This window comes from Mesorhizobium sp. M1328 (assembly GCF_040318075.1).
Classification (GTDB): domain Bacteria; phylum Pseudomonadota; class Alphaproteobacteria; order Rhizobiales; family Rhizobiaceae; genus Mesorhizobium.
Map to the genome: position 1 here is coordinate 113,519 of NZ_JAMYLO010000017.1, position 46,521 is coordinate 160,039.

The 46,521-nt window shown below is 61.8% G+C and carries 49 protein-coding genes and 2 pseudogenes (1 of these 51 running past the window's edge); 14 read left to right on the plus strand and 37 right to left on the minus strand.

Annotation, left to right across the window (positions count from 1 at the left end; translation table 11 throughout):
* From metG to NKH23_RS25315, 4 genes are all read left to right on the plus strand, one after another.
* Positions 1-27, plus strand: partial view of a methionine--tRNA ligase gene (gene metG, locus NKH23_RS25300; protein ID WP_352977250.1) — the end only. It extends 1,560 nt beyond the left edge of the window; only the last 27 of its 1,587 coding nucleotides appear in the window; its start codon lies off the left edge, out of view; its stop codon occupies positions 25-27.
* Positions 27-821, plus strand: a complete 795-nt coding sequence (locus NKH23_RS25305; RefSeq protein WP_352719487.1) for a TatD family hydrolase — start codon at positions 27-29, stop codon at positions 819-821. Before metG ends, NKH23_RS25305 begins: the two co-directional genes overlap by 1 nt.
* A 3-nt stretch (positions 822-824) precedes the next feature.
* Positions 825-1,643 carry an MBL fold metallo-hydrolase gene (locus tag NKH23_RS25310; RefSeq protein ID WP_352719488.1) on the plus strand — a complete coding sequence of 273 codons (819 nt, stop codon included), beginning with the start codon at positions 825-827 and terminating at the stop codon, positions 1,641-1,643.
* Between the two features lie 204 nt (positions 1,644-1,847).
* Positions 1,848-2,438, plus strand: coding sequence for a hypothetical protein (locus tag NKH23_RS25315; RefSeq protein ID WP_352914698.1), 591 nt, complete (start codon positions 1,848-1,850; stop codon positions 2,436-2,438).
* A 102-nt stretch (positions 2,439-2,540) separates the two neighbouring features.
* Here the strand turns inward: NKH23_RS25315 and NKH23_RS25320 are convergent, their stop codons facing one another.
* Genes NKH23_RS25320 through NKH23_RS25335 form a run of 4 tightly spaced genes read right to left on the minus strand, consistent with a single transcriptional unit; the run spans position 2,541 to position 5,157 of the window.
* Complete coding sequence (locus NKH23_RS25320; RefSeq protein WP_352977240.1) at positions 2,541-3,095, minus strand: DUF2076 domain-containing protein; 555 nt, start codon at positions 3,093-3,095, stop codon at positions 2,541-2,543.
* Between the two features lie 32 nt (positions 3,096-3,127).
* A complete protein-coding gene (locus tag NKH23_RS25325; RefSeq protein WP_352914694.1) occupies positions 3,128-3,829 on the minus strand; it encodes a Bax inhibitor-1/YccA family protein in 702 nt (233 codons plus the stop codon).
* 24 nt (positions 3,830-3,853) lie between these two features.
* Positions 3,854-4,627: an anti-sigma factor family protein gene (locus NKH23_RS25330; RefSeq protein WP_352719492.1), complete on the minus strand. Its 774-nt coding sequence runs from the start codon at positions 4,625-4,627 to the stop codon at positions 3,854-3,856.
* On the minus strand, positions 4,627-5,157 hold the full coding sequence (locus NKH23_RS25335) for a sigma-70 family RNA polymerase sigma factor (RefSeq protein WP_502912372.1): 531 nt from the start codon (positions 5,155-5,157) through the stop codon (positions 4,627-4,629). The genes NKH23_RS25330 and NKH23_RS25335 overlap by 1 nt, the downstream gene beginning before the upstream one ends.
* Positions 5,158-5,377: 220 nt before the next feature.
* Between NKH23_RS25335 and NKH23_RS25340 the strand changes: the two genes are divergently transcribed.
* Together NKH23_RS25340 and mazG are read left to right on the plus strand one after the other, a co-directional pair.
* Entirely contained in the window at positions 5,378-6,562 is a 1,185-nt protein-coding gene (locus tag NKH23_RS25340; protein ID WP_352719494.1) for an amino acid aminotransferase, read from the plus strand.
* A gap of 139 nt (positions 6,563-6,701) precedes the next feature.
* On the plus strand, positions 6,702-7,526 hold the full coding sequence (mazG, locus tag NKH23_RS25345) for a nucleoside triphosphate pyrophosphohydrolase (protein WP_352719495.1): 825 nt from the start codon (positions 6,702-6,704) through the stop codon (positions 7,524-7,526).
* A gap of 6 nt (positions 7,527-7,532) precedes the next feature.
* On the opposite strand, the gene hflX is transcribed toward mazG, so the two are convergent.
* From hflX to dusB, 8 genes are all read right to left on the minus strand, one after another.
* Positions 7,533-8,924: a GTPase HflX gene (gene hflX, locus NKH23_RS25350; protein ID WP_353035537.1), complete on the minus strand. Its 1,392-nt coding sequence runs from the start codon at positions 8,922-8,924 to the stop codon at positions 7,533-7,535.
* A complete protein-coding gene (gene hfq, locus NKH23_RS25355; RefSeq protein ID WP_006202172.1) occupies positions 8,925-9,170 on the minus strand; it encodes an RNA chaperone Hfq in 246 nt (81 codons plus the stop codon). It abuts the gene before it with no gap.
* 145 nt (positions 9,171-9,315) lie between these two features.
* Positions 9,316-10,179 (minus strand): D-amino-acid transaminase, encoded by an 864-nt coding sequence (locus tag NKH23_RS25360; protein WP_352977242.1) that lies wholly within the window; start codon positions 10,177-10,179, stop codon positions 9,316-9,318.
* Between the two features lie 89 nt (positions 10,180-10,268).
* Entirely contained in the window at positions 10,269-11,630 is a 1,362-nt protein-coding gene (gene ntrX / locus NKH23_RS25365; RefSeq protein ID WP_254817201.1) for a nitrogen assimilation response regulator NtrX, read from the minus strand.
* The gene (locus tag NKH23_RS25370) at positions 11,620-13,905 is read right to left on the minus strand and encodes a sensor histidine kinase NtrY-like (RefSeq protein ID WP_352719498.1); all 2,286 of its coding nucleotides are present in this window, start codon (positions 13,903-13,905) and stop codon (positions 11,620-11,622) included. Before NKH23_RS25370 ends, ntrX begins: the two co-directional genes overlap by 11 nt.
* 127 nt (positions 13,906-14,032) lie before the next feature.
* Positions 14,033-15,493 carry a nitrogen regulation protein NR(I) gene (ntrC, locus tag NKH23_RS25375; RefSeq protein WP_352466165.1) on the minus strand — a complete coding sequence of 487 codons (1,461 nt, stop codon included), beginning with the start codon at positions 15,491-15,493 and terminating at the stop codon, positions 14,033-14,035.
* Positions 15,490-16,632: a two-component system sensor histidine kinase NtrB gene (locus tag NKH23_RS25380; protein ID WP_023675075.1), complete on the minus strand. Its 1,143-nt coding sequence runs from the start codon at positions 16,630-16,632 to the stop codon at positions 15,490-15,492. The genes ntrC and NKH23_RS25380 overlap by 4 nt, the downstream gene beginning before the upstream one ends.
* The gene (gene dusB, locus NKH23_RS25385; protein ID WP_352914688.1) at positions 16,629-17,654 is read right to left on the minus strand and encodes a tRNA dihydrouridine synthase DusB; all 1,026 of its coding nucleotides are present in this window, start codon (positions 17,652-17,654) and stop codon (positions 16,629-16,631) included. Before dusB ends, NKH23_RS25380 begins: the two co-directional genes overlap by 4 nt.
* Before the next feature lie 180 nt (positions 17,655-17,834).
* Here dusB and NKH23_RS25390 point away from each other — a divergent pair, with 180 nt between their 5' ends.
* Together NKH23_RS25390 and NKH23_RS25395 are read left to right on the plus strand one after the other, a co-directional pair.
* The gene (locus tag NKH23_RS25390) at positions 17,835-19,055 is read left to right on the plus strand and encodes a bifunctional 2-C-methyl-D-erythritol 4-phosphate cytidylyltransferase/2-C-methyl-D-erythritol 2,4-cyclodiphosphate synthase (RefSeq protein ID WP_352719500.1); all 1,221 of its coding nucleotides are present in this window, start codon (positions 17,835-17,837) and stop codon (positions 19,053-19,055) included.
* Positions 19,052-19,561 (plus strand): CinA family protein, encoded by a 510-nt coding sequence (locus NKH23_RS25395; protein ID WP_352719501.1) that lies wholly within the window; start codon positions 19,052-19,054, stop codon positions 19,559-19,561. Before NKH23_RS25390 ends, NKH23_RS25395 begins: the two co-directional genes overlap by 4 nt.
* On the opposite strand, the gene NKH23_RS25400 is transcribed toward NKH23_RS25395, so the two are convergent.
* The 11 genes from NKH23_RS25400 to eno form a co-directional block, all read right to left on the minus strand.
* Complete coding sequence (locus NKH23_RS25400; RefSeq protein WP_292655295.1) at positions 19,537-19,998, minus strand: type II toxin-antitoxin system RatA family toxin; 462 nt, start codon at positions 19,996-19,998, stop codon at positions 19,537-19,539. The genes NKH23_RS25395 and NKH23_RS25400 overlap by 25 nt on opposite strands.
* A gap of 12 nt (positions 19,999-20,010) precedes the next feature.
* Entirely contained in the window at positions 20,011-20,976 is a 966-nt protein-coding gene (gene lipA, locus NKH23_RS25405) for a lipoyl synthase (protein ID WP_352719502.1), read from the minus strand.
* Between the two features lie 137 nt (positions 20,977-21,113).
* Positions 21,114-21,371: a GlsB/YeaQ/YmgE family stress response membrane protein gene (locus NKH23_RS25410; protein ID WP_292655302.1), complete on the minus strand. Its 258-nt coding sequence runs from the start codon at positions 21,369-21,371 to the stop codon at positions 21,114-21,116.
* A 98-nt stretch (positions 21,372-21,469) separates the two neighbouring features.
* Complete coding sequence (lpdA, locus tag NKH23_RS25415; RefSeq protein WP_352719503.1) at positions 21,470-22,915, minus strand: dihydrolipoyl dehydrogenase; 1,446 nt, start codon at positions 22,913-22,915, stop codon at positions 21,470-21,472.
* Between the two features lie 11 nt (positions 22,916-22,926).
* On the minus strand, positions 22,927-23,565 hold the full coding sequence (locus tag NKH23_RS25420; protein WP_352914683.1) for an SGNH/GDSL hydrolase family protein: 639 nt from the start codon (positions 23,563-23,565) through the stop codon (positions 22,927-22,929).
* Positions 23,562-23,981: a hypothetical protein gene (locus tag NKH23_RS25425; RefSeq protein ID WP_352719505.1), complete on the minus strand. Its 420-nt coding sequence runs from the start codon at positions 23,979-23,981 to the stop codon at positions 23,562-23,564. The genes NKH23_RS25420 and NKH23_RS25425 overlap by 4 nt, the downstream gene beginning before the upstream one ends.
* 17 nt (positions 23,982-23,998) lie before the next feature.
* Complete coding sequence (locus NKH23_RS25430) at positions 23,999-25,369, minus strand: pyruvate dehydrogenase complex dihydrolipoamide acetyltransferase (protein WP_352466156.1); 1,371 nt, start codon at positions 25,367-25,369, stop codon at positions 23,999-24,001.
* Positions 25,370-25,387: 18 nt separating this feature from the next.
* Complete coding sequence (locus NKH23_RS25435) at positions 25,388-26,791, minus strand: pyruvate dehydrogenase complex E1 component subunit beta (RefSeq protein ID WP_352466155.1); 1,404 nt, start codon at positions 26,789-26,791, stop codon at positions 25,388-25,390.
* 15 nt (positions 26,792-26,806) lie between these two features.
* On the minus strand, positions 26,807-27,847 hold the full coding sequence (gene pdhA / locus NKH23_RS25440; protein ID WP_352507419.1) for a pyruvate dehydrogenase (acetyl-transferring) E1 component subunit alpha: 1,041 nt from the start codon (positions 27,845-27,847) through the stop codon (positions 26,807-26,809).
* A gap of 171 nt (positions 27,848-28,018) precedes the next feature.
* Positions 28,019-28,339, minus strand: a complete 321-nt coding sequence (locus tag NKH23_RS25445) for an FtsB family cell division protein (protein ID WP_352719506.1) — start codon at positions 28,337-28,339, stop codon at positions 28,019-28,021.
* Positions 28,340-28,474: 135 nt separating this feature from the next.
* Positions 28,475-29,749: a phosphopyruvate hydratase gene (gene eno / locus NKH23_RS25450; protein WP_352719507.1), complete on the minus strand. Its 1,275-nt coding sequence runs from the start codon at positions 29,747-29,749 to the stop codon at positions 28,475-28,477.
* A 213-nt stretch (positions 29,750-29,962) separates the two neighbouring features.
* Between eno and NKH23_RS25455 the strand changes: the two genes are divergently transcribed.
* Positions 29,963-30,085: a hypothetical protein gene (locus tag NKH23_RS25455; RefSeq protein ID WP_084642452.1), complete on the plus strand. Its 123-nt coding sequence runs from the start codon at positions 29,963-29,965 to the stop codon at positions 30,083-30,085.
* A 67-nt stretch (positions 30,086-30,152) separates the two neighbouring features.
* On the opposite strand, the gene NKH23_RS25460 is transcribed toward NKH23_RS25455, so the two are convergent.
* The 5 genes from NKH23_RS25460 to NKH23_RS25480 form a co-directional block, all read right to left on the minus strand.
* Positions 30,153-30,518 (minus strand): PRC-barrel domain-containing protein, encoded by a 366-nt coding sequence (locus NKH23_RS25460; RefSeq protein ID WP_023675091.1) that lies wholly within the window; start codon positions 30,516-30,518, stop codon positions 30,153-30,155.
* Positions 30,519-30,640: 122 nt separating this feature from the next.
* A complete protein-coding gene (gene kdsA, locus NKH23_RS25465; protein WP_352719508.1) occupies positions 30,641-31,492 on the minus strand; it encodes a 3-deoxy-8-phosphooctulonate synthase in 852 nt (283 codons plus the stop codon).
* The gene (locus tag NKH23_RS25470) at positions 31,489-32,373 is read right to left on the minus strand and encodes a VOC family protein (RefSeq protein ID WP_352719509.1); all 885 of its coding nucleotides are present in this window, start codon (positions 32,371-32,373) and stop codon (positions 31,489-31,491) included. The genes kdsA and NKH23_RS25470 overlap by 4 nt, the downstream gene beginning before the upstream one ends.
* A 96-nt stretch (positions 32,374-32,469) precedes the next feature.
* Complete coding sequence (locus NKH23_RS25475) at positions 32,470-32,757, minus strand: Dabb family protein (RefSeq protein WP_254817185.1); 288 nt, start codon at positions 32,755-32,757, stop codon at positions 32,470-32,472.
* Positions 32,758-32,860: 103 nt separating this feature from the next.
* Positions 32,861-32,995: a hypothetical protein gene (locus NKH23_RS25480; RefSeq protein ID WP_292655342.1), complete on the minus strand. Its 135-nt coding sequence runs from the start codon at positions 32,993-32,995 to the stop codon at positions 32,861-32,863.
* 185 nt (positions 32,996-33,180) lie between these two features.
* On the opposite strand from NKH23_RS25480, the gene NKH23_RS25485 reads away from it, so the two are divergent.
* Positions 33,181-34,170: a glycerophosphodiester phosphodiesterase family protein gene (locus NKH23_RS25485; RefSeq protein ID WP_502908423.1), complete on the plus strand. Its 990-nt coding sequence runs from the start codon at positions 33,181-33,183 to the stop codon at positions 34,168-34,170.
* An 86-nt stretch (positions 34,171-34,256) separates the two neighbouring features.
* Here the strand turns inward: NKH23_RS25485 and NKH23_RS25490 are convergent, their stop codons facing one another.
* Positions 34,257-36,236: a bifunctional 2',3'-cyclic-nucleotide 2'-phosphodiesterase/3'-nucleotidase gene (locus NKH23_RS25490; protein ID WP_353035539.1), complete on the minus strand. Its 1,980-nt coding sequence runs from the start codon at positions 36,234-36,236 to the stop codon at positions 34,257-34,259.
* Between the two features lie 131 nt (positions 36,237-36,367).
* Entirely contained in the window at positions 36,368-37,633 is a 1,266-nt protein-coding gene (locus NKH23_RS25495; protein ID WP_352719530.1) for an NAD(P)/FAD-dependent oxidoreductase, read from the minus strand.
* A 180-nt stretch (positions 37,634-37,813) separates the two neighbouring features.
* On the opposite strand from NKH23_RS25495, the gene NKH23_RS25500 reads away from it, so the two are divergent.
* Positions 37,814-38,470 (plus strand): 5-formyltetrahydrofolate cyclo-ligase, encoded by a 657-nt coding sequence (locus NKH23_RS25500; protein ID WP_352719514.1) that lies wholly within the window; start codon positions 37,814-37,816, stop codon positions 38,468-38,470.
* Positions 38,471-38,483: 13 nt separating this feature from the next.
* Here NKH23_RS25500 and NKH23_RS25505 read toward each other — a convergent pair whose 3' ends face one another.
* The gene (locus tag NKH23_RS25505; RefSeq protein ID WP_023675099.1) at positions 38,484-38,957 is read right to left on the minus strand and encodes an Lrp/AsnC family transcriptional regulator; all 474 of its coding nucleotides are present in this window, start codon (positions 38,955-38,957) and stop codon (positions 38,484-38,486) included.
* A gap of 157 nt (positions 38,958-39,114) precedes the next feature.
* On the opposite strand from NKH23_RS25505, the gene ald reads away from it, so the two are divergent.
* Complete coding sequence (gene ald / locus NKH23_RS25510; RefSeq protein WP_352914676.1) at positions 39,115-40,230, plus strand: alanine dehydrogenase; 1,116 nt, start codon at positions 39,115-39,117, stop codon at positions 40,228-40,230.
* A gap of 247 nt (positions 40,231-40,477) precedes the next feature.
* Here ald and NKH23_RS25515 read toward each other — a convergent pair whose 3' ends face one another.
* The 6 genes and pseudogenes from NKH23_RS25515 to NKH23_RS25540 all read right to left on the minus strand — a co-directional run bounded on the left by NKH23_RS25515 (position 40,478) and on the right by NKH23_RS25540 (position 45,208).
* The gene (locus NKH23_RS25515; RefSeq protein WP_352719516.1) at positions 40,478-40,945 is read right to left on the minus strand and encodes a DUF1203 domain-containing protein; all 468 of its coding nucleotides are present in this window, start codon (positions 40,943-40,945) and stop codon (positions 40,478-40,480) included.
* A gap of 77 nt (positions 40,946-41,022) precedes the next feature.
* Positions 41,023-41,829 carry a 4-hydroxy-tetrahydrodipicolinate reductase gene (gene dapB, locus NKH23_RS25520; protein ID WP_352719532.1) on the minus strand — a complete coding sequence of 269 codons (807 nt, stop codon included), beginning with the start codon at positions 41,827-41,829 and terminating at the stop codon, positions 41,023-41,025.
* A gap of 147 nt (positions 41,830-41,976) precedes the next feature.
* A complete protein-coding gene (locus NKH23_RS25525) occupies positions 41,977-42,540 on the minus strand; it encodes a GNAT family N-acetyltransferase (protein ID WP_352719518.1) in 564 nt (187 codons plus the stop codon).
* A 5-nt stretch (positions 42,541-42,545) separates the two neighbouring features.
* Complete coding sequence (sseA, locus tag NKH23_RS25530) at positions 42,546-43,397, minus strand: 3-mercaptopyruvate sulfurtransferase (RefSeq protein ID WP_352719520.1); 852 nt, start codon at positions 43,395-43,397, stop codon at positions 42,546-42,548.
* 34 nt (positions 43,398-43,431) lie between these two features.
* A pseudogene (locus NKH23_RS25535) lies at positions 43,432-44,174 on the minus strand (alanyl-tRNA editing protein).
* Entirely contained in the window at positions 44,174-45,208 is a 1,035-nt protein-coding gene (locus tag NKH23_RS25540) for a cysteine synthase A (protein ID WP_352719521.1), read from the minus strand. The pseudogene NKH23_RS25535 and the gene NKH23_RS25540 overlap by 1 nt, the downstream one beginning before the upstream one ends.
* 215 nt (positions 45,209-45,423) lie before the next feature.
* Here NKH23_RS25540 and NKH23_RS25545 point away from each other — a divergent pair, with 215 nt between their 5' ends.
* Together NKH23_RS25545 and NKH23_RS34670 are read left to right on the plus strand one after the other, a co-directional pair.
* Entirely contained in the window at positions 45,424-46,245 is an 822-nt protein-coding gene (locus NKH23_RS25545; RefSeq protein ID WP_352719522.1) for an SDR family oxidoreductase, read from the plus strand.
* Positions 46,246-46,276: 31 nt separating this feature from the next.
* A pseudogene (locus NKH23_RS34670) lies at positions 46,277-46,381 on the plus strand (alpha/beta hydrolase); the annotation flags it as partial.
* Positions 46,382-46,521 lie beyond the last annotated feature (140 nt).

Genomic DNA, 46,521 nt, shown 5'->3' on the forward strand with positions numbered 1-46,521 from the left:
GTCGAGCAAACGGATACAAGCGCCTGATGCTGGTCGACAGTCACTGCCATCTCGACTTTCCGGATTTCGCCGAAGAGCGGGCGGCCATCGTCGCCCGCGCCCTTACGGCCGGCATCGGCCGAATGGTGACGATCTCGACGAGAGTGAAGCGATTTAGCCAAGTGCTTGAGATTGCCGAGACTTTCGATGAGGTCTATTGCTCGGTGGGCACCCATCCGCACAATGCGGCTGAAGAGCTTGATGTGACTGTCGATGACCTGGTGCGGCTGTCCGCTCATCGAAAAGTGGTGGCGATCGGCGAGGCCGGGCTCGATTATTTCTACGATCATGCGCCGCGCGATGCACAGGCACAGGGATTTCGCACACACATCGCCGCGGCGCGCGTGACCGGTCTGCCGCTGGTCATCCATTCGCGCGACGCCGACGATGACATGGCTGATATCCTCGAAGAAGAAACAGGGAAGGGCGCCTTCCCCTTCATCCTGCACTGTTTTTCGTCCGGACGCAGGCTGGCCGAGATCGGTGTGGCGCTCGGCGGCTACGTTTCCTTTTCCGGCATCCTGACCTTCAAGAACTCCGCCGAGTTGCGCGCCGTCGCCGCCGATGTGCCGCGCGACCGTCTGCTGGTCGAAACCGACGCGCCATACCTTGCGCCGATACCGTTTCGCGGCAAGCGCAATGAGCCTGCCTACGTCGCGCATACAGCCAAGATACTGGCCGAGACGATCGGCGTCCGCGAGGCCGAGATCGCTGGTATCACCACGGATAATTTCTTCCGGCTATTCAGGAAAATGCCGCGCCCGAGCGCGCCGGGCGCCTGACGCATGAGCGACCGGTTGCGTCTTACCGTCCTCGGCTGCGGCTCATCGCCGGGCACGCCACGCATCACCGGCGACTGGGGCAATTGCGATCCCGCGAACCCCCGGAACCGGCGCACGCGCACCGCAGCGCTTGTCGAGCGGATCGCGGCGAATGGCGCCCGGACCACGGTCGTCATCGACACCGGCCCGGATTTCCGCGAGCAGATGCTGCTGGCATCGGTCAAGCGCATCGATGCGGTGGTCTATACACATCCGCATGCCGACCATATCCACGGTATAGACGATTTGCGCGGCTTCGTGCTCGAGCAGCGCCACCGGATCGACATCCATGCCGATCAGGCCACCATGCTGCGCCTACGCGAGGCGTTCCGCTACTGTTTCGAAACACCGAAAGGCAGTTCGTATCCGCCGATCGTCGACGCCCATATCATCGACCACCACAGGCCGGTGGTGATCGAAGGCGAGGGCGGCGCCCTCACCCTCGAACCGCTGCTGCAGCTCCATGGCGACATCACCTCGCTGGGTTTCCGCATCGGCGGGCTGGCTTATTGCCCTGACGTCAGCGACTTTCCGGACGCGACGGCCGAGCGTTTGCGCGGGCTGGACATGCTCGTCATCGACGCGCTGCAATACACCGTCCACCCGAGCCATCTGTCGCTTGGCCAGGCGCTTGGCTGGATCGAAAGACTAGCGCCGAAGAACGCGGTGCTGACGCATATGCATGTTCCGCTCGACTACGCCACGGTAATGGCCCAGACGCCGGCCAACGTCGAGCCTGCTTATGACGGCATGACGATCGAAATCCCTTACGAATCAGCGTGAAGGACCAAGTTTTTACGGCTGGGTTCCCGGGTTGGATCTCGCGAGGTGCTATCTTCACGCCACATCCAACCGGCCACGCCAGTTCCATAATCTATCTTATGCGACTAAAGCCTATAGCATCCGTTGGCGGCGAGATCAGACCGGTCACTCTTAGACATTCGCTATAGCGCTGAGGAGGCAACGGGCATGCTAGGGTTGCGAATCATGAAGACACTCCCGCTGCTTGCAAGTCTTGCCCTCACCCTCGCGTGCGCGCTCACGGGCGCGCGAGCGCAGGACCTTGATCGTGCGCTAGGCGAGAACGACCTGGCTTTCGCCAAACGTGTTGTTGGGTTCGCCGACAATGCTGATCCGCACACCACAGCCGTGAGCTGGAACGGCCTCCAGACACTCTTTGTCGATTACCAGACCGCTGAGGACTATCCGGAACGCCCGCTCGTCGCGCTGCAACGGCTAGCTGACAACAGGTATCGTGCAATCCAGGTCACGCTCGGTGAACAAGAGGGCGACACACCGGACATAGCGCTCGGCCTCGCCAACGCCGACCACGACCCGGCAAAGGAACTGATCGTGATACTTTCCTGGGCTCAGATCCACTACGATGTCGAAGGGACGCTCTACGAAGTTCGCATCTTCGATGATCCCAAGCCGGGCCAGAAGGCGCTGACTCAATTGAAAGCGAGCCGGAAGTTCGATGCCACATGCGACTGCCATTGGCGCGATGGCACAACGAAGCGCTTCCGCTTCAAGACCATCGCGGCGGTCAAGACTGAACTGAAGCGCCTGGGCTATTAGCCGCCGGCGGGGGCTCGCTTCCCGGATGTTGCCCTCGCCACCTCGCCTATGCTGACCGGCAATCGTCACCAGCGCCAGCACCGGCACAGGCTGGGTCGCTCGTCAGAACTCCATATCACCGAAGTCACCGCCATTGTTGGAGCTGGCATCGCCTGCCTGATCGGCTTCGTCCGGCTGCGGCGTCGGCTGTTCGGCTGCCTTGGCTTCGCTGCCACCAAACATGCCGGCGATCGCGTTGCCGAGCAGCACGCCGCCCGCCACGCCCATCGCGGTCTGCGCGGCGCCGGCAAGGAACCCGCCGCCTGCCCGCTGTGGTGTGTCCTGCGGCCCTTCAGTTGCGACGGAGGCGGTGCGCCCTACCCGCGGAACCGAGCCTGAGCGCCTGCCGCCGCTGCGGCCGAAGAAGCCGCTCAGCGGTCCACCGCCGGCCGGCTGCTGCGCCTCCTCTTCCAGTTCTTCGATGCGCGCCTGAGCTGCGTTCAGGGCCTGCTCCTGCATCACAATCGTCTGGGCCATGTAATATGGCGCCCCAGGCTGCTGGGTGATCTGGTCCTGGATGAAGCGCTCTGCTTCGGCATCGCGCGGCGGCGCCTGGCGCTCGACGCTTGCCAACTTCTCGAAGAGCTGTCCGATCGCCTGTTGATCGTTTCTGTCCATGATATCCAACTCCGGTCGTGGTCCGACGTCGGCTATTCGCGCTCGCCGGAGAAGTTCAACAGCAGTTGGAAGATGTTGATGAAGTTCAGATAGAGCGAGAATGCACCGAAGACAGCGAGCTTCTGCTGTGATTCCGCACCGAAGTTTTCCGCATACTGCTCCTTGATAGTCTGGGTATCCCAGGCGGTGAGGCCGATGAAGACGGCGATGCCGATCACCGAGATCGCGAACTGGAGCGCGGTCGAGCCCAGGAAGATATTGACGATGATGGCGATCACCACGCCGATCAGGCCCATGATCAGGAACGACGAGAACTGCGTCAGGTCGCGTTTGGTCGTGTAGCCGTAAAGGCTGGTCGCGCCGAACATGGTGGCGGCGATAAAGAAGGTGCGTGCGATGCTGGTGCCGGTAAAGACTAGGAACACGGAAGCCAGCGACAGGCCCATGACGGCGCAGAATGCCCAAAACATCGCCTGGGCGCCGGCTGCCGACATCGTCTGCATCCGAAACGAGAACAAGAGCACAAAGGCCAGCGGGGCAAGCATCACCACCCATTTCAGTGGGGTGGAGAAGATCGGCACGTAAAGGGCGGGCGTGGAAGCCACCACGAACGCGATCACGCCCGTGACGACGAGGCCAAGGCCCATGTAGTTATAGACGCGCAGCATGTGCCGGCGCAGGCCTTCGTCGTAGACGGCTCCGGCTCGGGCCCCGATATATCCGAGATTGTTCATGTGGTTCTCCTTCTTGAAGGTCGATCAGTAAAGCGTTTTGGCGAGCGCTTCGGCCGTGCGATCGAGACCGCCGACATCGCTGCGTCCGACGACCGCGTAGGCGACCTCGCCGATCTGGAAATAGGCCGAGGAAACTTCGCCCGAGAGAACGACAGTCGGTTTGACGACATCGAATGTTCCGGGTCGGATGGCGAACAGCGAGACCAGCCCCATCTCTTTTGTCTCGACGGCCATCTCGACGCTCGGGCCGAATTGCGATGGATAGATCTGCACGTCACGGACCGTCCAGTCCGCTGGCAGCGATGGCATCACGATCGCAGTCGCGGCGCGGATTTCGTCGGCGTTGTAGCCGGGTGCTTCGGGTTGCGACGACATCGCCTCGCGCACGAGCGTCGTGCGGTGCGCCCGGACCGCGTCCTCCACATAGGCCGGCGGATGGGTCGAAGCGACGACTTCCGTCACCGATATCGGTCCGATGAGCCCGTTCGCAAGCCAGCCGGCAGCGACGAAGACGGCGACTGCCGCCGCTCTCTGCAAAGCACCAAGGACGCGGCCGCGCGCCAATCCCCGTTCCAGCCGCCGTGCGGCATCGGCCGTCGCGGGCCGCGCCATGCCTTTCGATCCGGCAAGCGCCACGCGCAATTCGTCACGCATCCGTAAGTCGGACATCACCCGCGCGGCCGCTTCCGGGCGGGCCGAAAGGAACGCCTCGACCTCGATGCGACGAGCCACGTCCAGCTGATCGTCGACATAGGCGTCGAGATCGGTGTCGGTCACGGGATCGCGCAGTTGGTTCATCATCGACCTCCGACGATCTTCAGATGGCCTTTCGCGCGTGCCGGCACCGCGTCCTCCATCTCGCGCAGGGCCGCACGCGCCCTGCCGATGCGCGAGATCAGCGTCCCCAGCGGCACGCCGCTGACCTCGGCAGCCTCGCTGTAGCTAAGTCCCTCGATGGCGACGAGATGCAGCGCGCAACGTTGCTCTTCCGGCAATCTGAAAAAAGCGTCGCGCACCTGCGCCAGACGGACCGAATGTTCCTGCGGAGCCCGGACATTCGCCTCGGCGAGATAGCCGGCCTGTTCGATGCGCATTGCTTCCGATTTGCGGGATCGCAATCCGTCGATGAACGCGTTGTGGACGATCGACAGCAGCCATACGCGAAGGTTTCCGCCGGAGCGGAAGCTGCCGCGTCGCTCATAGGCACGCACCAGCGCATCATGCACCAGATCCTCTGCATCGGCGCTGTCGCGTGTCAGCGAGCGTGTATAGCGGCGCAGCGAACCGAGCTGTCCCAGAATATCGAAGCGTGGCATCGGCCGTTTCATGTCCTGTTTACGGAGCAGGTCGTGATTTTAATCCCGCTTTCCCCGAATTTATCTTGGGCGGCTCGCCGCGCTCTCTCCTGGGAGATATCGCGCCTGCCCTCGCGCGGCAGATAGTATTGGCCGCCCTCGAGGCAAACCCGACGCCGAGTTGGCGCATATGAAACTGCTGGCAAAGCACGGCTGGTTTGCGTATCACTCCGCCGCCAACGGAACCTTATCGATGTTCGAAAATCTCCAGCCCGCGCCTGCCGACAAGATCCTTGCCTTGATCGGCCTCTATCGCGCTGATCCGCGTCCCGACAAGGTCGATCTTGGGGTGGGCGTCTACAAGGATCGCGAGGGCAAGACGCCGGTGATGCGCGCGGTGCGCGAAGCCGAAAAGCGGCTGCTGCAAGGCCAGGATACCAAGACCTATCTCGGCCTTGCCGGCGATACCGCCTTCAACGCGGCGATGGCCAGGTTGGTGTTCGGCCCAACCGCCGACATGACGCGCATTCGTGCGGCGCAAGCCCCCGGCGGCTCCGGCGCGCTGCGGCTGGTGGCAGAGCTGCTGAAAAGGACCCGCCCCGACGCGACGGTCTGGCTGTCGGATCCGACCTGGCCGAACCACATGCCGGTGTTGCGCGCCGCTGGCCTGCAGATACGCGAATATCCCTATTTCGACGCTGCTTCTGGTGCGGTTCGCTTCGACGACATGCTGAATGCATTGAGAGCCGCGAATCCTGGCGACGTCGTATTGTTGCATGGCTGTTGCCATAACCCGACAGGCGCCAATCTAGACATCTCGCAATGGGCTGCCATTGCAGATCTTGTCGTTGAGCGCGGCCTGCTGCCCTTTGTCGACATCGCCTATCAGGGCTTTGGCGAGGGGCTTGATGCGGATGCCGCCGGCTTGCGCATGCTAGCGGCAAAAGTTCCGGAAATGGTGGTTGCCTCGAGCTGCTCGAAGAACTTTGCCGTCTATCGCGACCGCGTCGGTGCAGCGCTGATCATGGCGAAAGACGGCGCGCAGGCGGATTTGGCGATGGGCCAGATGCTGTCGGCGGCGCGCGCCATGTATTCGATGCCGCCGGACCACGGCGCGGCGGCGGTGCGCATCGTGCTTGAAGACCCCGCATTGCGTTCCGACTGGGAGGCAGAGCTTGAAGAGATGCGGCTGCGCATGCTGCGGCTGCGCGTCCAGTTCGCCGAGGCGCTGCGGCGGCAGTCCAACTCCGACCGTTTCGATTTCGTCGCCAGCCATCGCGGCATGTTTTCCCGGCTTGGCCTGTCGGAAGCGCAAGTCGAGCGGCTGCGCGCCGAGCATGGCATCTACATGGTCGGCGACAGCCGCATCAACGTTGCGGGCCTGCCCGAGGACAGCATGGATGCGCTCGCCAAGGCGATCGTCTCCGTGCTCGACTGACACTTTTGCTAACTAGGATCTTTTTTCGGAAACCGGCTTCCACTTTCGTATCATGGTCTGGCCGCCCATCTGTGGACAAGGCGCCCTCACCGGCTGAAGCCGTTGGCCGCACAGCCGTGTACAGGATAGCGTTCGCCTGATGAAACCCTCGAAAGACATTTCCCGGCTGATCGAGATCATGGCCGCGCTACGAGCACCGGAAACCGGCTGCCCGTGGGATATCGAGCAGGATTTTTCGACAATCGCGCCATACACGATCGAGGAAGCCTACGAAGTGGCGGACGCCATCGCGCGCGGCGACCTGGACGATCTGCGCGATGAACTCGGCGATCTCCTGCTGCAAGTGGTCTACCACGCGCAAATGGCCGAGGAGGCCGGCGAATTTTCATTCGGTGACGTGGTCAAGGCCATCACCACAAAAATGATCCGCCGCCACCCGCATGTTTTCGGCGACGAAAAGGCGCGCAGCGCCGGCATGGCCAAGGGCATGTGGGAAAAGATCAAGGCAGAGGAAAAGGCGGAGAAGCGCAGTGCGCGCCTCGCCCGTGGGCTCGACCCGGAAGACCATGGCAAGGGCTTTCTCGACAGCGTGCCGGTCGCCCTACCCGCGCTGACCCGGGCGCTCAAACTGCAGGAAAAGGCCGCCCGCGTCGGCTTCGACTGGAGCGAGGCGGCACCGATCCTGGAAAAGATTGAGGAGGAGATCGGCGAGTTGCGCGAAGCGCTGGCCAACGGCGACAGCGCGCCGATCAAGGACGAGTTCGGCGACATGCTGTTTGCGGTCGTCAATCTCGGCCGGCACCTCAAAATTGATTCCGAAGCGGCACTCAGCGGCACCAACGAAAAATTCCGGTCGCGCTTCCACTATGTCGAGCAGGCGCTGCAAGCGTCGGGAAACAGCCTCGAAGAGGCGACGCTGGACGAGATGGAAGCGCTCTGGCAGCAGGCAAAAAGCGCGAAGTAAACGCCCCTACCCGTTGTTTTGACGACGCAATCGGCTTTCAATCTCTTGCCGAGCGCTGTGCGTGGCCTTGAGCGCGATGGTCACGCTGCCATCCTCATTGTCATCACGCGAGACGATGTCGCCGTTGCGGTAAAGCCAGTCGACGACGCCGAGTTGGTCGGGCTTGAGCGTGACAGTGAACGTCTCCAGTTCGCCCGACATCATCGTCTCGATGATCGCCTTCAGCGCATCGATGCCCTCGCCGGTTACCGCCGATATGGCGATCGGCGGTGCCTTCTTGCCGTCAGCACCATCGGCAAGCAGCCGCGCCTGGTTGCCTTCGTCGAGCCGGTCGATCTTGTTCCACACTTCGATGACGCGCTTGCTGTCGCGGGCATCGACGCCGAGATCGGCAAGGATGCGCTCGACATCTTCGGCCTGCGCGGCCGTATCGGGATCGGAGATGTCGCGCAGGTGAATGACGAGGTCTGCCTCGACCACTTCCTCCAGCGTCGCCCTGAAGGCCGCGACCAGATGCGTTGGCAGGTCGGAAATGAAGCCGACCGTGTCGGAAAGGATGATCGGCGTTCCGTGCAGCAGGCGCACGCGGCGCAGCGTCGGGTCGAGCGTGGCAAACAGCATGTCTTCCGCCAGCACCCCTGCTCCGGTCAGCCGGTTGAACAGCGTCGACTTGCCGGCGTTGGTGTAGCCGACGATCGCCACCACCGGAAACGGCACCTTCTTGCGCTTGGCGCGGTGCAGGTCGCGGGTGCGGCGCACGGTTTCGAGCTCGTGCTTCAGCTTGGTGATCTTGTCCTGCAGCACACGCCGATCCGACTCGATCTGGGTCTCGCCAGGGCCGCCGAGAAAACCGGCGCCGCCGCGCTGGCGCTCGAGGTGGGTCCAGCTCCGCACAAGGCGGCCCTTCTGGTAGTTGAGATGGGCAAGGTCGACCTGCAGCGTGCCTTCCTTGGTGCGGGCGCGCTCGCCGAAAATCTCCAGGATCAGCCCGGTGCGGTCGAGCACCTTGGCGTTCAACTCTTTTTCGAGGTTGCGCTGCTGTACCGGGGTCAGCGGATGATCGACAATGACCACTTCCGCGTGGCCCTCTTTGACGATCTCGGCGAACTCCGCGACCTTGCCGCTGCCGAGCAAGGTCGCCGGACGTGGATCGTTGACGGTCACCACCGCCGTGTGGACCAGGTCAAGGTCGATGGCGCTGGCGAGGCCGACCGCCTCGTCGCGACGGGCCTCGGCAGAACGGGTCAGGCGCGGGCGATTGGTATCGTCGTCGCCACGCGGCTGCCGGGTAAGCACCGGCACGATGACCACCGCCCGGGTCGGACCGTTGGCCTCTGTCCCGGTCTGGTGTGCTGGTTTTCCGCGAACGCTGCGGTCCGCGTCTTTCTCGCGTGCCAATCAGGCGCCCTGGCTTTCCTCACCATCGAACATCTGAACCGGCTGGCTCGGCATGATCGTGGAAATAGCGTGCTTGTAGACAAGCTGGGAATGGCCGTCGCGACGCAGCAGAACGCAGAAATTGTCGAACGAAGTGACCACGCCGGTCAGCTTCACGCCGTTGATGAGAAAGATGGTGAGTGGGTTTTTGCTCTTGCGAACTGAATTCAGGAACAGGTCCTGAAGATTTTGCGATCGTTCCGCCATTGTTCTTGTCTTTCGCCGATCCCCTTCGGTTTGCAGGCCAATGCGCCAAATTAGCCGGCACATGTCAAGCACGCAAACACCATCTTGCCGTCAGTAACGACAAGCAGAACGAGATATATTGATGTTCATTCCATCTGTGCGGTTATCAGGCTGGACTTTTTTCCGCAACGTCAAAAAAGGCCTGCCGTAATGAAACTGTTATCGAGCCCGGGTGGCCGTTGGAGACGGGAGCGCCATCGATCGCCACCACCGGCATGGCGATCGTGGTGGCGGAGCTGATGAAAACCTCACGCGCGGCCTTGGCTTCGGCAACCGAAAAGCCGCGCTCTTCGATCTTCAGGCCGAGCTTGGCGGCGACATCGAACAGCGTCGTGCGGGTGATGCCACGCAGGATGCCGTGCTCGGCGGGGCGCGTCACCAGCACGCCGTCCCTGGTGATGATCCAGGCATTCGACGATCCACCTTCCTTGACGGTGCCGTCGACATCGACGAACCAGGCCTCCTGAGCGCCGGCTTCCTTGGCTTTCTGCTTGGCCAGCACGTTCGGCAACAGGCCGACCGACTTGATATCGACCCTATCCCAGCGGTTCTCCGGCACCGTGATAACCCGGATCCCGCTCTCGGCCCGCCTCACGGCAGCTGCAGGATCGGCTTTTTTGGCGGTCACCACCAGCGACGGCTTCGTGCCCGCCGGCGGGAAGAAAAACTCGCGGCTGGCGACACCGCGTGTCACCTGGACATAGACCAGGCCGTCGACGACATGGTTGCGGCGCACCACCTCGCGCATGACGAGCGGCAGCACGCCGCGCGTGATCGGCCAATCGATCGAGAGTTCGGTAAGTGAGCGGTTCAATCGGGCGAGATGGCGCGGCATGTCGACGATGAAGCCTCGTGCCACCTCGCAGACCTCGTAGACGCCGTCGGCGAATTGATAGCCACGGTCCTCGATGTGCACGGAAGCTTCGGCGTGAGCGACGTAGCGCCCGTTCACATAGGCAATGCGCGACATGGCTAATCCCTGGAAGAAGTCCCAGCTTTCTTATGCGATTCCAAGACGGCCGTAACGGATAATTGCGTGGGCCACGACTGGTGTGGCTATCAGACGCCCAGCGACTTCAGCTTGCGGTGCAATGCAGAGCGTTCCATGCCGATAAACTCTGCTGTCTTCGAGATGTTGCCGCCAAAACGGTTGATCTGGGCGATCAGATAGTCCTTCTCGAATTGTTCGCGCGCTTCCCGCAGCGGCAGCGCCATTATGTGCTGATCGGATTTGTTTGGAGTGCGCGGCATGACGTCGCCGATCTCGGCAGGCAGGAGATCGGCGGTGATCGGCGCATCGACATCGTCGCCGCGCGCCAGGATCATCAGCCGCTCGACATTGTTTCGCAACTGCCGAACGTTGCCCGGCCAGTTGTGCGCCTGCAATACCGCCAGCGCGTCGTCGCCGATGCGGCGCGGCTTGATGCCGGCCTGGCGAGCGATCTGCTTCATGAAATTGTCGACCAGATAAGGAATGTCCTCGCGACGCTCGGCCAGTCCCGGCACCATGACCGGAACCACGGCCAGGCGATGATAAAGGTCTTCGCGGAAACGGCCGTCGGCGATCATGGCTTCCAGGTTCTGCGAGGTCGACGAGATGATGCGCACGTCGACCTTGACCCGCTTGGTGCCCCCTACCCGCTCGAACTGCTGTTCGACCAGCACGCGCAGGATCTTGTTCTGCGTCTCGCGCGGCATGTCGGCCACTTCATCTATGTAGAGAATGCCGCGATGGGCCTCCTCCAGCGCACCGACCTTGCGTTCGACGCCATTCGATTCGGTGCCGAACAGCTCGATCTCCATACGCTCCGGGGTGATGTTGGCGGCGCTCAGCGTCACAAACGGTGCACTCTTGCGCGCCGAGAGCGCGTGGATGGCGCGCGCGGCCAGTTCCTTGCCCGAGCCGGAGGGGCCAATGATCATGACGCGGCTGTTGGTCGGCGCGACGCGCTCGATGGTCTGGCGCAATTGGCTCATTGCCGACGACATGCCGATGAGGTCGAAAGTCTCGCCGCTGCGCAGCTTGAGATCCGAAACCTCGCGTCTCAATTTGGAGGTTTCGAGCGCCCGTTCGGCAATGAGGATCAGCCTGTCGGCCTTGAATGGCTTTTCGATGAAATCATAGGCGCCGCGGCGGATGGCCGAAACTGCCGTTTCGATATTGCCGTGGCCCGAGATCATCACCACCGGCAGGTTCGGGTGCATCGTCTTGATCTCGTCCAGCAAGGCCAGGCCATCGAGCCGCGAGCCCTGCAGCCAGATGTCGAGGAAGATCAGCCTGGGTGCCCGGTCGGCGACCGCCGCCAGCGCGCTGTCGGCATCAAACGCCGTGCGTGTTTCGTGACCTTCGTCGCTCAGGATACCGGCGACGAGTTCGCGGATGTCTTCCTCGTCATCGACGATGAGAATATCAGACGCCATTACCGACCTTTTCAGTTTCTTTTTCGTGTTCCGTCTTGCCCTCGCCGCGTATCGGAACGGTGGCGGCAACCGGCAGGATGATGCTGATCATTGCGCCCCGCCCATCGTGGAAGTCCGCTGGTGCATCGTGCAATTCGAGTCGCCCGCCATGGTCCTCCACGATCTTCTTGACGATAGCGAGGCCAAGCCCGGTGCCTTTCTCGCGTGTCGTCATGTAAGGCTCGAGCAAGCGCTGCCGGTTTTCGCGGGGCAAGCCCCTGCCGTTGTCGATGACGTCGATTCGAATCGCGCCATTCTGACGCCCGGCTTGAATCCGGATTATGCCGTGCGGACGATCCTCTGCATCAAGTCCGTCGATTGCTTCGGCAGCATTCTTGATGACGTTGCCGAACGCCTGCGCCATCAGGCGGCTGTCGAACGTGCCTTTGAGCGGGTCGTTGCCGAAGACGCGCTCGAAGGTGATGTCGGCGCGGCTCACTTCGACCAAGAACGAGGCCTCGCGCAACGAATCGCGCAGATCGATTGCCTTCATTTCCGGTTTCGGCATGCGGGCGAACGCCGAGAACTCGTCGACCATGCGGCCGATGTCCTCCACTTGCCGGATGATGGTGTCGGTGCATTGATCGAAAACCTCACGGTCCTCGGTGATGACCTTGCCGTAGCGGCGCTTGATGCGCTCGGCCGAAAGCTGGATCGGCGTCAGCGGGTTCTTGATCTCGTGGGCAATGCGCCGCGCCACGTCGGCCCATGCGGAGGAACGCTGTGCCTGGACCAGATCGGTAATGTCGTCGACTGTCACGACATAGGATTTATCCTCCGAACCGTCGTCGCCGGCTTCGATCGTGATCTGCACGTTGAAGGTTCGTTCAGTGCCGGCACGATAGAAGGTGACCTGTTCGCGATAGACCGGCCTGCCCGACTTGCGGCCGATCTCGAAGACGCGGCCGACATGCGGCAGCACGGCGGAAAGGTTCTGCCCAAGCGCTGCCGTGGCGGATATGGCCAGCATCGTTTCGGCCGAACGGTTGACGATGGTGACGATGCCATATGGATCGACGCCGATGACCCCGGCGGTGACGCCGGCAAGCACCGCCTCCGAAAAGCGCCGCCGTTCATCGATCAGATCCTTGGCCGACAGGATCTCGTTGCGCTGCGATTTCAATTCCATCAGCATCTTGTTGAATGTGTCGCCGAGCGAGGCCACGTCGCCATCGGAGGGGCGGACAGGCACGGCCACGTCGAGATTGCCGGTGGCGACCTCATCGGCCGCGCCGATGAGTTGACGAATCGGCCGCACCAAGCGGTCGGCCACCGCAATGCCAGTCCAGATGGCGGACAGGATGATGATCAGCGTCAGCGACAGATAGGGAAGCGCGAAAGCCACTTGCGAGGTGCGGCGGTTGTCTTCGAGACCTCGATATTCGGCGGTGTTGGATTTGACGATCTGCCGTGCCTTGATCACCTCGGGATCGACGAGGCGGATGGTGTAGAGATAGAGGCCGTCGATCTCGCGCAGCTTGACGATGGCACCCATGATGTTGCGGGTGCGCGGTTCTATCAGCACCGGCTTGCCGTCGGCAGCGCTTGCCACGGCGCCCTCAGGCGGCTCCGGCATGGCAAAGTCCGCGTCGGTCTTGGCGCTCATGACGAAGGAACCATCGGGCTTGATGAGTGCTGCGTGCGCCAGCGAGCGTCCCACCGCCTCCTTGTTCATGAGGTCGAGGAAACCGGTACGATCGAGGCCGTAGAGCGTGCGCGAAGCGTCGAGGTCGTAAGCCATCGACAACGTCGTGCCCTGAAGATTTCGTGCGTTTTCCTGCACATAGGCGTCGGCGATCGACAACGACGAATTGACGATCGTCTTGGTGCGGATCTCGAACCAGCGGTCGAGGCCGATGTCGAGCGTGATCGACGCGATGATCGCCACCATGATCGCGGGAATGGCGGCGACCAGTGCAAACATCGCAACGATGCGCACATGCAGGCGCGACGCAGCCTTGCCGTGCCGGCGTGCCATCAGAATGCGATGCACCTCGCGGCCGACCAGCAAGATCAGAAACAGGACGAACGCCGCATTAAGCGCAATCAGCGCCAGCGTCGTCCTCGCGTCGGGCGTGATCGGCGTCGCGCCAACCAGAATGGCGAAGGAGATCGCCGCCGTCACCAGCGCACCGGCAACGGCGATCACACCGGGCAGCGCAAGCAGCCGGCGACCGTCTCGCGCGCCGGTATTGCTGAAAAGCGGTTTACTCAGTGTCGGTGCGTGCAGGGCCATGTCGCCGTCTAGAGCCAGTGATTGCGTCGGATGTATGCAACGCATTGTGGCGATTATGCAACAAGTGTGGCCGAGACGGAAATCTTTCGGTGATCGATCCCCTGGAAAGCGCTCGTAAGGGGTTCGTCTAGATCTGCCTGGAGGACTTGTAGACGTTGACGCCGAGTTCGCGAATCTTCTTGCGCAGCGTGTTGCGGTTGAGCCCCAGCAGTTCGGCAGCCTTGATCTGGTTACCGCGCGTTGCGGTCATCGAGGCGAGGACCAGCGGATATTCGACCTCGGAGAGGATTCGCTGATAGAGCCCGGCCGGCGGCAAGTCGCCGGCAAACGAGGCAAAATAGCGCTGCAGGAAATGCTCCACCGCCTGGCCGATGGAAAGGTCATCGGGAATGAGGTTGCCGCCACCTGGAACGACAGGTCTTTCGCCGGTCTTCAACTCCGCCTCGATGATCTCGGCGGAAATCTCGTCCTGCGAATACAGTGCAGCCAGCCTGCGGATGAGGTTTTCGAGTTCGCGCACGTTACCGGGCCACGGATAGCGCTTCATCAGCTCGATGCCGCCGGTGGAAATGCGCTTGGTCTGCAGGCCTTCACTGGCGCCGAGCTTGAAGAAGTGCCGGACGAGGTCCGGAATGTCCTCCGATCGCTCGCGCAGCGCCGGCAGCCTGAGCGGCACAACGTTCAAGCGGTAGAACAGATCCTCGCGGAAAAGCCCCTGATTGATCAGCGTGCGCAGGTCCTTGTTGGTGGCAGCGACGATGCGCACGTCGGTCTTGATCGGTGTGCGGCCGCCGACCGTGGTGTATTCGCCCTGCTGCAACACACGCAGCAGCCGCGTCTGCGCTTCCATCGGCATGTCGCCGATCTCGTCGAGGAAGAGCGTGCCGCCTTCGGCCTGCTCGAAACGGCCGGTGGAGCGGTTCTGCGCGCCGGTAAAGGCGCCCTTCTCGTGCCCGAACAACTCCGATTCGATCAAGTCGCGCGGGATCGCTGCCATGTTGATGGCGACGAAGGGACCGCCTCGGCGGCGGCCATATTCATGCAGCGCGCGCGCCACCAGTTCCTTACCGGTACCCGACTCTCCGCTGATCATGACCGTCAGGTCGGTCTGCATCATGCGCGCCAGCATGCGGTAGATGTCTTGCATGGCCGCCGAGCGGCCGACCAGCGGCATCGTTTCCGGCGGCTCGTCGGCCCGCGTATCGATCTTCGGCCGCCGCGGCTCGGAAAGTGCGCGGTTGACGATGTTGAGCAGCTCGGTCAGGTCGAACGGTTTCGGCAGATACTCATAGGCCCCGGTTTCGGAGGCACGAATTGCTGTCATGAACGTGTTCTGGGCACTCATGACGATGACCGGCAGTTCCGGTCGCGCCTTCTTGATGCGCGGCAGCATATCGAAGGCGTTCTCGTCAGGCATGACAACGTCGGTGATAACCAGATCGCCCTCGCCCGCCGCAACCCAGCGCCACAGCGTCGAAGCGTTGGAGGTGACACGCACGTCGTGGCCGACGCGCGAAAGCGCTTGGTTGAGGACAGTGCGGATGGCCGCATCGTCGTCGGCGACGAGAATATTGCCGCGAACGGTCATTTGCGGTCTCCTTCACCGTCGTCGTCGGTGCCAAACTGGGTTTCTTTCCACGCCGGCATCAGGATGCGGAAGGTGGTCCCGCGCGGCGTCGATTCGCATTCAATGATGCCACCATGCTCGCCGACGATCTTTGCCACCAGCGCCAGACCGAGACCGGAGCCGTTCGGCTTGGTGGTGATGAAGGGATCGAACAGGATCGGCAGGATATCCTCGGAGACACCCGAACCGTTGTCGCGTACGCAGAATTCCAATGGCAGCGACACGCGATCCTGAGTCCCGGGTACAGAAACGCGAATGCCCGGGCGGAAGGCGGTCGATAGCATGATCTCGCCCTGTGGATCGCTGCCGATCGCCTCGGCGGCATTTTTTACCAGATTGAGGAAGACCTGGATGAGCTGGTCGCGATTGGCAAAAACCGGAGGCAATGATGGATCATAATCCTCCAATATCTTGATCCGCTTGGCAAAACCGTTCTTGGCGATTGCTTTGACATGGTCGAGCACGACATGGATGTTGACAGGGTAGCGGTCGATCGGCCGCTCGTCGGAAAACACCTCCATGCGGTCGACCAGCGAGACAATGCGGTCGGTCTCGTCGGTGATCAGCCTGGTCAGTGCGCGATCCTCGTCGGACGCCGACAGCTCAAGCAGCTGCGCGGCACCACGAATGCCGGACAGCGGGTTCTTGATCTCATGGGCAAGCATCGCGGCGAGGCCGGTGACCGAGCGCGCCGCGCCGCGATGTGTCATCTGCCGGTCGATCTTGTCGGCCATTGAGCGTTCCTGGAACATCACCACGACGGAGCCTGGAAATTCCGTTACCGGCGCGACGTAGAGGTCGACTACCTTCTCGATGCCGAGACGCGGCGACGACACGTCCACCCGGTATTCGTTGACTGGCGCCCGGCGCTCGCGCACCTGGTCGACAAGCGTCAGCAGCGGACTGCCGAAAGGAATGAGCTTGTGCAGCGTGTTGCGGGCGAGCATCGTGGCACTCGAACGGAAAAAATCCTCGGCATCGGCATTGGCGAAGGTGATGAAGCCTTGCGGATCGACCATGATCACCGGCCGACGAATGGTGTTGAGCACAATATGCGCGGCGTCCGCCATATCCGTGCTCTGTGTGACGGTGGCGTTCATGCCGCACTCCGCAGGTTCGCCGCTTCGGGAGCGCTTGAGAACATGTCGCGCAGCAAGGCAATGACATGCCCAGGCTCGAAAGATGTGAGTATGGCCTTGCGCCGGTCGTCGCTTGTGGCGGCGTGGCGGTCGAGATACCAGCCGAGATGCTTGCGCGCCTGGCGCAATCCGCTTTCCACGCCATAGAGCGTCAGCATGTCTTCGTAATGGGCAATGACGTAGTCGCTCAGCGCTTGCGGGCTGTCCGGCATGCCGGATACCGGCTCTGCCCGCGCGGCCGCTACAATGCTGCCGGCAGTCCACGGCGCGCCATAGTGCGCACGGCCGATCATCACCGCGTCGGCGCCGGACTGGTCGAGGATCGACGCAGCCTCTGCCGGCGAGCCGACATCGCCATTGGCAACGACCGGGATCGAGACGGCCTGCTTGACGCGTGCGATGGCGCGCCAGTCGGCTTTGCCCTGATAGAACTGGCAACGTGTGCGGCCGTGCACCGTAACCATCTTCACCCCGGCCTGCTCGGCGCGTCGGGCCAGCATCGGGGCGTTGAGCGCACCTTCGTCCCAGCCGAGCCGCATTTTGACCGTGACCGGCACCTCGACCGCCCCGACTACCGCTTCGATCAGCGACAGCGCGTGGTCGAGGTCTCGCATCAGTGCCGAACCGGCATAGCCGCCCGTCACCTTCTTGGCCGGACAGCCCATGTTGATGTCGATGATGTCAGCACCCTCGCCGGCCGCGATTCGCGCGCCCTCGGCCATGTGCACCGCCTCGCGGCCGGCAAGCTGGACCATGTGGACAGGCAGCCCGGAATGACGGATCCGCAGGCCCGAGCCAGCCCTGCCCTTTGCAAGCTCACCGCTCGCCACCATTTCCGATACAGCCAGCCCGGCGCCATGGGCATGGGCGCGCTGCCGGAACGGCTCGTCGGTGATGCCCGACATCGGCGCGAGAAACACGCGATTGCGGATTCTCACGCCACCCACATCCAGCGGCGAAGCCAATTTGGTCACATCAGGCATGCACAAAAACCAAGCACCTTCGATTGCTGCACATTCTCTAGCCAGAACGACGGCAATGTGCAACGCGCAATGTCGTGACATTAAGGCGCATTTGGGAAAAAAAGGATCGCCGGACCGCATCAATCCTGGGTCTTCTGAAAGCGATACCACTTTTCTGGATCATGCGCTAAGCGTCTCGCCATGAGAGATGTGAGCGAAAAGCATGCTGCCGACGACAAAGTCGCCGTGGTCATCGTTGCTGCCGGCCGCGGCGCGCGCGCCGGACAGGCCAATGGGCCGAAGCAATATCAGCAGATTGGCGGCGGCGCCGTTATTGCACGCACACTCGACGCCTTTCTGACGCATCCGAAGATTGGACCTGTCGTGGTTGCTATCCATGCCGATGACGGCGCGCTTTTCCGTCGCGCCGCCGGCGCAAATGCCGACCGTGTCGTTGCTGTGACCGGTGGTACGTCACGGCAGGAGTCCGTTCGCCTTGGACTGCTGGCGTTGAGAAGCCATGCGCCGGGCCGGGTCCTGATCCATGATGCGGCTCGGCCGTTTGTCGACGCGGAACTGATAGACCGCACGATCGCCGCCATTGGCGAGCGCCAGGGAGCACTGCCTGCCTTGCCCGTTGCCGATACGCTGAAGCGCGAAACGGCCGAAGGCATGATCGGCGAAACCGTGTCCAGGGCCGGGCTTCATGCCGCACAGACACCGCAAGGCTTTCCGTTCTGGCCGATCCTGGCTGCGCACGAAAAGGCTCATCATCTGGGCAAGGCGGATTTCACCGACGATGCGGCAATCGCCGAATGGGCGCACATTCCGGTGAAGATCGTTCCCGGCTCACCGGACAATGTCAAACTGACCTGGGCACGGGATATTGCAATGGCGGATCAGCGGCTTTCCAGCGCCCCACGTTTTCCGGACATCCGAACCGGCAACGGCTACGACGTCCACGCCTTCGAGCCCGGCGACCATGTCACCCTGTGCGGCGTCGCTATCCCGCATGACAAGAAATTGTCCGGCCATTCGGATGCCGATGTCGGTCTGCACGCCTTGACCGACGCCCTGCTCGCCACCTGCGGCGCCGGTGACATCGGCACGCATTTCCCGCCCGCCGACCCGCAATGGAAAGGGGCCGCTTCACGCATCTTCGTCGAACACGCGGCCAAGCTGGTGCGAGAGCGCGGCGGCCGCATCGCCAACGCCGATATCACGCTGATCTGCGAGGCGCCGCGCGTCGGCCCTCATCGAGAGGCCATGACCGAAGCGCTTTCGGCAATGCTGCGAATTTCGCGCGACCGCATCTCTATCAAGGCGACAACCAATGAGAAGCTCGGCTTCGTCGGCCGTGAGGAAGGCATAGCGGCCATCGCGACCGCCAGCGTTGTATTTCCGGGGGATGTCCCTGAATGAGCAATAGCGATCTCGCAGATGCCCTGCTTCAAGCCTGCCAGCAGCGCGGCATCATGCTGGTGACGGCCGAGAGCTGCACCGGCGGCATGATCATCGCCGCGCTGACCGACATTGCCGGCTCTTCCGCGGTGGTCGATCGCGGCTTTGTCACCTATTCCAACAAGGCCAAGACCGAGATGCTCGGCGTCTCGACCGCTACGCTCGAGGCGCACGGCGCGGTCTCGCGAGAGATTGCCGTGGAGATGGCGGCCGGGGCCTTGGCCCATTCGCCGGCCGGGCTCGCCCTGGCGGTGACCGGCATCGCCGGACCGGGCGGCGGCTCGGCGGAAAAACCTGTCGGCCTGGTCTGGTTCGGCGTTGCCGTGGCTGGCCGGCCGGTAGTCAGCGAATGCCAGCTGTTCGCCGACAAGGGCCGGGATTTCATCCGCAGGGAGACGGTCCGGCATGCGCTTGAGCTGGGTCTGCGCGCGCTCGCTGCGGATCAGGCTGCCGATGGCGCGCCGTAGATGATTTCGGCCCGTTTCTCGAACGCCTCGGAGAACATGCGGAAGGCGCGGTCGAACATGGTTCCCATGACCGCACCCAAAATGCGGCTCTTGAACTCATAGTCGATAAAGAAGCAGACGTTGCAACCGCGGCCGTCCCCCGGGTCGAAGCGCCAGACATTGCTCAGATATTTGAACGGGCCGTCGATGTATTTGACGTCGATGGCGTTCTCGTCAGGCTTCAGCAGCACCTGCGTGGTGAAAGTCTCGCGGATCGCCTTGTAGCCAATGCTCATGTCGGCGATGAGCAGCGTGCGTCCGTTGCGTTCCTTGCGCGAGCGAACCGTCAGTGCCTCGCAAAGCGGCAGGAATTGCGGATAGGATTCGACATCGGCGACCAGAGCGAACATCTGTTCAGGCGTATGCGCGACGCGGCGATGGGCTTCGAATTGTGGCATGAAACCAGTTTGTTAGGCGGACTTCCTGAGAAACGCTTCGCGCGCCGCGCGTAGTCTGGCGAAATCGTCGCCGGCATGGTGCGACGAGCGCGTCAGCGGGCTCGACGCCACCAGCAGGAAGCCTTTGGTCTTGCCGATCGTCTCGAAGGACTTGAATTCCTCCGGCGTGACGAAGCGTATCACCGGATGGTGCTTCTTCGACGGCTGCAGGTACTGGCCGATGGTCATGAAGTCGACATTGGCCGAACGCAAATCGTCCATCAGCTGCAGGATCTCGTTCCGCTCCTCGCCGAGGCCAACCATGATGCCGGATTTGGTGAAGATCGACGGATCGAGCTCTTTGACCCGCTGCAACAGCCTGATCGAATGGAAATAGCGGGCGCCCGGCCGGACCGTCAGATAGTTCGACGGCACGGTCTCCAGATTGTGGTTGAAAACGTCGGGCTTGGCAGCCACCACAATCTCCAGCGCGCCTTCCTTGCGCAGGAAGTCGGGCGTCAGGATTTCGATCGTCGTCAGAGGCGTTGCCGCCCTGATCGCACGGATGACCTCGGCAAAGTGCTGAGCTCCGCCATCGGCGAGATCGTCACGGTCGACTGAGGTGATGACGACATGGCTTAGGCCCATTTGCTTGACGGCGTGTGCGACGCGCGCCGGCTCATCGGGATCGAGTGCGGTCGGGATGCCGGTGGCGACATTGCAGAAGGCGCAGGCCCGTGTGCAGATCTCACCCATAATCATGAAGGTGGCGTGCTTCTTTTCCCAGCACTCGCCGATATTGGGGCAGCCCGCCTCTTCGCAAACCGTTACCAGTTTGTGAGACTTAACGATTTCGCGCGTCTCGGCATAGCCTTTAGACATCGGCGCCTTGACGCGGATCCAGTCAGGCTTGCGCAGAACGTCCTGATCCGGCTTGTGCGCCTTTTCGGGATGCCGCAGGCGCGGCGCATTGGCAATCGTGTCGAGGACGGTGACCATGTGAAACCCGGCTCATTGGCAAGCGCCTGTCCGGCGCTCGCTCTACCCACGTCATCTAGGACTTTTCGGCGAAAAGAAAAAGGCCGCGATCACGCATGCCGCGGTGGCCTTTTTCGCATAGCAAGTGCCGACAGAGGTTAGCGGCGCACCAGTCGTCCAACCGCAATCAGAATGCAGGCGCCGATGAAGCCGGTGATCAGATAGGCGATCCAGCCGACACCGAAGATGCCGATGTTCAGGGCCTGCAAGATGGCGTTCAACACGATTGCGCCGACAATGCCGAGAATGATGTTCATGAGGATGCCGGTATTGCTCTTCATGACCATCTCGGCGAGCCACCCCGCCAGGCCACCGATGATGATGGCTGCTACCCAGCCCACGCCGTTCATTTCCATATGCCCTCTCCTTGTATGATGGATGATGCGTGCGAAACGAATTGCTCTGCCGTCGAGTTCCTTTGTGTCTTTCGTGTGAGACTCGCCCAACTAATTTATCATGCATTCAGCGCGCGACCATAGGCGTCGAGTACACTCTCCTTCATCATCTCCGACAGCGTCGGGTGCGGGAAGATCGTGTGCATCAGCTCTTCCTCGGTGGTCTCCAGGTTCATCGCCACGACGAAGCCCTGGATCAGTTCGGTTACTTCTGCGCCAACCATGTGGGCACCCAGCAACTGGCCGGTCTTCTTGTCGAAAATGGTCTTGACGAAGCCTTGGTCCTCGCCGAGCGCAATCGCCTTGCCGTTTGCCGCGAACTGGAAGCGGCCGACGCGGATGTCCTTGCCGTCGGCTTTCGCTTTGGCTTCCGTCAGTCCGACCGAGGCGACTTGCGGATTGCAATAGGTGCAGCCCGGGATCTTCAGCTTGTCGGTGGCATGCACGCCGGGGAAATTGGCGATCTTTTCCACGCACACCACGCCCTCGTGCTCGGCCTTGTGGGCGAGCATCGGCGGTCCGGCGACGTCACCGATGGCATAGATGCCGGGCACGTTGGTCTTGCCGTAGCCGTCGACGACGACGCAACCGCGTTCCGTCTTCACGCCGAGCGTCTCGAGGCCGAGATTCTCGATATTGCCCTGTACGCCGACGGCCGAGATCATCCGATCGGCGGTGATCTTCTCGACCTTGCCGTCCTTCATCTCGACATGCGCGGTGACCGAGTTAGTGCCCTTCTCGACCTTGGTCACCTTGGCTTCTAGGATGATCTTCATGCCTTGCTTTTCGAACTGCTTTTGCGCGAATTTCGAGACTTCGGCGTCCTCGACCGGCATCACTGCCGGCAGCAGTTCGACCACCGTCACCTCCGCGCCCATGGTGCGGTAGAAAGAGGCGAACTCGATGCCGATGGCGCCAGAGCCCATCACCAGCAGCGATTTCGGCATCTCTTTTGGCACCATCGCCTCGAAATAGGTCCAGATCAGCTTGCCGTCCGGCTCGATGCCGGGCAGCGCCCGCGGCCTGGCGCCGGTCGCCAGGATGATGTGCTTGGCGCTGTAGGTGCCCTCGCCCTTGACACCCTTGGGCGCCGGCGGCTGCGGCTCCATCGGCTTCTTCGACGATTTCGACACGACGATTTCGCCGGGTTTCGTCAGTTTGGCTTCGCCCCAGATGACGTCGACCTTGTTCTTCTTCATCAGGAAGCCGACGCCGCCGTTGAGCCGCAGCGAGACCTTTCGCGAGCGATCGACGACGGCGGCTGTGTCGACGCTGATCTTGCCATCGATCTTCAGGCCATAGTCCTTCAGATGATCCGAATAGTGCATGATCTCGGCCGAGCGCAGCAGCGCCTTGGTCGGAATGCAGCCCCAGTTGAGGCAGATGCCGCCAAGGTGCTCGCGCTCGACGATCGCCGTCTTGAAGCCGAGCTGAGCGGAGCGCACGGCCGTGACATAGCCGCCGGGGCCGGAGCCGATGATGATGACGTCGTAGTTCTCAGCCACGGCTTTCTCCTTCACAATTCCAGCATGAGGCGCACGAGCGGCGCCAGCGCGTGCCCGATGTTCCGCGTATTTTCCGCGTCGAGATGGACGCCGTCGAGCGGCGTCGTTTTGGCCACCGAGCCGGCATCGAAGAAGCCGCAGCCGGCTTCGTCGGCAAGGGCGGAATACTGCGCCGCCAATCGCAGCGAGGCCTCATCGCCGCCGGCGAACATTTCCTTGAATTCGGCATTCTCCGTGCGGCTGACTACGGGCGGTGCGACGATCAGGATCTGCGGCGCCGGCCAATCGAACGGGTAATCGTGGCCGAGCACGATATCGATCAGGCGTTGCATGCCTTGCTTGGCCGCGACCGGATTGCCGTGAATCCACGGCTTCATATCGTTGGCGCCGAGCATGATGATGATCAAATCGATCGGCGCATGCGTCGTCAGGATTGTTGGCAACAGCCTTGCGCCATTGCGGTCCGCCCCGGCCAAGTGATCGTCGAAGGCGGTGGTTCGGCCATTCAGGCCTTCGGCGATGACCTCGACGCCGCTGCCCAATGCCGCCTGCATCACGCTCGGCCAGCGATCTTCCAGCGGATGCCGGCCGAGGTTTGCCGCGTCATAGCCCCAGGTAAGCGAATCGCCGTAGCAGAGGACCGTCTTCATGTGGCTGCCCCGCCGAAACCTGGTTGCGAGCGCCCCAATCGCCAGCGCACAAAAAGCCACTGGACCAGAACCGTAGCGATGCCCGGCAGGACGAGACCGGCGACGATAGGAAGATCGCTCGACCACTGGCGGTTGCCCGGCGGCTGGGAGAAAGTCCAGCCGATCAGAGCAACTCCAATGAGCACAAAAAATGCTACCCCTATGATCGCCGTCAGTTTTGTTGCCCGTCGTGGATCCGACATGAATTGTGCGATGAAGAATGCGAGCGTCGCGAAGATGGTGACGAGAGCCGAGATCATGAATACAAGGATGTACTCCACGTCGGCATTGGTGGCGACGGCGAGCCACTGCACCACCAATCCGCCGGCCAAACCGGAAAGGAAGAAGGCAAAAAGGCTGGTGAAGAATTTCCGCACCGCCCTGTCCCCTTCTCTTAGACCAGCATGCCCATTGGATTTTCGATCATACGCTTGAAGGCGACGAGCAGCTCGGCGCCGAGCGCACCGTCGACTGCGCGGTGATCGGTCGACAGCGTTACCGACATGATTGTCGCGATCTTGATCTCGCCGTTCTTCACCACTGCGCGTTGCTCGCCGGCGCCAACCGCCAGGATCGTCGCATGCGGCGGGTTGATGACGGCAGAAAAATCCTTGACGCCGAACATGCCGAGATTGGACACCGCCGTGGTGCCGCCCTGATATTCTTCCGGTTTCAGCTTGCGGCTGCGGGCGCGGCCGGCAAGGTCCTTCATCTCGTTGGAGATGACGGACAGCGTCTTTTCGTCGGCACGCCGGATGATCGGGGTGATCAGGCCGCCGGGGATCGACACGGCAACGCCGACATCGGCGTGCTTGTGCTTGACCATGGCGTTTTCTGTCCACGACGCATTGGCATCCGGCACCGCCATCAGCGCCAGGGCCAGAGCCTTGATGACCATGTCATTGACGGAAAGCTTGTAGGCCGGCGTTTCGCCTTTCTCAGTCTTCTTCACCGGGGCGGCCGCATTGATCTGCGTGCGCAGCGCCAGAAGTGCGTCGAGCTCGCAGTCGAGCGTCAGATAGAAATGCGGAATGGTGGTCTTGGCCTCGACCAGCCGGCGCGCGATGGTCTTGCGCATATTGTCGTGCGGGACAAGCTCGTAGGAGCCTTCGGCAAATAGTTTGAGCACCTGCTCGTCCGACATCGCCTTGGGTGCCGTGGCCGCAGATGCCGGAGCGCCGGCGGGCGCCGCTTTTGCTGCTGGTGCCGTCTTGGCGCCGCCACTGGAAATTGCGGCATCGACATCGGCCTTTACCACGCGGCCGTGGGGGCCGGAGCCGGTCAGCGCCGCGACATCTATACCGGCTTCGCTGGCAATGCGCCGGGCCAGCGGCGAGGCGAAGATGCGCTCACCGTTTGCATGGCCGTTGGCGACCGGCGCCGCTTCCGCCTTAGGTAAAGCAGGCTCCTGCTTCGGCGCTTCGGGCTTTGGTGTTTCAGCTTTGGAGGCGTCCGCTTTCGGAGCCTCAGCCTTTGCCGGCGCAGCACCGTCACCGCTTTTCGCGGCGGCCGCCGCATCCTCCCCCTCGGCCGCCAGCACCGCGATCAGCGCATTGACCTTGACGCCTTCAGTGCCGGCCGGAACCACCAGCTTGGCAACCGTACCTTCGTCGACGGCTTCGACTTCCATCGTTGCCTTGTCGGTCTCGATCTCGGCAATCACGTCGCCCGGCGAAACCTTGTCGCCTTCCTTGACGAGCCACTTGGAAAGGTTGCCTTCTTCCATCGTAGGCGAAAGCGCCGGCATGGTGATGTTGATTGGCATTTTGTCCTCCCACCCTGCTCAGCGATACGTGACGGCTTTGACCGCCTCGACGACCTCGCCGACATTGGGCAGCGCCAGCTTTTCGAGGTTCGCCGCATAGGGCATCGGCACGTCCTTGCCGGCAATGGTGATGACCGGTGCGTCGAGGAAATCGAAGGCGCGCTGCGAAACCTGATTGGCGATATGGTCGCCGACCGAGTTCTGCGGAAAGCCTTCCTCGACCACCACCAGGCGATTGGTCTTTTTGACCGAGGCGATGATCGTGTCGAAGTCGAGCGGGCGGATGGTGCGCAAGTCGATGATCTCGGCGTCGATGCCCATGCCGCGCAACTCCGCCTCGGCCTTGATCGCGTAGGTCATGCCGATGCCGAACGAGACGATGGTCACGTCCTTGCCGGATTTGTGAATGCGCGCCTTGCCGATCGGCAACACGAAATCATCCATCTTCGGCACGTCGAAGGAGTGGCCGTAAAGGATTTCGTTTTCGAGGAAGATGACCGGGTTCGGGTCGCGGATCGCCGCCTTAAGCAGACCCTTGGCGTCGGCGGCGGTATAAGGCATCACCACCTTCAGGCCGGGAATATGGCTGTACCAGGCGGCATAGCATTGCGAATGCTGCGCGGCGACGCGGGCAGCCGCGCCGTTCGGGCCGCGAAAGACGATCGGGGCGCCCATCTGGCCGCCGGACATATAGAGCGTCTTGGCGGCCGAATTGATGATCTGGTCGATCGCCTGCATGGCGAAGTTGAAGGTCATGAATTCGACGATCGGCTTCAAGCCGGCCATCGCCGCGCCAACACCAACGCCGGCAAAGCCGTGCTCGGTGATTGGCGTGTCGACCACGCGCCGCGGACCGAATTCCTGCAACAGGCCTTGCGTGATCTTGTAGGCGCCCTGGTACTCGGCAACCTCCTCGCCCATGACAAAGACATCGCCGTCGCGGCGCATTTCCTCAGCCATTGCGTCGCGCAATGCTTCACGCACCGTGGTCGAGATCATTTCGGTGCCGGCCGGGATGTCCGGATCGGCGGCAATTTCCAGCTTGGGCGCGGCGGCAACAGGTGCTGCCGCTTCGCTCTTGGTCGGCGCAGCCGCGGGGGCCGGAGCGGCAGCGGGCGCTGCTGCTTGCGCCTCAACAGCCTCCTCGCCGATGCCTTCGCCTGCCTCGTCGATGTCTTCGCCATCGACGGCCAGCACAGCGATCAGTGTGTTGACCTTGACACCCTCAGTGCCGGCAGGAACCACGATCTTGGCAAGCGTGCCGTCGTCCACGGCTTCGACTTCCATCGTTGCCTTGTCGGTCTCGATCTCGGCAATGGCGTCACCGGCCGCGACCTTGTCGCCCTCTTTCTTCAACCACTTGGAAACATTACCCTCTTCCATGGTCGGCGAGAGGGCGGGCATGAGAATTTCGATCGGCATGTCCTTGCCCTCTCGTTAAAGTACGATATCGGTCCAGAGCTCGGACGGATCCGGCTCTGCGTCGTTCTGGGCAAATTCTGCGGCGTCGGCGACGACGTCGCGGACTTCCTTGTCGATGGCCTTGAGCTCGTCCTCGCTTGCCCATTTTTTGTCGAGCAGCCGCGCTTTGACCTGCTCGATCGGGTCACGTTCGGAGCGCATTTTCTGCACTTCTTCCTTGGAGCGGTATTTTGCCGGATCCGACATCGAATGGCCGCGGTAACGATAGGTCTGCATTTCGAGAATGAGCGGCCCGTTGCCGGCGCGGCACCATTCGGCGGCGAGGTCGCCGGCTGCCTTTACGGCGCGCACATCCATGCCGTCGACCTGGATGCCTGGAATCTTGAAGGAGGCGCCGCGGTGCGAAAAATCCGTTTCGGCCGACGAGCGCGAGACCGAGGTGCCCATGGCGTAGCGGTTGTTCTCGATGATGTAGATCACCGGAAGCTTCCACAGCGAGGCCATGTTGAAGCTTTCGTAGACCTGGCCCTGGTTCGCGGCGCCATCGCCGAAATAGGTCAGCGTCACATTGTTGTTGCCGCGATAGCGGTTGGCGAAGGCAATGCCGGTGCCGAGCGACACTTGCGCGCCGACGATGCCGTGGCCGCCGTAAAAATGCTTCTCCTTGGAGAACATGTGCATCGAGCCGCCCTTGCCTCTGGACAGGCCGCTACGGCGCCCGGTCAGTTCGGCCATGACGCCGCGCGGCGACAACTCCATGGCCAGCATATGACCATGGTCGCGATAGGCGGTGATCATCTGGTCGCCATCGATCAGCGCCATCTTCATGCCGGTAACGACCGCTTCCTGGCCGATGTAGAGGTGGCAGAAACCGCCGATGAAGCCCATGCCGTAAAGCTGGCCGGCCTTTTCCTCGAAGCGGCGGATGAGCAGCATGTGCCGGTAGGCGGCAAGCTCCTGGTCCTTGGTGAATTCAACAGGCTTTGGGGTGGAAAGGCCCGGCGTTTTGCCGTCTGATTTGGATTTGGCAGGCGCTTTTCTGGTGGCGGTGGCCATGCATCACTCCCTGTTGGCGTCTCTTGGCGGACAGCGAGGGAGATCAGTTCTCCCACCGATTTGAGGCAGGCTAACATGCAGGGAAGGCTTTCGCCATGCCGAAAACGCATGGCTGTCATGCATCTAAACAATTAAAATCATTGCAAATATCGCTGATTAACTGAAATCAGGTTACCTTGCGGCCGGCAGCATGATGGTGATCTCGTCGGCGTGTGACAGATTAAGCGCCTTGCGCGCCTGCTCGTCCAGCATGTCCTTCTCCAGCGTGCCCTCATGCATCAGCTGAACGCGGCGCTCTAGATCGATCCGGCGCGCCTTGACGGCATCGAGCCTGCCCTGCAATTCGGCAGTCTCAGCTTCGAGCTGATACTTGGAATAGATGCCGAACTCGCCATGATAGGCATGGAAGCCGAAATAAGTCAGGAACACCACGCAGAGCGAGGGGATGATCAGCCGGCCGGTGTTTCTTTGCTTATGCTGGCGTGTCCACATGGTCCGAATCCTCTACGCCGCCTTTGTCGCCCGATTGTGCTTAATGGACGGTTACGGATTGCTGGATTCGGAGCCAGGAAGCAAAAAAGGGCGGGAATGTCCCCGCCCTCGCCGCCACGGATTTTCTCTCGAAAATCAGCTTTTCACGATCGACTTGCCGGCATATCGCGCCTGCTTGCCGAGCTCCTCTTCGATGCGGATGAGCTGGTTGTACTTGGCCATGCGATCCGAGCGTGACAGCGAGCCCGTCTTGATCTGCCCGCAATTGGTGGCAACGGCGAGGTCGGCGATGGTCGAATCCTCGGTCTCGCCCGAGCGGTGCGACATCACCGCGGTATAGCCGGCCTTGTGCGCGGTCTCGACGGCGTCGAGCGTTTCGGTAAGCGAGCCGATCTGGTTGACCTTGACCAGAATCGAATTGGCGACACCCATGCGGATGCCGTCGCGCAGCCGCGCCGTGTTGGTGACGAACAGATCGTCACCAACCAGCTGCGTTTGCTTGCCGATGAGATCAGTCAGCATTTTCCAACCGTCCCAGTCATCCTCGGCCAGGCCGTCCTCAATGGTGATGATCGGGTAGTCGGCAGCGAGTTTGGCCAGATATTTGGCCTGCGCCTTCGGGTCGCGGGTTTTCCTCTCGCCTTCATAGACGTAGTTGCCATCCTTGAAGAATTCGGTCGCCGCGCAGTCGAGGCCTAGTGCAACCTCCTCGCCAGGCTTGAAGCCAGCCTGCTCGATCGATTCCATGATGAAGTCGAGCGCGGCCGGCGCGCTCTTCAGGTTGGGGGCAAAGCCGCCCTCGTCGCCGACATTGGTGTTGTGGCCGGCGTCCTTCAGCTTCTTTCGCAGCGTATGAAAGATCTCCGAGCCCCAGCGCACGCCGTCGCGCAGTGTCGGCGCGCCGATCGGCAGGATCATGAATTCCTGGAAATCGATCGGGTTGTCGGCATGCGCGCCGCCATTGATGATGTTCATCATAGGCACCGGCAGCACATGGGCCTTGGTACCGCCGACATAACGGTAGAGCGGTAGGCCGGCCGCTTCGGCCGCGGCCTTGGCCACCGCCAGCGACACGCCGAGGATGGCATTGGCGCCGAGCCGGCTCTTGTTGGCCGTACCATCGAGCTCGATCATGGTCTGGTCGATATGGATCTGATTCTCTGCCTCCATGCCGCCGATCGCCTCGAACAGCTCGCCGTTCACCGCCTCGACCGCTGTCAGCACGCCCTTGCCGAGATAGCGGGGGCCGCCATCGCGCAGTTCGACTGCCTCATGCGCGCCGGTCGAGGCGCCGGACGGCACCGCGGCGCGACCCATCGAGCCGTCTTCGAGCACGACGTCGACCTCGACGGTCGGATTTCCGCGGCTGTCCAGGATTTCACGCCCGACAATGTCGATGATGGCCGTCATTGCGATGTCCCCGATTGATCGATTGAAGCGTCGCGCACCTCTTAGCCAAAGCGCCGCAAAACGCAATCGGGGCAGTTGCAAATATTGCCCCGCGCCCATTGCCGCTCTTGGGATTCACGAAGCACAAAGCGCTGTCATCATTTGTCATGCGCCGCATGCCGGTTTCTGGTCTATGGCTGTTGTCGCGCGGGGCGAAACAGGAGGAGTTTCGCCATGTCCCAGTTGAGCGGTATTGTGAGTTTGTTCCTGATTGCGGCTGCGTTCCTGACGTCGTGCGACAATCAGCAACCCCCGCAGGGATCGTCGCCTTTGCCGGCCCTGCAGATTGCGCAGTAGCATCCCGCCACCCACATCGAAAGGCCCCCGATTTCCGGGGGCCTTTTTTTGATTCCAGGAGACTTAGTCAGTGCCAGTAAGGCTCGACCTTGTAGTAGTTGTATGAGGCGTCACGCGCGGCCTCGCCGTCGGCGCCGGTCAGCTCGTTGATCGAATAGGAAGGAGCGGCCATCAGCTGGTCTTTGGTGAACGGCACGACATAGCCGCCCTTGTTCTCGTCATAGTCAAGGCTCGCCCACGGAATGGCGTGGTATTTTTCGCCGATGCCGAGAAATCCGCCAAAACCGATCACGGCAAACATGATTCCGTTCGACAATTTGTCGAGCATGACGTCCTCGATGTCGCCGATATGAGTGCCTTCCGTATTGTAGACCGATGTGCCGATAACCCGCGAAGCGGCGATGGCTTCGGTGTGTCCCGTCTGGGTCGTCATGGTGTGCTCCTCGTCGTCGTTGACATTAGATTTTGACAATGAGGGCCGCGGGCTAAGGTTCCAGGCGGGTTCGAAATTCTTCAAAGTTTTCTTGGCGGCGCTGCTGTGGCGCAACTGCTGGTTCAACCCACGCTTTTGGCGATGCGATCGAACGCCATCAGCCGTTCAAGCAATGCGGGAAGATCCTTTAGCGGCACCATGTTGGGACCGTCGGAAGGCGCGTTGTCGGGGTCCTGGTGCGTCTCGATGAAGACGCCGGCGACGCCAACCGCGACGGCCGCGCGCGCCAGCGTCTCGACAAAGCGCCGGTCGCCTCCAGACGAACCGCCCTGCCCACCCGGCTGCTGCACGGAATGGGTGGCATCGAAAATCACCGGCGCGCCGATCTCGGCCATGATCGGCAGCGCCCGCATGTCGGACACCAGGGTGTTGTAGCCAAAGGATGCGCCGCGCTCGGTGACCAAGACATTGGCGTTGCCGGAGCCGATAATCTTGGCGACGACGTTCTTCATGTCCCACGGCGCGAGGAATTGGCCCTTCTTCACATTGACCACCTTGCCGGTTCTTGCAGCAGCAATCAGCAAATCGGTCTGCCGGCTAAGGAAGGCAGGAATCTGCAGGATATCGGCATGCGGAGCGACGATCGCGCATTGTTCCTCAGTGTGGACGTCGGTCAGGATCGGCAGCGAAAAATTCTTGCGCAAGTCGTCGAAGATCGGCATTGCCGCTTCAAGTCCCGCACCGCGCGTGCCGCCAAGAGACGTGCGATTGGCCTTGTCGTAGCTGGTCTTGTAGACGAGCCCAATGCCGAGCCTTTCGGTCAATTCCTTTAGCGCACCGGCCATGTCGAAAGCGTGCTGCCGCGATTCCAGCTGGCATGGACCGGCGATTAGCGACAGGGGCGCACCGTTGCCGAAAATGACCTTGCCGATCGCAACGGAGGAATTTGGCATCAGTGGATTGAGCTTGTTCATGCGATCTCCCGGAAGATGAAGGCTGAGCCCTGGCCTGGCGCCGGCGGCACGATGATATCACCGCCGCGCATGTGGTGTTCGACGGAATTGGCTGCAAGCAGCTTGGCGACGGCATCGCCGTGCCAAATCGAAAAGACGATCCCAGCAAAGCGGAGTTCAGATGGCACGCCGGCAGGAATGCCGAAGCGTGCCGAATAGGCTGCAGGATCCAGAACGGTCACGACGGCATTCGGCAGCTCATAGACAGTGCCGCCCTGCGCCTTGATCCCGGCTGCGATCGAAATCACATTGCGTTGTTCGAAGGGTTCGCCACTGACTGCCACGATTTCGACAATGCCGGTTGCGCCATTGGCGTGAGCCTGCAACGCAGTGCGGTCGACGTTCGGCGCATTGATCCGCTCGCAGGCGAAGAGAAAAGCGTCCGTTGCCTTGCCTGTAGCCGCGAAGGCCAGTTTGAACGATGCGGTGTCGCTCTTTCCCGCCGCATCGGTGAAGGCGCGCGAAAAGCTGAGCATGTCTCCCGCCGACAATCCGGCTTCCATGTAGCGCGCGTGGTCCGCGGCGGCGCTTTCGGTGCCCAGCGCCACGGCAGAAAATCCTTCATCGCCGTTTTCTTCGCGATAAGTGCGATCACGCGCGACAAAGACATTGCGGTTCGCGATCGCCGTTGCCACGGCCTGTCTGTCGGCGACCGCGAGCGGCTCGAGATAGGTGCCGTCGGGGAGGAAGACACAGCAGTTTTCCGTTCCGAAAGAGTGGATACCTGTCGGCGCAACGGTAAAGCCGAGCAAGGTCAAGCGCGCCCGTGCAACATCGAGGCTCGCGGTCGGCAGCACCAGGTGATCGAGCGGATGAGGGCTTGCGGGGGTGTTCTCGGTCATGTCCCGCGCGGTGTGCCTCATTCCTGAAAATGGTTCAAGGGCTTAGCCGGCGACTCAGCGGCAAGACCACATCAGGGCGCAGGGGACAGCAGCTCGTCAACTTGCAACGATGTCGGCCGAATAACGCAATTCGCGCAGCGGTTTGACCCGGCTGGTCGTCTCTGCATAGAGCGGATGCGCCTTGTAGGCGGCGAGCGCCGCTTCGTCCTCGAACTCGGCGTAGACGACCACATCAATCTCATCCGAGAGCGGGTCGACCTTGGTGTTGAGCGTTACCTCGAAATGACGCGAATGAGGTATCTTGCCAAGCGCCAGGAGACCCGTGCGCACTGCCTCGACATCCGCTTTATGCCGTGCGCTGAAGAAAACGATATGCCGGATCAACCCAGCCTCCTCGACCGTTGGACCGGCGTTCTTTTGTGTCAGCGGGAGCGTGCCGTCAATCGGCAGGTTTGTCGCGTCGGCGAACCGTGGCAACGAAGAGAAACTACACCATGCTGGTTACATAGTGCACGATGCGGGTCACCTCCCTCACCGTCCTGTCGAGGTAGCGGCCTTGGTTGTAAATGCCGTCCCAGATCAGGAAAAAGGTGACGGTCGTGATGACGATGACATAACGCATGACTAAAACTAGCGCATATGGGTGGTTGCAACCATAGCGATTCCGGCCCTGCTGAGACCCTCCCCCGAATTTTAGCGGCCTTTGGTCTGTATGCCGCGCTGCCTGCTGGCCAGAATGGCGCTACCGCTGCAGGGCGCCTTGGAAAGATAACCCCTGTCGGTTTCGACGACCGCTTCAGGAATCATATCATGCGCAAACGGACAATCTCCCTCGTTGCAATTCTTGTCGCTGCAGGCGGCATCTGGCTCAACAACACTTCGCTGCTGTCGAGCCGGCCGGGCGGCACCCCTTCGGTGCTTGCCCATCGCGGCCTGGCTCAGGATTTCGACCGTACCTCGGATCGGAAACATGCACGGCATGCTCGCATGCTGACGCTGCGCCATTCCTTCCTCGAAAACACGATACCCTCGATGGAAGCCGCCTTCGCGCTCGATGCGGACGCGCTCGAACTCGATGTCCATCCCACTACGGACGGCAAGTTCGCCGTCTTCCACGATTGGACGCTGGATTGTCGCACCGACGGCAAGGGTGAAACGCGCAGCCATGCAATGTCCGAATTGAAGACGCTCGATATCGGTTATGGCTACACTGCCGATGGCGGCAAGACCTTACCGTTTCGCGGCAAGAGTGTCGGCATGATGCCGTCGCTAGATGAAGTCTTACAGCGCTTCCCGAACCGGCGCTTCAATATCAACATCAAAAGCAACGATCCCAAGGAAGGCGAGATGCTGGCCGCCTGGCTCGCCACATTGACGCCGGCCGAGCGCGCCAATCTGACGGTCTATGGCGGTGACAGGCCTATAGAAGCAGTGAAGGCAGCGTTGCCGGATATGCACACGCTGAGCCGCGCATCCCTGACGCGCTGCATTCTTCGCTACGCTGCGCTCGGCTGGAGTGGCTACATTCCGCATGCCTGCCGCCAGGGCACTTTGCTCATTCCCGTCAACGTCGCGAAGTGGATGTGGGGCTGGCCCGATCGTTTTCTCGACCGTATGGACAGCGTCGGCAGCCGCGTCTACCTGCTCGGTCCCTATTCCGGTGGCGAGTTTTCACAAGGCCTCGACGACCCCGCCTCGATCGACCAACTGCCGGACGATTATTCCGGTGGGGTTTCGATGGACGCGCTGGATCTGGTCATGCCTGCCGTCAAGCGGCGTTTCGCACCACCTGCTTGAAGAGACACCTGTCTCAAACGGATTGGCCGTATCGGGACAGTATCTTAGCGCTGAGACAGTTTCGAGCCGACGCTCAAATCCTCGCCTCAAAGAGTGACGCGGTATTTTGCAAAGCCTGCTTCGCCCTCGCCCGCCGGCTCGATCTTCAGCGACTTCATCTGCGCAATAAACTCCTTCGCCTTGGCGCCGGTCTCGAACATGACGCTGGTTCCCGGTAGTGGCGCAAACGACCAGTTGGCGTCCGCCGACGGGTTGATGGTTCCTTTACTGATAATGTAGCGCACGATCACGTCGCGGTTGGTGTCGGGCGCTTCGTAGATGATCTTCGAGGCATTGACCTCCGGGAAATTGCCCCCGCCGCCGGCACGGTAGTTGTTGGTGGCGACGACGAATTTCCGCTTGGGATCAATTGGTTTGCCGTCGAATATCAAGTCAATGATGCGGTTCGAGCCGGCATTCACCAGCCCACCCTTCGAATCATATTTCGGTGGCTGCGACAGATCGATCTTGTAGGTGACGCCGTCGATCACGTCGAAATTATAGGATGGGAAGTCGGAGTCGATGAGCGCCTGGTCGGCTATGCCCGGTTCGATCCGGTTGAAGATGCCGGCCGACATTTCCAGCCATTCCTTCACTTCTGCTCCGGTGATTTCGACGGCGCGCACCGTGTTTGGATAGAGGTAGAGATCGGCGACGTTCTTGATGGCGATATCACCCACCGGCACGTCGGTGTAATAGTCGGCGCCGTTGCGCCCTCCCGCCTTGAACGGTGCCGCTGCCGACAGCAGCGGCATATCCTTCCACTCGGTGTTCTTCAGGATGTCCTTCAAGTACCAGGTCTGCGCCTGGCTGACGATCTGCACCGACGGATCGTCGGCGACCAGCGCAAAATAGGAATAGAGCGGCGCAGAGGTTTTGCCGACCGGCCGGCGCACATAGGCAAGCGTCGCCTCGTGGTCCTGTTTGAGCGCGTCGACGATGCGCTGGTCGTCAGCGACCGTCGGCTTGTTCGTCTTGTCGACCCGCTCAAAGATAGGCCTGGCCTCAGAGGTCGCCGAGACGATTTTCCACGTCGATCCGTCGCGCTCCAGCAACAGATCGATCAGCCCCATATGCGAGCCCCAGAAGCCGGCCATGACGGCGGGCTTGCCTTGCAACGTGCCCTTCGCCGTATCGACAGCTTCCAGCGACTGAAAGTCCTTCTTGCCAGGGAAGACCAGATGCTGGTGGCCGGTGAACACCGCATCGATACCTTCGACACCGGCAACGAAGAAGGAGGCATTCTCCATCAGGTCGCTTTGCTTCACGTCGATGCCGGAATGGGAGAGCGCAATGACGATGTCGGCGCCTTCTTCCTTCATCTGCGGCACCCACGCCTTGGCCGCCTCGACGATGTCGCGCGTCTTGACGCTGCCTTCGAGATTTTTCAGATCCCAGACCATGATCTGCGGCGGCACGAAGCCGATGATGCCGATCCTGATCGGTTGCTCGGCGCCCGATCCGTCCTTGATCTTCCTGTCGAGGATGACGTAAGGCTTGAGATAGAGCTTGTCGTCGCGCGGGTTCGCGGCAAGCTCCGTGCCGCGGATCAGGTTCGCGCAGACAAACGGGAAATTGGCACCGGCCAGCACCTTGTCCATGAACGACAGGCCGTAGTTGAACTCGTGGTTGCCGAGCGTCGAGCATTCGTAGCCGAGCAGGTTCATGACCTTCATGACCGGATGCAGATCGCCATCCTTCATCCCCCTCTCGTAGGCGATGTAGTCGCCCATCGGGTTGCCTTGCAGAAGGTCGCCATTATCGATCAGCATCGCGTTGGTTGCTTCCTTGCGCACGGCTTCAATCAATGATGCCGTTCGCGACAGCCCCATCGTGTCGTTAGCTTTGTCGGCGTAGTAATCGTAAGGCAGCACGTTCACGTGGATGTCGGTCGTCTCCATAATCCTCAGATGCGCCTGATTGGCTTGAGCCCGGGCGGAGAACGGGTGCAGCATGATCAGCGCTCCGCTGGCGGCGACGCCGGCGAGGAAATCGCGGCGTGAGACGAGGTGGCGCAATTGAGACATTCGTTTTCTCTTTCTTCCACGACGTGACAAGTCCTGCCCGAAGCAAAGCTTCGCGCCGAAATCCAGCCGAGTCCAGAAGCCGATTCCATCAAGAGGAGGTGACGCGCCGATGAGTGTCCGGCGGCGAACAATCAGCCCTTATCGTCGTCGCCCTGGGTGATCAGCCGCGCGCTGCGCTGACCGGTGAAGTAGATCCATAGCCAACTCAGGGAAACCGCAAGCCGGTTACGAAAGCCGATCAGGAAGTAAATATGTGCCAAGCCCCACAGCCACCAGGCAAGCCGGCCGGTGAGCTTGATCCAGCCGAAATCAATGACCGCGGCGCGCTTGCCGATCGTCGCCAGATCGCCGTCATGCCTGTAGCTGAAAGGGCGCGGTGTCGCGTCACCGGCAAGCCTTGCCTTGATCGTTGCGGCGACGTGCCGTCCCTGCTGCTTGGCGGCGGGCGCGACGCCCGGCACCAGCCGGCCATCCGGCCGCAGGACGTGCGCTGCGTCACCGACGACGAAAATCTCCGGGTTTCCCGGCACACTCAGGTCGGGCTCGACAAGCACCCTGCCTGCGCGGTCCGCTGCCGTGCCGAGCCATTCGGCGGCCGGCGAAGCGGCGACGCCCGCCGCCCAAAGAATTGTCCTGGCCGGCAAATGTGTGTCGCCGAAGACGACACCCTCGGCATCGCAGCGTGTAACTGCCCTGCCGAGTTCGACGGTCACGCCGAGCCGTCCGAGCGCCTTCATTGCATAATCGGAGAGTTCGGGAGCGAAATTCGAGAGGACGCGGTCGCCGGCCTCAATCAGCACCACACGCGTCTGCCGCGTGTCGATGTTGCGGAACTCGCCGCGCAGCGTGTCGTGCGCCAGTTCGGCAATGGTGCCGGCCAGTTCCACGCCGGTCGGCCCGCCGCCGACGACCGCCAGCGTCAGCAATGCCTGGCGCTTAGCGGGATCGGTTTCCCGCTCGGCCTGCTCGAAAGCCAAAAGAATACGCCGTCGAATGGTGGTGGCGTCCTCCAGAGTCTTCAGGCCCGGGGCGAACGGCTCCCATTCGTCATGGCCGAAATAGGCGTGCCGCGCGCCGGTGGCCAGCACCAGAGTGTCGTAAGCGACCGTGCCGCCGTCCTGCAGCAGCACGCGCTTGCCGTCGCGGTCGATTCCGGTCACGGTGGCGAGCAGCGTCGTCACGTCATTGCGCTTGCGCAGGAGATGGCGGATCGGCCAAGCCACTTCGGAGGTGGCCAGCGCCGTCGTCGCGACCTGGTAGAGCAGCGGCTGAAACAGATGGTGATTGCGCCTGTCGATCATGGTGATGCGCACCGGCGCGCCGGCAAGTGCGCGGGTGAACTCGAGGCCGCCGAAGCCGGCGCCTACGACGACGACGTGATGGTTGGCTATGTTCATCTCACTCATCCCTCTCGCCAAGGCTGATGTAAGTATCGTTGTGCAGTGCAGCAATACCTGCGCTGCAACTGCTTGGGACTCGTCTCTTGATGTCGTGAATACGCATGCTGCAGGCTCATTCCCGGATATAGCTTACGTCCCAGATATGACTTGGTTGGAACAGTATATTGCAGGTGAAGCATGGCTAGGAATGAAGACGAAAGCTCAGCGCAATACGCCTCGCCGCCTTGTTTTATGCACGAGCTCGATCCGGAGTTCCAAGCGCCGCTATCCGACTGGACCGATGTAAGGCGCTGGCGCAAGGCCGAGCGCGAGCGGTTGATCGTATCCCGCCTTGCCGTTTCAGCCGACACGCGCGCAGCTATGTCGCAGCGCATTGCCGAAGGGCTAGACGCGGTGATCGGCGACATCGCTGGCCGCATGGTCAGCCTCTACTGGCCGTTTCGCGGCGAGCCGGACCTGCGCCCGTGGATGGAGACCGTTAACGCGCGGGGGGGTCGCACGGCGTTGCCCGTCGTCGTCGAGAAAGACCGGCCGCTTGTCTTTCGCGCCTATACCCACGGAGACCGGCTGGAGAAGGGCGTCTGGAATATCCCGATACCGGCCGAGGGCGATCCGGTGCTGCCCGACATCGTCATTTCGCCGATCGTCGGCATCGATCCCGGGCAGTTTCGCCTGGGTTATGGCGGCGGCTTCTTCGATCGCACGCTTGCCGCGATGCCCTTCAAACCGCTGGTCATCGGCGTCGGCTACGATCTGCAGCGCATCGTCACCATCTACCCACAGCCGCACGACATTCCGATGGACCGTGTGGTGACCGAGGCATTCAACACCTAGGCGAGTTCGGGGCCTAGGCGAGCTCAGGCTTCATTCCCACGGCTGTGCGATCGACGATTTCGCGCAAGGCAAAGGACGAATTGATCTTCGTCACATGCGGCATTGCCGACAGCCACTCCTTGTGGATGCGTTCGTAGTCGACGAGATCCTTAGCCGCTATGCGCAGGATGTAATCATATTCACCCGACATCAGATGGCAGGACAGGACGTTCGGGCAGCGCTTTATCGCCGCCTCGAAATCCGACAACGTCTTCTCGAACTGCCCGGACAGCGATATATGCACGATCGCCGTCATCTGGTGCCCAAGTGCAGCGTTGGACAGCCGGGCGTGATAGCCGCGGATGGTTCCGGATTTCTCCAGATTGTCCAGCCGCCGCGAACAGGCCGACTGGGATAGGCCAACCTTCTCGGCGAGCGCTGCGTTGGGTATCCGCCCGTCCTTCTGCAACGTCTCGAGAATGGCGATATCAATCCTGTCGAGCGGCATTTTTGCGGGTTCCTGCGACAATTCCAATGTTTTGCGCAACGATTATCGAAGAGTGACCTCTCAGGCAAGCGCATTCGCAAACACTTACCGAACGATTCGTGGTTCACTATCTCTAGACAGGGAACAGCCCTAAAAGGGCCGGATCAGGAGAAAAAAGATGCGCGTCGGTTGCCCCCGGGAAATCAAGAACCATGAATACCGCGTCGGCCTGACACCCGGCTCGGTCCGCGAATATGTCGCGCATGGCCATGAAGTGCTTATCGAGACGGGCGCCGGCGCCGGCATCGGCGCCGATGACAACGCGTATCGCGCCGCCGGCGCCACGATCGCCAAGACGGCCGCCGACGTTTTTGGCAAGTCTGACATGATCGTGAAGGTCAAGGAGCCGCAGCCCAACGAATGGGTTCAGCTCCGCGACGGCCAGATCCTCTATACCTATCTGCATCTTGCTCCGGATCCGGAGCAGACCAAGGGCCTGCTGGCCTCTGGCGTGACCGCAATAGCATACGAGACCGTCACCGACGAGCGCGGCGGCCTGCCGCTCTTGGCGCCGATGTCGGAAGTTGCCGGCCGCCTGTCGATCCAGGCGGGCGCCACGGCGCTGCAAAAGGCCAATGGCGGCCGCGGCGTGCTGCTTGGCGGCGTGCCCGGCGTGCTGCCCGGCAAGGTCACTGTGCTCGGCGGCGGCGTCGTCGGCCTGCATGCCGCACGGATGGCTGCCGGCCTTGGCGCCGACGTCACCATCATTGACCGCTCGCTCCCGCGCCTGCGTCAGCTCGATGATATCTTTGGCGGCCGCGTCCACACCCGCTACTCGACCGTCGAGGCGCTGGAGGAAGAGTGTTTTTCGGCTGACATCGTCGTCGGCGCCGTGCTGATCCCGGGGGCAGCAGCGCCCAAGCTGGTGACGCGCGAAATGCTGTCGGGCATGAAGAAAGGCGCCGTGCTGGTCGACGTCGCCATCGACCAGGGCGGCTGCTTCGAGACCTCGCACGCCACCACCCATGCCGAGCCGACCTATGAGGTCGACGGCGTCATCCACTATTGCGTCGCCAACATGCCGGGTGCGGTGCCGGTCACCTCGGCCCACGCGCTCAACAATGCGACGCTGCATTATGGCCTGCAGCTCGCCGACAAGGGCCTCAAGGCGCTGGTAGACGACCACCATCTGCGCAACGGGCTGAACGTCCACAAGGGCAAGGTCACGAATCGCGCAGTGGCCGAAGCGCTCGGTTACGAGCTGGTCGAGCCGAAGGCCGTTCTCGCGGCCTGAGCTGTCCGAATCTGCCTCTCCAGTGCCCGTCGGTTTCGTCCGACGGGTTTTTTCTTATGTGAAAAACTGAAAAGTGTCGGGCGCGCGGAATAACCGGACAACAAAAAAGCGGAGCCAAAGCCCCGCTTCCTCGGTTGTCGAAAATTCCCGCCGGTTCATCCGCGGTCGGTAAATCGATCGACTGTCGCTTTCTACCGCCGATATGCGACGGGAGTACGACAGCCCCAAGCCGGTGCGACCTGTCCGGTTACGCGCGGTCGATCCGGCACTGATAGCAATTGTTGCGCGCCGAGCGGATGTGGACGTAAGCAATGTCGTCGCGTTGGAACAACGTCTCTGCCCGTGCGGCAATGGCGTCGGTCGGAATGACGCCGCCGCTGCCGTAAACGATGCGGTCGTCCTTGCCATAACCGCGCACGATGTAATCGCTGCTTTCGAGCATTTCGGGAAGCAACTTAACCTCGGCAGCGCGTTCGCATTCTTCAGCATGAAGGAAGATCGGCCCGGTTTCGGCATAAGGCTGCAGCTCCGGAAAAGGCCGATAGGCCAGAACAAGATAGGCTTCTTCCGCAGCAACATTCTTCAAGCAATGACGGCAAGGCACGCCGTCGCCGTCTGAAATCTGCCGCTCTGGCTTCAGGCCATAAGCATCCGGCCCGCCGCGCTGAAGTGCGCGGACCGCATCGGTTGGCAAGGCTTTGAATTTTAGCGTCATGGCAAAATCTCCGGTGTCGTCGACCGGAAATTATGCTCGCAAGACAGAGCTTCCCACCCGATTCCTGCCGAAATGGATCAGTCCATCAGCGCGTCGAGACCGCGAACCAGACCTTTGATCTGCTGTACCCTTCTGATGGCGAGCAGCGTGCCCGCCACGTAAGGCGCCGCGGAAGAGCCGGCGTCGTGGCGTATGGTCAACCGCTCGTCTGGCAGACCGAACAGCGCCTCGCAGGACAGGATGTAGGACGGCAGCCGAAGCGCGTGCACTTGCACCCCCTCGCCTGCGCCGACCGCACCCCCGCGTGTGGCCGGCACGCCAGAGACCTCCGAGACCGGCTTTGCCGTTGAGGCCTTGCGGATGTCGGCCAGCGCCTCAGCAAGCTCCCGTGCGGTACCGGAGGGCGCGTCGGGCTTCTTTGCACTGGCATAATCGATGACCTCGACATCCGGCACGTATTTTGCCGCCATAAGTGCAAACCGCTTCATCAGAGTGGCGGTGATGGAAAAATTGCCAGCGGCAACGACGCCGACGCCGTTGGCGCGCGCCGCGGCGTCGATGTCGGCATAGTCGGCAGCACCCAGTCCCGACGTGCCGATCACCGTGTGCCGTCCCTTGTCGATGGCGAGCAGCACATGGTCTTTCACGACATGCGGCTTGGTGAAGTCGACCAGCACGTCCGACGGCGCCTCCAGCGCCTCGGCGAGCGAGGCCGAAACGGTGATACCATTAGCCGGCATGCCAACCAGCAGGCCGGAATCCTGCCCTGCGCCGCTGCGTGACACAGCCCCGGCCAGCTCCATGTCGCCTTGCGCCCCGATCGCCGGAACCAGCGCCTTGCCGACCCAGCCGGTCGCGCCGGCCATTACCACGCGTATTGCCATCATGCGATCCTCCATCACCATCAGTTTTTAGACGATAGCGATATGGAAAGAGCCAAGCTCATTCAAGTCGGGTCCGCCTTTGAGTGTTGATCCAGACCCTGGGACGTTGCAAAGACAAGCTGAAGCTCGGATGAACCGGCCTGAAAATCAGGGCCGCATGACGCTGGCCGCGCGATCGGCAAAAGACATCGGATGTACGACCTCCTTTTTTTGCGCCACTGGCGTAAAGCCGAGTTTTTGATAGAGCGGCAGTGCTGCTGGGTGATCGAGGGTGCAGGTCTGCACCGTCACCCGCCTTGGCCCGTGCGACCATGCCGCGGCGATTGCCGCACCGAGGAACCAGCGACCGATGCCTTGCCCGGTCGCGTGCTCCATCATTCCGAAATAAGCGAGTTCCACTTCCTCCGGCAAATGCGGCTTGAGGTCGAAGAAGCCGGCCGGCGCACCATCCAGATAAAGCACCCTGATGTCGCGGTCCTCGCGGTGGATGCCCGCCGCAAGCTCCTCGTCGCTCAGCCTCAACACATTGACCCAGTGCCATTTGCGGCCGACCCGATCCATCAAATAGCGGTAGAAATGCAGGGGAATGTCTTTGGTCTTGAGCAGCGCGATCTGGCGGTTGTACGGCAGCGGCGGCGAATAGGCAGGCGGCACATGCATTTCGAGAAACGTCACGGTGACGTCGATGTCTTCCAGCGATCCGTCTTCCATCACCGTCAGTCCTTGCCCGTCACGACGGGCGTGTCGGAAAGCCCGCCCCATTCGGTCCATGAACCGTCATAAAGCCTGTTGTCGGCATGGCCAAGCGTCTCCAAAGCTAGCGTGACGGCTGCCGCGGTGACGCCCGACCCGCAGGAGGTGACGACCGGCTTCGACAGGTCGATGCCGGCGTCCTCGATCACTTTACGCAGCCTGTCCTTGGGCAACAATTCGCCGTTATCCGAAAGCGCCGAAAACGGCACGTTGTGCGCGCCCGGCATATGGCCGGAGCGGATGCCGGGGCGCGGCTCCGGCTCGGTGCCGGCAAAACGGCCAGGCGAGCGCGCGTCGGCGATCTGGCTCTCCCTCGTCTCGACGATCCGGCGCATGTCGGCAAGGCTGGCGACGCGGGCGGCATCGAAGTTGGCATAAAACACGCAAGGCGCGATCTTCGTCGGCTCCGCCGTCACCGGCCGTCCGGCGGCTTTCCAACGATCGAAGCCGCCGTCGAGTATATAGACCTGGAACACGCCCATGACGCGAAACAACCACCAGGCGCGCGGTGCAGAAAAGAACCCTGGCCCGTCGTAGACAACAATCGTGTCATCGGCCGAAATACCCATCGCGCCGACATATTGCGCGAAATGCTGCGGCGACGGCAGCGTGTGCGGCAGAGCCGCGTCGGGGTCCGAAACCGCATCCTGGTCGAGGAAGCCGGCGCCTGGAATATGCGCTGCGTCATACTCGGCGCGCGCGTCACGCTTTTGCGCCGGCAGATACCAGGACGCGTCGACAATCGTCAGGCCCGGTTCGCCGAGCCGCTTCTGCAACCAATCGGCATCGATGGTGAAAGGACTGTCGTCGGCCATCTTTCTCTCCTGTCCCGCCTGTCGCAGTCCTATATCAGGCTGGCGGCATAGGACCAAAGCGAATGCGGAAGCGCCGGTTCTCGCGGCCCTTCTTCTCGATCTTGCCGATATGGATCTCGCCGATTTCGCTGGTGCTCTTTACATGGGTGCCGCCGCAAGGCTGGCTGTCGATCGAAGCGTTCTCGCCGATGCAGACCAATCGGATCTTTCCCGTGCCAGCCGGGGGCCGCACATTCTTGGATTTCACCAAGCCCGGATTGGATGCCAGTTCCTCGTCGGAAATGAGCCGGGTGAAGATCGGGTGGTCGGCTCGCACCAGCTCCATCAGTCTGGCCGTCACGTCTTCCTTGGTAAAGCCGGCGTCCGGGATGTCGAAATCGATACGGCTGTCGTCCTCGGAAACCGCGGCGCCGGTGATCGGGAACGGACAGACGACGGTAAGCAGGTGGCAGGCAGAATGCATGCGCATCAGCAACTGCCGCCGCGGCCAGTCGATGGCGAGCCTCATGCGCTCGCCCACCTTTGGAACTGTCTGCTCCGGCGCCGGCACATGGATGATCTCGTCCTTGGTTTCGCCGGTGATCGTAGCGGCAATCGCTATGCCGGTGCCGTCGGCGCGTTCGAGCTGCCGGTGTCGCCCGGCTGCCCGCCCGATGTGGCGTAAAACACCGTCCGGTCCAGAATGATGCCGCCGCGATCGTTTACTGCGACGACGGTGGCGTCGGCCGTCCCCAGATAGGCGTCGTCACGAAACAGCGCCTCGGTCTTGTGCGCCATCATGCAACCCTTTCGAACGGTACCGAAATCGTGGTCCGTTGCTCCATCCAGCCCGGCACCGGCAGCTTCTTTTCGCGCAGGAATTCAGGATTGAACAGCTTCGACTGGTAGCGCGTGCCGTAGTCGCAAAGCATGGTCACGATGGTGTGGCCGGGGCCTAGCTCGCGCGCCAGGCGAATGGCGCCGGCAATGTTGATGCCCGTCGAACCGCCAACGCAAAGCCCCTCCTCCTGGATCAGGTCGAATACGATCGGCAGTGCGTCCTCGTCGGGGATCTGGAAGGCAAAATCGGGTGTAAAGCCTTGGAGGTTGGCGGTGATCCGCCCCTGCCCGATGCCTTCGGTGATCGAACTGCCCTCGGATTTCAGCTCGCCGCTGGTGTAGAAGGAATAGAGCGCTGCCCCCAGCGGATCGGCCAGCGCGATCTTGACCTGGCTGTTTTTTGCCTTCAGCCCGAAACCGACGCCTGCCAGAGTGCCGCCGGAACCGACCGCCGACACGAAACCATCCACCTTGCCGTCAGTCTGGTTCCAGATTTCTTCGGCCGTGGTGCGGATATGGCCGTCACGGTTGGCGACATTGTCGAACTGGTTGGCCCAGATCGCGCCGTTTGGCTCGGTCTTCGCCATCTGCTCGGCCAGCCGGCCCGACAGCTTCACGTAGTTGTTCGGGTTCTTGTAGGGCACGGCGGGCACTTCGATCAGCTCGGCGCCGAGCAGTTTGATCGTATCCTTCTTCTCCTGGCTCTGGGTGTCGGGAATGACGATTACCGTGCGGTAGCCGAGTGCCTTGGCAACCAGTGTCAATCCGATGCCGGTATTTCCGGCCGTCCCCTCGACGATGACGCCGCCGGGCCGCAGCAGCCCGCGCTGCTCGGCATCGCGGATGATAAACAGGCCGGCGCGGTCCTTGACCGACTGCCCGGGATTCATGAATTCGGCCTTGCCCAGGATCTCGCAGCCGGTTGCTTCCGAGGCCTTGTTGAGGCGGATCAGGGGCGTGTTGCCGATCACGTCGATCACAGAACGGGGCATGGAGATTCCTTTGTGGGTGCGGCGAAACCCTAGAAACCCGAAGCTTCGGTTTCAAGGCAAGAATTTGCCTGGTCCAGTCGCATTTCGCACACTGCAATTCCTGCAGCCAGGAGCGCCCGGCCGGTATTCATTTCAACCATGTACCGAAAAGCACTCTTTTCATTCGATTTCTTCACCGCTAGAGCACAGGCTAAGAAGAGCCGGCGGGGCGCAACATGACACTCTATCGGGCCAATCCGAAGCATGGCGTCGCCTGGATTACGGGCGGCAGCAGCGGTATCGGCCGTTCGCTGGCCAAGGATCTTGCCGCTCAGGGCTATGTCGTCGCGGTGACTGCGCCCGATGACCATCCGATCGATACGCTCATCGTCGAAACGGCGCAGATGGCGGGCCGTGTCGCAGCCTATCCTTGCGACGTGACCGACGAAAAACGCATGGCGAAGACGGTTGCAGCGATCGAGAAAGATCTCGGTCCGATCGTGTTGGCAGTGTTCAACGCTGGAAGCTATATCGCAACGCCGGGCGAGGATCTTGTGGCGCGCAATTTCCGTCGGTCTTTCGAAGTCAATTATTTCGGCATCATCAATGGCCTGGTGCCTGTCATCGAACGCATGCGCGTGCGCTCGCGCGGCCATGTCGTGCTGATCGGTTCGGTTACCGCCTATTTCGGCTGGCCCACCACCGCCGCCTATGGCGGCACCAAGGCGGCAGTCAATATCCTGGCCGAGTCGCTGAAATACGATTTCGACAAGATGAACGTCCGCATCCAGGTGATTAATCCGGGCTTTGTCGACACGCGGCTGACTGAGAAGAACTTCCTGCCGATGCCGGGATTGATGCCGGTCAATCTGGCCTCGCGCCGCATCGCGCAAGGCATCGAATACGGCGGCTTCGAAGTCACTTTCCCACGCCGCCTGAGCTGGACGCTGAAGCTGCTTAGGATGCTGCCGAGGCCGTTCTGCCGATGGGTGATCAGCACGGTCACCCGCTGGAATGCGCGGCCACTGAATTTCGACCGCAAGCCACCGGTCGAATAGGATCGGTGACGGGGCGACGGATCGTGTTTGCGGGTCGCTGGGGCGCCACGTCATCGCCGGCGACGCGCTGTCGCCATCGACCACGGCTTTCCTCGCGCAGCGGATCGTCGTGTGGGTCGAGGCGGTGGTGAAGTGAACCAAAGGCCTCAAGCAAGAGGGGCACCCCCGGCGAGGACACCGCGCCCAGTTAAAAAAAGTAATAAAAAACCACCCATAGGCGCCCCCACCAAACACAGAATATAACGGCCCCCCAGGAGGGCCCGTTGCCCACCAACC

What these genes read in the sequence shown, in the direction of transcription:
- NKH23_RS25305 (WP_352719487.1), top strand. Translation starts at nt 27, where the DNA reads ATGCTGGTCGACAGTCACTGCCATCTCGACTTTCCGGATTTCGCCGAA.
- NKH23_RS25310 (WP_352719488.1), top strand. Translation starts at nt 825, where the DNA reads ATGAGCGACCGGTTGCGTCTTACCGTCCTCGGCTGCGGCTCATCGCCG.
- NKH23_RS25315 (WP_352914698.1), top strand. Translation starts at nt 1,848, where the DNA reads ATGAAGACACTCCCGCTGCTTGCAAGTCTTGCCCTCACCCTCGCGTGC.
- NKH23_RS25320 (WP_352977240.1), bottom strand. Translation starts at nt 3,095, where the DNA reads ATGGACAGAAACGATCAACAGGCGATCGGACAGCTCTTCGAGAAGTTG.
- NKH23_RS25325 (WP_352914694.1), bottom strand. Translation starts at nt 3,829, where the DNA reads ATGAACAATCTCGGATATATCGGGGCCCGAGCCGGAGCCGTCTACGAC.
- NKH23_RS25330 (WP_352719492.1), bottom strand. Translation starts at nt 4,627, where the DNA reads ATGAACCAACTGCGCGATCCCGTGACCGACACCGATCTCGACGCCTAT.
- NKH23_RS25335 (WP_502912372.1), bottom strand. Translation starts at nt 5,157, where the DNA reads ATGAAACGGCCGATGCCACGCTTCGATATTCTGGGACAGCTCGGTTCG.
- NKH23_RS25340 (WP_352719494.1), top strand. Translation starts at nt 5,378, where the DNA reads ATGTTCGAAAATCTCCAGCCCGCGCCTGCCGACAAGATCCTTGCCTTG.
- mazG (WP_352719495.1), top strand. Translation starts at nt 6,702, where the DNA reads ATGAAACCCTCGAAAGACATTTCCCGGCTGATCGAGATCATGGCCGCG.
- hfq (WP_006202172.1), bottom strand. Translation starts at nt 9,170, where the DNA reads ATGGCGGAACGATCGCAAAATCTTCAGGACCTGTTCCTGAATTCAGTT.
- NKH23_RS25360 (WP_352977242.1), bottom strand. Translation starts at nt 10,179, where the DNA reads ATGTCGCGCATTGCCTATGTGAACGGGCGCTACGTCGCTCACGCCGAA.
- ntrX (WP_254817201.1), bottom strand. Translation starts at nt 11,630, where the DNA reads ATGGCGTCTGATATTCTCATCGTCGATGACGAGGAAGACATCCGCGAA.
- NKH23_RS25370 (WP_352719498.1), bottom strand. Translation starts at nt 13,905, where the DNA reads ATGGCCCTGCACGCACCGACACTGAGTAAACCGCTTTTCAGCAATACC.
- ntrC (WP_352466165.1), bottom strand. Translation starts at nt 15,493, where the DNA reads ATGACCGTTCGCGGCAATATTCTCGTCGCCGACGACGATGCGGCCATC.
- NKH23_RS25380 (WP_023675075.1), bottom strand. Translation starts at nt 16,632, where the DNA reads ATGAACGCCACCGTCACACAGAGCACGGATATGGCGGACGCCGCGCAT.
- dusB (WP_352914688.1), bottom strand. Translation starts at nt 17,654, where the DNA reads ATGCCTGATGTGACCAAATTGGCTTCGCCGCTGGATGTGGGTGGCGTG.
- NKH23_RS25390 (WP_352719500.1), top strand. Translation starts at nt 17,835, where the DNA reads ATGAGAGATGTGAGCGAAAAGCATGCTGCCGACGACAAAGTCGCCGTG.
- NKH23_RS25395 (WP_352719501.1), top strand. Translation starts at nt 19,052, where the DNA reads ATGAGCAATAGCGATCTCGCAGATGCCCTGCTTCAAGCCTGCCAGCAG.
- NKH23_RS25400 (WP_292655295.1), bottom strand. Translation starts at nt 19,998, where the DNA reads ATGCCACAATTCGAAGCCCATCGCCGCGTCGCGCATACGCCTGAACAG.
- lipA (WP_352719502.1), bottom strand. Translation starts at nt 20,976, where the DNA reads ATGGTCACCGTCCTCGACACGATTGCCAATGCGCCGCGCCTGCGGCAT.
- NKH23_RS25410 (WP_292655302.1), bottom strand. Translation starts at nt 21,371, where the DNA reads ATGGAAATGAACGGCGTGGGCTGGGTAGCAGCCATCATCATCGGTGGC.
- NKH23_RS25420 (WP_352914683.1), bottom strand. Translation starts at nt 23,565, where the DNA reads ATGAAGACGGTCCTCTGCTACGGCGATTCGCTTACCTGGGGCTATGAC.
- NKH23_RS25430 (WP_352466156.1), bottom strand. Translation starts at nt 25,369, where the DNA reads ATGCCAATCAACATCACCATGCCGGCGCTTTCGCCTACGATGGAAGAA.
- NKH23_RS25435 (WP_352466155.1), bottom strand. Translation starts at nt 26,791, where the DNA reads ATGCCGATCGAAATTCTCATGCCCGCCCTCTCGCCGACCATGGAAGAG.
- pdhA (WP_352507419.1), bottom strand. Translation starts at nt 27,847, where the DNA reads ATGGCCACCGCCACCAGAAAAGCGCCTGCCAAATCCAAATCAGACGGC.
- NKH23_RS25445 (WP_352719506.1), bottom strand. Translation starts at nt 28,339, where the DNA reads ATGTGGACACGCCAGCATAAGCAAAGAAACACCGGCCGGCTGATCATC.
- eno (WP_352719507.1), bottom strand. Translation starts at nt 29,749, where the DNA reads ATGACGGCCATCATCGACATTGTCGGGCGTGAAATCCTGGACAGCCGC.
- NKH23_RS25455 (WP_084642452.1), top strand. Translation starts at nt 29,963, where the DNA reads ATGTCCCAGTTGAGCGGTATTGTGAGTTTGTTCCTGATTGCGGCTGCG.
- NKH23_RS25460 (WP_023675091.1), bottom strand. Translation starts at nt 30,518, where the DNA reads ATGACGACCCAGACGGGACACACCGAAGCCATCGCCGCTTCGCGGGTT.
- kdsA (WP_352719508.1), bottom strand. Translation starts at nt 31,492, where the DNA reads ATGAACAAGCTCAATCCACTGATGCCAAATTCCTCCGTTGCGATCGGC.
- NKH23_RS25470 (WP_352719509.1), bottom strand. Translation starts at nt 32,373, where the DNA reads ATGACCGAGAACACCCCCGCAAGCCCTCATCCGCTCGATCACCTGGTG.
- NKH23_RS25480 (WP_292655342.1), bottom strand. Translation starts at nt 32,995, where the DNA reads ATGCGTTATGTCATCGTCATCACGACCGTCACCTTTTTCCTGATCTGG.
- NKH23_RS25490 (WP_353035539.1), bottom strand. Translation starts at nt 36,236, where the DNA reads ATGTCTCAATTGCGCCACCTCGTCTCACGCCGCGATTTCCTCGCCGGC.
- NKH23_RS25495 (WP_352719530.1), bottom strand. Translation starts at nt 37,633, where the DNA reads ATGAACATAGCCAACCATCACGTCGTCGTCGTAGGCGCCGGCTTCGGC.
- NKH23_RS25500 (WP_352719514.1), top strand. Translation starts at nt 37,814, where the DNA reads ATGGCTAGGAATGAAGACGAAAGCTCAGCGCAATACGCCTCGCCGCCT.
- NKH23_RS25505 (WP_023675099.1), bottom strand. Translation starts at nt 38,957, where the DNA reads ATGCCGCTCGACAGGATTGATATCGCCATTCTCGAGACGTTGCAGAAG.
- ald (WP_352914676.1), top strand. Translation starts at nt 39,115, where the DNA reads ATGCGCGTCGGTTGCCCCCGGGAAATCAAGAACCATGAATACCGCGTC.
- NKH23_RS25515 (WP_352719516.1), bottom strand. Translation starts at nt 40,945, where the DNA reads ATGACGCTAAAATTCAAAGCCTTGCCAACCGATGCGGTCCGCGCACTT.
- dapB (WP_352719532.1), bottom strand. Translation starts at nt 41,829, where the DNA reads ATGGCAATACGCGTGGTAATGGCCGGCGCGACCGGCTGGGTCGGCAAG.
- NKH23_RS25525 (WP_352719518.1), bottom strand. Translation starts at nt 42,540, where the DNA reads ATGGAAGACGGATCGCTGGAAGACATCGACGTCACCGTGACGTTTCTC.
- sseA (WP_352719520.1), bottom strand. Translation starts at nt 43,397, where the DNA reads ATGGCCGACGACAGTCCTTTCACCATCGATGCCGATTGGTTGCAGAAG.
- NKH23_RS25540 (WP_352719521.1), bottom strand. Translation starts at nt 45,208, where the DNA reads ATGCCCCGTTCTGTGATCGACGTGATCGGCAACACGCCCCTGATCCGC.
- NKH23_RS25545 (WP_352719522.1), top strand. Translation starts at nt 45,424, where the DNA reads ATGACACTCTATCGGGCCAATCCGAAGCATGGCGTCGCCTGGATTACG.